General features: G+C 38.5%; 46 protein-coding genes and 5 pseudogenes. 41 read left to right on the forward strand and 10 right to left on the reverse strand.

Annotated features, from left to right (window positions below; genetic code table 11):
- Positions 1-207: 207 nt before the first annotated feature.
- Complete coding sequence (locus JI665_RS27425) at positions 208-693, forward strand: DinB family protein (protein WP_206846008.1); 486 nt, start codon at positions 208-210, stop codon at positions 691-693.
- Between the two features lie 173 nt (positions 694-866).
- On the opposite strand, the gene JI665_RS27430 is transcribed toward JI665_RS27425, so the two are convergent.
- Positions 867-1,487: an NAD(P)-dependent oxidoreductase gene (locus JI665_RS27430; protein WP_206846009.1), complete on the reverse strand. Its 621-nt coding sequence runs from the start codon at positions 1,485-1,487 to the stop codon at positions 867-869.
- A gap of 225 nt (positions 1,488-1,712) precedes the next feature.
- On the reverse strand, positions 1,713-2,627 hold the full coding sequence (locus tag JI665_RS27435; RefSeq protein ID WP_206846011.1) for a class I SAM-dependent methyltransferase: 915 nt from the start codon (positions 2,625-2,627) through the stop codon (positions 1,713-1,715).
- Positions 2,628-2,824: 197 nt separating this feature from the next.
- Here JI665_RS27435 and JI665_RS27440 point away from each other — a divergent pair, with 197 nt between their 5' ends.
- The 18 genes and pseudogenes from JI665_RS27440 to JI665_RS27525 all read left to right on the forward strand — a co-directional run.
- On the forward strand, positions 2,825-3,340 hold the full coding sequence (locus tag JI665_RS27440; RefSeq protein ID WP_206846013.1) for a GNAT family N-acetyltransferase: 516 nt from the start codon (positions 2,825-2,827) through the stop codon (positions 3,338-3,340).
- A gap of 177 nt (positions 3,341-3,517) precedes the next feature.
- Positions 3,518-3,988: a DinB family protein gene (locus JI665_RS27445; RefSeq protein WP_206846014.1), complete on the forward strand. Its 471-nt coding sequence runs from the start codon at positions 3,518-3,520 to the stop codon at positions 3,986-3,988.
- A gap of 214 nt (positions 3,989-4,202) precedes the next feature.
- Positions 4,203-4,882: pseudogene (locus tag JI665_RS27450) on the forward strand (aspartate/glutamate racemase family protein).
- Positions 4,883-5,156: 274 nt separating this feature from the next.
- Entirely contained in the window at positions 5,157-5,822 is a 666-nt protein-coding gene (locus tag JI665_RS27455) for an HAD family hydrolase (RefSeq protein ID WP_206846015.1), read from the forward strand.
- Between the two features lie 159 nt (positions 5,823-5,981).
- Entirely contained in the window at positions 5,982-6,650 is a 669-nt protein-coding gene (locus JI665_RS27460) for an HAD family hydrolase (RefSeq protein ID WP_206846016.1), read from the forward strand.
- Between the two features lie 572 nt (positions 6,651-7,222).
- Entirely contained in the window at positions 7,223-7,417 is a 195-nt protein-coding gene (locus tag JI665_RS27465; RefSeq protein ID WP_206846017.1) for a DUF6980 family protein, read from the forward strand.
- A gap of 402 nt (positions 7,418-7,819) precedes the next feature.
- The gene (locus tag JI665_RS27470) at positions 7,820-8,617 is read left to right on the forward strand and encodes a phosphotransferase (protein ID WP_206846018.1); all 798 of its coding nucleotides are present in this window, start codon (positions 7,820-7,822) and stop codon (positions 8,615-8,617) included.
- Between the two features lie 369 nt (positions 8,618-8,986).
- Positions 8,987-9,673, forward strand: a complete 687-nt coding sequence (locus tag JI665_RS27475; protein ID WP_206846019.1) for a DUF1963 domain-containing protein — start codon at positions 8,987-8,989, stop codon at positions 9,671-9,673.
- Between the two features lie 150 nt (positions 9,674-9,823).
- Complete coding sequence (locus JI665_RS27480; protein ID WP_206846020.1) at positions 9,824-10,150, forward strand: hypothetical protein; 327 nt, start codon at positions 9,824-9,826, stop codon at positions 10,148-10,150.
- 214 nt (positions 10,151-10,364) lie between these two features.
- Entirely contained in the window at positions 10,365-10,826 is a 462-nt protein-coding gene (locus JI665_RS27485) for a GNAT family N-acetyltransferase (protein ID WP_206846023.1), read from the forward strand.
- Between the two features lie 664 nt (positions 10,827-11,490).
- Positions 11,491-13,353: a GAF domain-containing sensor histidine kinase gene (locus tag JI665_RS27490; protein ID WP_206846027.1), complete on the forward strand. Its 1,863-nt coding sequence runs from the start codon at positions 11,491-11,493 to the stop codon at positions 13,351-13,353.
- Positions 13,328-13,975 carry a response regulator gene (locus JI665_RS27495; RefSeq protein WP_192908179.1) on the forward strand — a complete coding sequence of 216 codons (648 nt, stop codon included), beginning with the start codon at positions 13,328-13,330 and terminating at the stop codon, positions 13,973-13,975. The genes JI665_RS27490 and JI665_RS27495 overlap by 26 nt, the downstream gene beginning before the upstream one ends.
- A 371-nt stretch (positions 13,976-14,346) precedes the next feature.
- Positions 14,347-15,786, forward strand: coding sequence for a S8 family serine peptidase (locus JI665_RS27500; protein ID WP_206846030.1), 1,440 nt, complete (start codon positions 14,347-14,349; stop codon positions 15,784-15,786).
- 186 nt (positions 15,787-15,972) lie between these two features.
- Entirely contained in the window at positions 15,973-18,447 is a 2,475-nt protein-coding gene (locus tag JI665_RS27505) for a S8 family serine peptidase (protein ID WP_206846033.1), read from the forward strand.
- 438 nt (positions 18,448-18,885) lie between these two features.
- Positions 18,886-19,197, forward strand: coding sequence for a hypothetical protein (locus JI665_RS27510; RefSeq protein WP_206846035.1), 312 nt, complete (start codon positions 18,886-18,888; stop codon positions 19,195-19,197).
- A gap of 158 nt (positions 19,198-19,355) precedes the next feature.
- Entirely contained in the window at positions 19,356-19,826 is a 471-nt protein-coding gene (locus JI665_RS27515; RefSeq protein WP_206846037.1) for a DinB family protein, read from the forward strand.
- A gap of 139 nt (positions 19,827-19,965) precedes the next feature.
- Positions 19,966-20,547, forward strand: a pseudogene (locus JI665_RS27520) (histidine phosphatase family protein).
- A gap of 165 nt (positions 20,548-20,712) precedes the next feature.
- Positions 20,713-21,270, forward strand: a pseudogene (locus tag JI665_RS27525) (ATP-binding protein); the annotation flags it as partial.
- A 1-nt stretch (position 21,271) separates the two neighbouring features.
- Here JI665_RS27525 and JI665_RS28800 read toward each other — a convergent pair.
- Positions 21,272-21,346, reverse strand: a pseudogene (locus JI665_RS28800) (peptidase E); the annotation flags it as partial.
- A gap of 158 nt (positions 21,347-21,504) precedes the next feature.
- On the opposite strand from JI665_RS28800, the pseudogene JI665_RS27530 reads away from it, so the two are divergent.
- From JI665_RS27530 to JI665_RS27570, 9 genes and pseudogenes are all read left to right on the forward strand, one after another.
- Positions 21,505-22,131 (forward strand): annotated as a pseudogene (locus JI665_RS27530) (Type 1 glutamine amidotransferase-like domain-containing protein); the annotation flags it as partial.
- Between the two features lie 157 nt (positions 22,132-22,288).
- The gene (locus JI665_RS27535; RefSeq protein ID WP_206846041.1) at positions 22,289-22,747 is read left to right on the forward strand and encodes a DinB family protein; all 459 of its coding nucleotides are present in this window, start codon (positions 22,289-22,291) and stop codon (positions 22,745-22,747) included.
- Positions 22,748-23,079: 332 nt separating this feature from the next.
- Complete coding sequence (locus tag JI665_RS27540; protein ID WP_206846042.1) at positions 23,080-23,622, forward strand: hypothetical protein; 543 nt, start codon at positions 23,080-23,082, stop codon at positions 23,620-23,622.
- Positions 23,623-23,879: 257 nt separating this feature from the next.
- Complete coding sequence (locus JI665_RS27545; protein ID WP_206846044.1) at positions 23,880-24,422, forward strand: DUF402 domain-containing protein; 543 nt, start codon at positions 23,880-23,882, stop codon at positions 24,420-24,422.
- Positions 24,423-24,547: 125 nt separating this feature from the next.
- A complete protein-coding gene (locus JI665_RS27550) occupies positions 24,548-25,108 on the forward strand; it encodes a GNAT family N-acetyltransferase (protein ID WP_206846047.1) in 561 nt (186 codons plus the stop codon).
- A gap of 199 nt (positions 25,109-25,307) precedes the next feature.
- The gene (locus tag JI665_RS27555; RefSeq protein WP_206846049.1) at positions 25,308-25,760 is read left to right on the forward strand and encodes a DUF1772 domain-containing protein; all 453 of its coding nucleotides are present in this window, start codon (positions 25,308-25,310) and stop codon (positions 25,758-25,760) included.
- A 292-nt stretch (positions 25,761-26,052) separates the two neighbouring features.
- Positions 26,053-26,943: a mechanosensitive ion channel family protein gene (locus tag JI665_RS27560; protein ID WP_206846052.1), complete on the forward strand. Its 891-nt coding sequence runs from the start codon at positions 26,053-26,055 to the stop codon at positions 26,941-26,943.
- Positions 26,944-27,094: 151 nt separating this feature from the next.
- Entirely contained in the window at positions 27,095-27,472 is a 378-nt protein-coding gene (locus JI665_RS27565; protein WP_206846055.1) for a cupredoxin domain-containing protein, read from the forward strand.
- 184 nt (positions 27,473-27,656) lie between these two features.
- Positions 27,657-28,214: a hypothetical protein gene (locus JI665_RS27570; protein ID WP_206846058.1), complete on the forward strand. Its 558-nt coding sequence runs from the start codon at positions 27,657-27,659 to the stop codon at positions 28,212-28,214.
- A gap of 83 nt (positions 28,215-28,297) precedes the next feature.
- Here the strand turns inward: JI665_RS27570 and JI665_RS27575 are convergent, their stop codons facing one another.
- Positions 28,298-29,707 carry a PQQ-dependent sugar dehydrogenase gene (locus tag JI665_RS27575; RefSeq protein ID WP_206846059.1) on the reverse strand — a complete coding sequence of 470 codons (1,410 nt, stop codon included), beginning with the start codon at positions 29,705-29,707 and terminating at the stop codon, positions 28,298-28,300.
- Positions 29,708-29,902: 195 nt separating this feature from the next.
- Here JI665_RS27575 and JI665_RS27580 point away from each other — a divergent pair, with 195 nt between their 5' ends.
- A complete protein-coding gene (locus JI665_RS27580) occupies positions 29,903-30,835 on the forward strand; it encodes a D-2-hydroxyacid dehydrogenase (protein ID WP_206846061.1) in 933 nt (310 codons plus the stop codon).
- A gap of 236 nt (positions 30,836-31,071) precedes the next feature.
- Here JI665_RS27580 and JI665_RS27585 read toward each other — a convergent pair whose 3' ends face one another.
- Positions 31,072-32,130, reverse strand: coding sequence for a Ger(x)C family spore germination protein (locus JI665_RS27585; protein WP_244671343.1), 1,059 nt, complete (start codon positions 32,128-32,130; stop codon positions 31,072-31,074).
- A 394-nt stretch (positions 32,131-32,524) separates the two neighbouring features.
- On the opposite strand from JI665_RS27585, the gene JI665_RS27590 reads away from it, so the two are divergent.
- On the forward strand, positions 32,525-32,734 hold the full coding sequence (locus JI665_RS27590) for a cyclase (RefSeq protein WP_206846065.1): 210 nt from the start codon (positions 32,525-32,527) through the stop codon (positions 32,732-32,734).
- Between the two features lie 109 nt (positions 32,735-32,843).
- On the forward strand, positions 32,844-33,326 hold the full coding sequence (locus tag JI665_RS27595) for a DinB family protein (protein WP_206846067.1): 483 nt from the start codon (positions 32,844-32,846) through the stop codon (positions 33,324-33,326).
- Between the two features lie 243 nt (positions 33,327-33,569).
- Here the strand turns inward: JI665_RS27595 and JI665_RS27600 are convergent, their stop codons facing one another.
- Positions 33,570-34,058, reverse strand: a complete 489-nt coding sequence (locus JI665_RS27600) for a pyridoxamine 5'-phosphate oxidase family protein (protein ID WP_206846069.1) — start codon at positions 34,056-34,058, stop codon at positions 33,570-33,572.
- Positions 34,059-34,249: 191 nt separating this feature from the next.
- On the opposite strand from JI665_RS27600, the gene JI665_RS27605 reads away from it, so the two are divergent.
- The gene (locus JI665_RS27605; RefSeq protein ID WP_206846071.1) at positions 34,250-34,909 is read left to right on the forward strand and encodes an NAD(P)H-binding protein; all 660 of its coding nucleotides are present in this window, start codon (positions 34,250-34,252) and stop codon (positions 34,907-34,909) included.
- Between the two features lie 164 nt (positions 34,910-35,073).
- Entirely contained in the window at positions 35,074-35,676 is a 603-nt protein-coding gene (locus JI665_RS27610; RefSeq protein WP_206846073.1) for a hypothetical protein, read from the forward strand.
- A gap of 60 nt (positions 35,677-35,736) precedes the next feature.
- On the opposite strand, the gene JI665_RS27615 is transcribed toward JI665_RS27610, so the two are convergent.
- From JI665_RS27615 to JI665_RS27630, 4 genes are all read right to left on the reverse strand, one after another.
- Positions 35,737-36,594, reverse strand: coding sequence for an MBL fold metallo-hydrolase (locus JI665_RS27615; RefSeq protein ID WP_206846076.1), 858 nt, complete (start codon positions 36,592-36,594; stop codon positions 35,737-35,739).
- Entirely contained in the window at positions 36,591-38,153 is a 1,563-nt protein-coding gene (locus JI665_RS27620) for a histidine kinase N-terminal 7TM domain-containing diguanylate cyclase (protein ID WP_206846079.1), read from the reverse strand. Before JI665_RS27620 ends, JI665_RS27615 begins: the two co-directional genes overlap by 4 nt.
- A 161-nt stretch (positions 38,154-38,314) precedes the next feature.
- Entirely contained in the window at positions 38,315-38,956 is a 642-nt protein-coding gene (locus JI665_RS27625; RefSeq protein WP_206846081.1) for a pyridoxamine 5'-phosphate oxidase family protein, read from the reverse strand.
- 39 nt (positions 38,957-38,995) lie between these two features.
- The gene (locus JI665_RS27630; protein WP_312886320.1) at positions 38,996-39,184 is read right to left on the reverse strand and encodes a hypothetical protein; all 189 of its coding nucleotides are present in this window, start codon (positions 39,182-39,184) and stop codon (positions 38,996-38,998) included.
- A 64-nt stretch (positions 39,185-39,248) separates the two neighbouring features.
- Here JI665_RS27630 and JI665_RS27635 point away from each other — a divergent pair, with 64 nt between their 5' ends.
- From JI665_RS27635 to JI665_RS27665, 8 genes are all read left to right on the forward strand, one after another.
- The gene (locus JI665_RS27635) at positions 39,249-39,413 is read left to right on the forward strand and encodes a hypothetical protein (RefSeq protein WP_206846086.1); all 165 of its coding nucleotides are present in this window, start codon (positions 39,249-39,251) and stop codon (positions 39,411-39,413) included.
- Positions 39,414-39,616: 203 nt separating this feature from the next.
- The gene (locus JI665_RS27640) at positions 39,617-41,164 is read left to right on the forward strand and encodes a sigma-54 interaction domain-containing protein (RefSeq protein WP_206846088.1); all 1,548 of its coding nucleotides are present in this window, start codon (positions 39,617-39,619) and stop codon (positions 41,162-41,164) included.
- A gap of 193 nt (positions 41,165-41,357) precedes the next feature.
- Positions 41,358-42,218, forward strand: a complete 861-nt coding sequence (locus JI665_RS27645) for a 3-keto-5-aminohexanoate cleavage protein (protein ID WP_206846092.1) — start codon at positions 41,358-41,360, stop codon at positions 42,216-42,218.
- A gap of 29 nt (positions 42,219-42,247) precedes the next feature.
- Complete coding sequence (locus tag JI665_RS27650; protein WP_206846094.1) at positions 42,248-43,312, forward strand: ketopantoate reductase family protein; 1,065 nt, start codon at positions 42,248-42,250, stop codon at positions 43,310-43,312.
- Positions 43,313-43,315: 3 nt separating this feature from the next.
- Positions 43,316-43,444: a hypothetical protein gene (locus tag JI665_RS29085; protein WP_268891839.1), complete on the forward strand. Its 129-nt coding sequence runs from the start codon at positions 43,316-43,318 to the stop codon at positions 43,442-43,444.
- 14 nt (positions 43,445-43,458) lie between these two features.
- Positions 43,459-45,030, forward strand: a complete 1,572-nt coding sequence (locus tag JI665_RS27655; RefSeq protein WP_206846096.1) for a sodium:solute symporter family protein — start codon at positions 43,459-43,461, stop codon at positions 45,028-45,030.
- A 38-nt stretch (positions 45,031-45,068) separates the two neighbouring features.
- Positions 45,069-45,809 (forward strand): 3-oxoacyl-ACP reductase FabG, encoded by a 741-nt coding sequence (fabG, locus tag JI665_RS27660; RefSeq protein WP_206846099.1) that lies wholly within the window; start codon positions 45,069-45,071, stop codon positions 45,807-45,809.
- A gap of 388 nt (positions 45,810-46,197) precedes the next feature.
- Positions 46,198-50,028, forward strand: a complete 3,831-nt coding sequence (locus JI665_RS27665) for a S8 family serine peptidase (RefSeq protein WP_206846100.1) — start codon at positions 46,198-46,200, stop codon at positions 50,026-50,028.
- The last annotated feature ends 135 nt before the right edge of the window (positions 50,029-50,163 follow it).

A 50,163-nucleotide genomic window follows, 5' to 3' on the forward strand; every position in this document is an offset into this window, starting at 1 on the left:
TCTACTCTTTTCAATTTAGAAATATATATCCATGGGGGATGAAATCCTGCGAATAAGCGAGCATTCGTGAGTAAACCGTATTAAACTGAGGGAGTTGAACAAGGAATTTTTACTATGACTGAAGAAGTAGTAATAGTAAGTAAAGTTTTTTTATATTCCTAATGTATATTTTAGGGTTAATATATTTCTTATTGCGGAGGGGTTTTGTTGCAAACACTTTTTAAATATAACTGGATGATACGAAAAGACTGGTATAACTGGTGTGAAGATTTAAGTGAGGAAGAGCTTTTGCAAAACCGAACAGGTGGAATGGGCAGTATTTTACATACACTTTTCCATATTGTTGATGTTGAGTGGAGCTGGATACGTCTATTACAGGGGAAAGCGGACTTTCAGGAGAGTTTTGATTATTATAACAGCTTGGACAAGGTTCGAAAATTGGACGCAGAATTTCACTTAGAAGTAGAGAACTTTGTGAACAACTGGGATGCCAGTATGGAAAATCAATTATTTTACGATACCCTGCCTGATGGAAGAATTGTAACAGATACTTGGGGTGAAGTTATGCGCCATGCCATTGCCCACGAAATTCACCATATAGGACAATTATCAATTTGGGCAAGAGAATTGGGAAGGAAACCTATTTCTGCAAACCTTATAGGGAGGGGACTTTCCTCTCATTCGACAAAATAATTCATTAAAGGGTTTGCAGAGGCAGCAGCTTTTTTCTAATTGTACTAAAGGGGCAGGTTTGTGGAAGAAGAAATTGTTTAATAGCAACTGTTGTGACATTAATAAAGACGGGTTTCCCCGTCTATTGTTTTGTTTATCAAGCTTATCTGTATGAAGGTAGTATAAGAATATTATTAGTAGGCGATACCTACACGTGAGTTTATATAATCGCTTTTTTTTATCTGTCTAAATATAAAATCTGCTGTATCCGGTACGGATATTTCAACTCCATCCTCCGGCAAAAAACTTCGCTCTATACGATATTTGCCTATCTTTTCTCCATCTGGCAAGTAGGTAGGACAGACAATCGTCCATTCGAGGGTTGATTGTTTGAGTATATCATAAACTTTATGATGTTCTTTGGCCGCCCGGGTTGACTTACGCTTTGATTCACTTGATTGATAACGCAGAGAATTTGGCGTGGTCCTACTTTGCAGGATACCTGCAGTTCCTATAGTTATTATTCGTTTTATACCTTCATTTTCCATTGCTTCTATAATAAGTGGCATACTTTCTGATAGAGTGGTGGTGCCATCAGTATTAAGTGCACTAATAACTATATCAATCCCCTGCATTGCACATACGATATCATCATTATTTAAAACATTCCCTCGAATAATGGTTAAATTTTTATTATTTATTTGAATCTTCTCAGGAGTACGAACTAATACAGTAACATTATGTCTGTCATGAAGGGCATACGTAACTATTTGACTTCCAACTCGTCCAGTTGCACCTAAAATTAAAATATTCATAATAATGAGCTCCTTTTCAAATACTAATATTTTAATATATAAGTTAATTTATTGTCTTTTTAAACTAACGAGGGTTAAAGTTGAAGACCAAGGTTTGCGTCGGCAGCCTTTTCTTATTCGACTAACGGGGCAGGTTTGTTTAATAGGACATATTAACTGAGATTCCTTTTTAGAGAAATTAAAAACCGCTCAATCATCAATCGCGTTGAGCGGCAAATAAGAATATTATTTTTTTACAGCGTGGATATAGTGAATTGTTTCGAATGCAGTCAAAAAATCCGTCCGATTACTAAAGAAACGGTCATTTATCTTAACTGGTGACAAATGTTCATAAATCAGTAACCCTGATTTTTCTAACATATTCTCGATCTCATTATAAGTGAAACAGGATTTCATTGGTTCTCCACTTGCCGAAGCCATTTTCACCATATTTTCGACTCTATTAGATATTCCTTTTTCTTCAAAGAGATTTTCGTCCGCATAATCAAAAACGATAGAACTTCCTATTGGGGCTTTAGCAAATAGACTACTTATCAAACGTGAATTTTCCTCTTTAGTCAAATAATAAGACACACCCAAAAGGCTAAAGAAAGTCTTTTTGTTTTCAAAGCCTTCATCTATAAGTTTTTGAAAGGAGAACTTTTTTGTAAAGTCCATAGAAACAAAATGGAGATTCCCCGGGGGTATAAGGTTGGCATTATCAAACCTTTTCTTTTTAGATTCCTGTGTAGATGGATGGTCAATTTCAAATATCTCTAATATTTTTTCTAATTCAGGATGCCTGAAACAAAAAGTATCTAAGCCGGCTCCAAGTATTACGTACTGTTTTAATCCTAACATTATTTCATTTAATAATACTTTTTCGCAATACGCTGCACGAGCTAGAGGCGTGGGAGAAAGCTGGACTTGTGTAATCCATTTTAAGACTTCTTCCGATTTACCTTGCAACGTTTGAGCAATACCTTCGTTAAAAAATTGTATACCTTTAATCATATTCTCACTGATTTCTGAAATCTCTTTTTTGGAAATTAGTTCTTGTGCAACATAATCATCAAAAATTTTAGGGGTGTCATATTGACTGTGATATGCTCGACCAAACGCTGATATTAATGACGTTAAACTGGATTCATTGGGCTTCATTCAATTGCCTCCTCTTAAACGAATATAAGATTCCCCGGCCAGGAGAATCTTATTATACACAGAGGTTTATAAGTTGTAAATTATAGCATAAATAGAATTTTTTGTCAAATTATTTGGTTGTGCTGGCAGGTTTGATAAAGAAGGAGAGGTGACTTATTTATAGAACTCTTTAAGAAAAGATAGGGGTGGAAATAAGTATGATATTGAAGAATGAACTGCTTATTCGACTTATGAACGGTAATGGTTTTGAAGTTATGGTTAAATGGCTAAATGACCAAAGAGTTTTGGAATTCTATGAAGAGCCACCTTCAAATATAGATATGGTGATTAAAAAATACGGTCCAAGAGTTGAAGGGAAACATTATGTTATTCCTTGTATTGTAGAATACAAAAACGAACCAATAGGTTATATACAATACTATGAGATTCAAGAAAATGATTTAAAGAGATACGGCTATTCAGCAAACCAAAATATTCATGGAATAGACCAATTTATTGGAGAAACCCAATTATGGGGTAAAGGGATAGGCACTACAATGATTCTAATGATGTTAGATGAACTTAGTAAAAATAAAGGTGCCTTAAGTGTGGTATTAGAGGTGAAAAAAAATAATAGTAGAGCAATATCAAGTTATAAGAAGTGTGGTTTTAGAAAAATAAAAGAGCTTTATAATGACCTTTACTTAATGGAATGGATAAAGGGAACCCACTAAATTCTTTAAATAAGCTAAAGTTGTTGTTTATAACCAAGATCAGCCATCTAAGGCGGGTTCGCTTATTGAACTAAGGAGCAGGTTTGTTGAAGAAGAAACCCAGTGCAAAGCAGGTAATAATAATCCTTATCTTGAAATAAGAGAGATTGAAAATATTATGTAAAGGAGGAACAAAAGATGCAGGCCTTAATTGAGGAGTACAGTCGAGGATTTACGATGTTAAGGGAATCCATAAGTGAGTTATCTGAGGAAGAGATTAGGTACAACCCAGGAAAGGATAAATGGAGTATACATCAGATAATTATTCATATTACAGATTCTGAATTGGTGGCTACACATAGAATGAAAAAAGTTTTGTCAGAGCCGGAACCACTATTACCAGCACCTGACCAAGATGCTTGGGCGAGCTCATTGGTTTATGAACAATTAGATCGTGAACAATACCTTCTACTTTTTAAAATGCTTCGCTCCAGTATGCTTCCTATTATCCACAATTTGACAACTGAACAACTTCAAAGAATTGCAGTGTATCCAGATGGTGCGCGATTGACATTCAAAGATTTGTTGGAATTCCGAGTCGCCCATATACGTGGACATCTTGACCAAATTAAAAGAGTTAAAAAGGCTTTTAGGGAAAAGCATAAATAAAATATTTAGCTTCTTCCACTAACGTGTGCTTATATTCAAGATCAGCTGCTGAATCAGGCAGCTTTTCTTATTCAACAAAAGTGGCAGTTTAGTAGAACAATCGTCATTAGCTTTTTTTCAACAATCGGGCCATTTTGTTGAATAAAAAAGGAATTATTTGTAGGTTAATCGAAGAAAATTCTGAAGATAAAAAAAGGATAATGGAGAGGATAAAATGAAGGTTATCGGTCTTATTGGTGGAATGAGTTGGGAATCTTCTGTTGAATATTATCGGATTATCAATGAAGAAGTTAAAAGAAGATTAGGGGGATTACATTCAGCGAAATGTCTTTTATATAGTGTAGATTTTCATGAAATTGAACGTTATCAATCAGAAGGCGCCTGGGAAAAGGCCGGTGAAGTGTTAGGTAATGCTGCTCGTTCTTTGGAAAAGGGGGGAGCTGACTTTATTGTCATTTGTACTAACACGATGCACAAAGTTATAGGTGACATCCAGTCGAAAATTAATGTCCCCCTGCTGCATATCGCAGATGCAACAGCAGCCCAAATTAAAGAGAAAGGAATTAATTACTTGGCACAAGGTACACAATGGAGCAAGATTTTTATAAATCACGCTTGGAGTTTAACGGTATACAAGTTATGGTGCCAAATGACAATGAAAGAGAGATTGTAAACAAGATTATTTACGAAGAGTTATGTTTGGGTAAGATTCATCAAGAATCAAGGGATTATTATAAAAAAGTTATCCATGGTTTAATCGAATCTGGAGCTAAAGGGGTTATACTGGGCTGTACAGAAATTGGATTATTGGTAAAGCCGGAGGATTCTGATGTTCCTCTATTTGACACAACCTACATACATGCTTTTGAAGCTGTAAATATGTCCTTGAAATAGGGTTATGAAGTCTTATTAAGGATTTTTAATTCTTCCGCAATACGGCGTTTTTCTTTAGGAAAAAGGCGTCAATTTTGTATGCCCCCAAACAATTATTGTGAAGGTTTTCACTTAAACGATAGGGTGCAAGAGTTAAAGATGAGGATCGCTGGAGCGATCTCTTTCTTGTTTAACAAACGGGGCAGATTAGTTTAGTATGTTTATTTTTTGAATTATTCTAACTTTTTTATGATAAAATTGGGTTGCTTTTAGATGATTCGGGAGGTATTTTTCTATGGGTGAATACAAAATAATTTTATTTGATTTAGACGGCACACTTTCGGATCCGAAGGTCGGTATTACTAAATCTGTTCAATATGCATTAGAAAAATTGGGCATTATTGAAACTAATCTTGATAAACTTGAATGTTTTATTGGACCACCACTTCAGGTTTCATTTTCTGAATACTACGGTTTTAATGAGGAGAAATCACAAATAGCAATTGATTTTTATAGGGAACGATTTAAGCAAAGGGGGATGTTTGAGAATGAGTTATATTCTAATCTTTCACCATTTTTAAAATCATTAAAAGAACAACAATATACCTTAACCGTTGCAACTTCAAAACCCACGGTATTTTCAGAACAGATTCTTAAATATTTTAATATTGACCACTATTTCGATCTCGTTGTTGGAAGTAATCTTGATGGTACAAGAACATCTAAAACTGAAATTATTCAATACATACTTGATAAGCACAAAAATTATAGGCTTGATAACTTTATTATGGTGGGAGATCGTAAGCACGATATTATTGGTGCAAATAATGTTGGGATTGATTCAATTGGAGTAACGTATGGATACGGATCCTTTGAAGAATTAAGTGAGTTTAATCCTACTTACATTGTTCATAGTATTGATCAGATAAAAGAAATTTTAATGACCAGCATAGTTAAATAAATTTCCTAAAGAAAGATTGTGAAGTAATGTACTTAAAGTAAAGGGTGCATTACCTAAAGATACAGCTGCCATCTCAGGCGGCATTTCTTAATCTACTAACGGGGCAGGTTAGTTACACAAGGAGATACGATAGAAACAATACAGGAGGAGAAAAATACAATGATTAAGGCTGCTATTTTTGACTTAGATGAAACCTTACTTAATAGGGATAAGGCAATAGAGCAAATGTTTTTAATAATTTTAGATAAGTGTTATGAGGATGTTAAACATTCAGTAAAAAATGAAATGTTGAAGAAATTCAAAGAGTATGATAAAGAAAGCTATGGTCATAATGATAAATCAAAAGTTTTTGAATCATTTTTTGATGAATTCCCACCAAAATATAAATTGCTACGTAATGAGATTCAAGATTTTTGGAATAATAATTTTCCTCATTGTTTTACTATAAACCCAAGTACTATAAATATAGTAAATACACTAAAGATGCAAGTTAAAGTTGCAATTATAACAAATGGCTCAACTCAGAGACAAAAAGCTAAAATAATTAATACTATGTTAAATTGTTGTTTTGAAGTAATAATTATCTCTGAAGAAGTGGGATTTAGCAAACCTGACAAACGCATATTTGAATTAGCACTAAATAAGCTTAATGTAAAACCTGAAGAAGCATTATTCGTTGGAGATGACATAGAAAAGGATATTGGTGGTTGTCAAAATGCAAATATAAAGGGCATATGGTTCAATCCTCACAAGAACAAGAATGATACCGATATAAAACCATATGCCGAGGTCAATTCTTTTGATGGATTATTAAGTTATTTTTCATAATGACTAACGTTCTTGAACTACCGGGTGCTTTACTTTACTTTAGATCCAGATGTCATCCCAGGCGGCTTTACTTATTGTACTAAAGGGGCAGGTTTGTGGAATAAGAAATGCTAAATTAATGTTAATTAGTTTTGGGAGGAATTCGAACTGAAAAGACCATTCGGAGTTCACATTGAGGGTTCAATTTATACAAACAACGGTACGATTTAAAACACGATGAATTTTTGGAAGCATTTATTGATTTTGTTGAAAGCAAAGGTTGGAGTTTCGGTGGAGGTAGTTCCCAAATAGATGAACAAGGAAAAAAGATAGCTGATATTGATTAGGTTGTTGAAATAGCAATTGCTTTGCTTCAATAAAGAGCAAAGCAATTTTCTTTTTTGCTATCGGGGTCAGATTAGTCTAACAAGGGAGAAAGATAATTGAGTAATAAAATGTAATATGTAGGCAGTATCATTTCTTGCCAGCCGAAAAGCAAATCATTGTGATATCTTTAGAATCAAATCAGCAGAAGTATAAAGATTTTATTGTATAAAAGGTGTGCTTTATATATTTTAAGGAGAAGTGAAACCATGAAAAAACATTGTTGTGAGGATATGGATTATCATGCAAATTTCAAATGTGATATACATAAAAATCCCTTTGACTGTCCTGACAAAATAATCATTTTTAATGAAAAAGATAATGACTACGGATTAATAGTTCGCGATGGTGGTTCTTCAAGTATAGTAATTGCTTTCTGTCCGTGGTGTGGTTCTAGATTATAATTTGTTGTTAAGATACCGGAATCTTATGTTCAAGACCAGCTGCTTATTGGTGCTTTTTCTTTTTAAATTATCGGGCAGGTTAGTTAAAAGAAAAAAATGGAATTTTATCTTTATTGTTCAACTTGTATTTAGTATTATTAAATAGAGATGTATAAGGAAGGGGAATCTATACTCCATATGTGGAATACCTTGAAATGATTATTTAATTAGATAGAGACAATTGCGATCCTTTAATTCAAAGGAGGCGTTTATTTGTCTATCTTAAAATCATTCAAGGGATACATGGTGTGGACAATTAAATTCCCATTACCAAGCAGCTATCTTTGTGTATCTGCTTTTTTTATGGGTAAAAATACATCTCAATTGACACAAACATAGAATCCCTATATTGGGGGAATTTTAATGAAAAGTCAGTACGAAAACGAGGAAATTCTATCAGGTGGGAATGTTACAAACGTATATCGTTCCGGAGATACTGTTCGACGAGACTTAAAAGAACATAGTCCAAATATTCATGAGGTATTAATACATTTGGAGAGCAAAGGTTTCAACTACGCACCTAAGTTTTTAGGTATTGATGAAAGAAATAGAGAAATATTGTCATTTATTGAAGGTGAAGCTGGTAATTATCCATTAAAAAAATATATGTGGTCGAATGATGTTTTAAAGGAGATAGCTAAAATACTACGTCTCTATCATGATGCTGTAAGTGATTTTCAAATTAATGAAAGTTGGCAGCCACTTGATAATACCCCTCAGCAATTTGAGGTGTTATGTCACAATGACTTTGCCATATATAACATTATTTTTAATCACGAAAAGCCAGTAGGTATTATTGACTTTGACCTTGCAGCTCCTGGTCCAAGACTTTGGGATATAGCTTATACTCTGTATACTTGTGTTCCTTTAAGTAGACTATATCATTCTGAAACAGGTGATGCAGTTTATTATAACCCGTTAAGGGATGCCAGCCGTATAAAGAAAAGGGTTAAATTGTTCTTTGAAGCTTATGGTGTCGAGGGAATGGAAAAAGGATTTTTAGAGACTGTTTTACTACGAGTTGAAGCGTTATGTAAAACGATGCAAAGGAAAGCCAAAGAAGGAGATATGGCGTTTCAAAAGATGATTGATGAAGGACATTATGAACATTATCAAAAAGAACTTGAATTCATACGCGAACATGGAAAAGCATGGATATAAAGTAGTATTAAATTAAATGACTAGTAATAGCGTTAAGCCTAGCAGGTTTAACGCTATTTTATTATCGTACCAAAGAAGTGATACTTTTACGAAAATAAGTATTACAGGGAAAGTTTGTGAAGAAATGTACTTAAATAAACGGGGGCATTACCTAAAGATCCAGCTGCCATCTCAGGCGGCTTTTCTTTCGGGACAGTTTTCTTCAACAAGGGTTGCTGCGGCAATCCTTTTATCTTACCACTAACGGGGCAGTTTAGTTGAAGAAGGAATTTCAAAAAGGTGGATTCATAATGAAATACAGTTAAAAAGTCTTTTTGAATTTATAATAGTATTTAATAAGAAACAAACATATATTAGGGAGAGGCATTTATGAATATTGCTCAAATTAAAAAGGCATTATTTAAGCAAGCCACAATCTTTCAAACAGGGGGATTCCGACCAACTGAGGCATTAGGAGAAAGTTGGATTGGTAAGGTTTTGTGGGGAAAAGAAGGAGAAACTGTACCATCTAATTTTGAACCAATCTGCACCATATTTTTAAACAATTTACCCTACATACCCAAGGAATTAATAAGCTATCAATTAATAACAATTTATATGGATTTTGATGTATTCAATAATCTAAATGATGATAATTTAGTTTCATTTTTTAAGATAAATTGTTATACCAAATTAGATGAATTACAAAAGAAAAATGAACAATCTACAAAGATAAAACCTTTTCCATTAACTCCTTTAATTATTGATAATGATACACCTTCTTGGGAAGATTCTAATAACATTGCCCTTGAAATTGAAAATGAAATATTACGGCTTGAATTGGAGGAAGGTATAGAATATTACGAGGATATTGTAGAAAAATTATATCCCACTCATAAGGTTGGGGGGTATCCTTCCTTTACTCAAGGTGGAGTTTCTTTTGGAGAAGATTACCCATTTGTATTTCAAATAAGTTCTGATGAAAAGGCACGCTTCAACATAGTAGATAGCGGTAGTTTCTATTTTTTCTACAATCTAGAAAAACAGGATTGGATTGTATACTGTGATTTTTATTAGTCTTTTTTTGTAGAGGTTATTCACTAACGGATGCTTATGGTTTAAAATCAGCTGCCATAACCAGGCGGCTTTTTTTATTCCATAAAAGGGGCAGTTTAGTTAATCTAGCTATGGTATACTTTGATTGAGATTTCAATGGAGTTGGCTGTTATGTTAAGAAAAAGAATTATCAAAGCTATATTACCAACAACTATAACGAGTATATTATCAATAATCTCTATGACGATTCCTGGAATCTTCGTAGGAGCTGTTTTCTATTCTATCCTAACAGATACCATTCCAAGAGGTGGTTCAAAACCAGTAATCTTTGAATATATAAAGCATGGTGTACTCTATTGTCTGACAGGTGTCATCGGGTGGTTAATCTTCATCCTCTTAGTCTTTAAGGATTTAGATTTTTCAGGACTTTATGTGCCTGCTTCATTTTCTATTTTGTATTACCATATTTTACTCTATATAAATCAATACAAAGATTAGCATCTATTCTAAAAACTCCAGGTACAAATATAAATATTAATTAATTGAGACCAATCTAAGATAGAGTGAAGAAATGTACTTAAATGTTCAAAATCAGCTGCCAAATCTGGCGGCTTTTTTGTTCAACAAACGGGGCAGTTTAGTTGAAGAAGGAAAGTTTACATAGTATGAGGAATATATTTCTTTGGTGTTCAAAAGAAAGGGTGTGTTTGTGATGTTCAATTTTATTAAAATCACCATTGAACATATAGATACAATAATCAATTTACGCTTGGCACTACTAAAGGAATTAGACGAGCTGAGTTCTCCTCAAGAAGAACAACTTATTGAAACTGCAACAAGGAAGTATTTACAGACAGCATTATCAAATAATGAATTTATATCCTATATGGCAGAAATAAATGGAGAACCTGTAGGTATCAGTGGTATGGTTCTGTTTAAAAGACCACCATATTTAGAAAACCTTAAAGGGATTGAAGCCTACATTCTTAATATGTACACCACCCCTGAGTATCGTGGAAAAGGTTTAGCAAAACAGCTGCTTGAACATTGTATTAATGAATGCAAAAGAAGTGGGGTTAAACGCATCTGGCTGCACGCATCTGAAGATGGCAAACCACTATATAAAAAAATGGGTTTTACTAATAAGGAAAGTGAAATGGAACATTTTCTATAAAGCGTTTTGTTATTAAACTAATGGGTGCTTATATTCAAGGTCAGCTGCTGAATCAGGCAGCTTTTTCTTATTTAACAAACGGGGCAGGTTTGTTGAACAAGAGACAGAAAAAAAAACGCAAACAATTTGCGGCTCACAACTGGCAATTGTTTTTTGATTTATACCCATATAAATTATGAGAAAATTACATTCATTGACTGGGTTTTGGAGCAAGTTTTTAGAGTTGAAATCTGGGTGAACCTTGCCCATATGATAATTATCCCTTAATCAAAATTTCTCACAAACCTTATGTAACCCCCATAATAACATGATATCACTTGCCATACTCTTGTCATTCTTCAATATGGCAGGAATGGCATTTATTTTAGATGGTTGACTCTCCGCTTGGAGATTACATAAATAGATTCCTTTAAAAATACCTAAAATCAGAGAATGAATTTGAAGGGTTAAGACTTTTGTACTATGGTATCTACAGCTTTTGTTGAATTGAATAAATCTATGCTTTTCTGTCATAATGAGACAAATAAATCCAGTATGGGTTTTAACTCAGGTTGGCTAGCGGCTTTGCCATTAGGCCAGTCTGGGTTTTTCTATTGTAAAATGAGTCTTTGGTCTATAAAATAGACTTTACAGAATATTCTTAATGATGGAGGGGCGGTCTGGAATGCAAGGGGTGGATTTCTTAAAGAGAAGAGAAAAGTATTCTAAAATATTTTTGACTGCAGTATCCATACTTGGTCTGGGAATATTCATTTTTACACTAAGGGATCTGACTATTCCTCAAGAGCCTGTTATCCTTGCCCTTCTGGTCGCATTTCTTTTTATTAGTGAGTACTTTCCTATGCCAGTATGGAAAGGTTTTACTTCAATCTCTTTTCCAATTCTTTATGTGATTTATCTTCTATATGGTTTTCCTTATTCATTGCTAATTTTTTCATTAGTGGTCTTCATAGTTAACTTCTTCCAAAGACGTCCAATCCGTATTGTGTTTTTTAATCCTGCCCAGCTGCTGCTCAGCTTTTTCCTGGCAGAAAAGGTATTTGCCGAATTTGCTGACAGGATTGAAAGTGTTGCTGGTTCAGATTTTTACTTTGGTTTAACAGAGTATGTTGTCCTTTTGTTTTTATATATTTTGTTCAATAACCTAATTGTTGATTTTGTACTTGTTGTTAGACCTCAGCCTTATCCGTTTAAGGTATGGAAACAGAAAATGATCACCGAGTGTTTAAGTGGCTGCATTTCATTAATTTATGGGTTTCTCCTTTATTTTATTGGAACAAAAAATCGAGGAGAAATCGATGTTTTTTCTTATTTTTTCTTCTTCTCCCCGTTAGTAGGGCTGGCTTTGCTTAGCTCGGTGATTGTCAGGTTAAGGAAAGAAAAGAAGAGGCTTAAGGCTTTATTTACGATCACAAATGAGTTAAACCAAATGCTGCCGTCCAAGGATTGGCTTTTGAAATTACAGGAAAGCTTTCGTGATTTTATGAATGTTGAGGCTCTTGTCCTGTGCATAAAAGAAGGTAAGGAGTGGAGAACTGCCATTTTGGACGGAATGGCCAATGCCGATAATGTTCTCATCAGTGATATCAGCTCTGAATTAGAGGTGATAAAAAGCCCGATCATTTATAAGAATCGAAAAAATACATTTGGAATGGCAGATGGTTTTTTTGAAAATGACATAAAATCCATTGTCTACTCTCCGCTCGTGATCGACAATGAGACGGTTGGAATGTTCATTATTGGAAAAAGCCGTACCAAAAGTTTTGAGGACGATGACATCCAATCAATTGCCACTCTTTCAAATCAGCTTGCGGTCATTCTTAAAACGAAGATGCTATTTGCAGAAAAAGAAAAACGGAATGTCCTGGAAGAAAGGAATAGAATTGCTAGGGATATACATGATGGGCTAGCCCAAACATTGGCAGGAGCAGTTATGAAACTGGATACAGCAGGAAAAAAAGTTCATAAAGATCCCAAAGAAACAGTTAAGCTTATTGATGACAGTGTGTGGAGGTTAAGGCAGAGTCTGAAGGAAGTGAGGGAATCCATTTATGCTCTTCGTCCCTATCCAACAGAACGGATTGGTTTGATTTCAGCTATTACAAATAAAATTAAATCCATCATCCAGGAGCATGGGCAGTGTGTTCATTTCGAAATCCGGGGAAGTGAAACTATGCTCAGCCCTATGACTGAAAAGGTTCTTTTTGATACTTTCAAGGAGAGTATGCAAAATGCCATTAAGCACTCAGGTGCTGATCGAATTGATGTGCTCCTAAGCTATCAAACGGAACATATCCTCCTTAAGGTAAAGGACAATGGGAAGGGTTTTTCACTATATCAGGCGATGCTTAAAGCAAGGAGCCAGCCTCATTTTGGAATTTTGCAGATGAATGATGCGGCAGATAAGGTAAATGCTTCTCTGCAAATAGAGAGCCAGGAAGGGGAAGGTACAGAAATAACGATAACAGTACCAAAAATGGGCTTTGAAGGGGGAAGTGAGTTTGATCAAGCTAATGCTGGTGGATGACCATGCCGTTTTGAGGGATGGGCTTCGAAACATTTTAGGGTTGCAGAATGATATTGAAGTAGTTGGAGAAGCAGAAACGGGGATGGAGGCCATTCAAAAAGTCGCAGACCTCCAGCCGGATTTAATTATTATGGATATAAATATGCCAAACCACAGTGGAGTTGAGGTGACAGGCATAATCAAAAAGCAGTATCCGAACATAAAAGTATTGATGCTAACGATGCATAATCATGATGAGTTCTTTATGTCTGCTATCCGGGAGGGGGCCGACGGGTATCTTCTAAAGGATTCCCCTTCAGAACAGGTAATAGAGGCGGTACGTACAGTTGCAAAGGGGGAATCCGTTATTCACCCTTCCATGACCAGAAAGCTTTTGACCTTCCACCAGCAGCAAAGGCCTTATCAGGAGGATAATAGCTTAACTGAACGCGAAATGGATGTACTTCTTTGCCTTGTTGAAGGAATGAGCAATAAAGAGATTGCCAATAAACTTTATATAAGTGATAAGACTGTCAAAATCCATGTCAGCAAAATATTTAAAAAGCTGAATGTAAAAAGCCGTTCGCAAGTTGTAATCCTTGCAGTTCAGAAACAGCTCGTGCCAATACCCCCGGGTTCCTAGGGGGATCTTTTTAGGATGGACTCCTAAAGAATCCGTGGACTACTATCCAAACGTTATCGATAATTCCAGGTAAAGAAAGATTATATGCTGTTTCTGAAATAATTGTAAAATACATCATTTCACCAAACTTGTAAGGTCACCTAAAATGCTTTTCTTGGGTATTTTTATTTTCTAAAGTGTTCCATTTCATCGTTAATGACAAAATTTTTAAGGATTCGTTTCTTGACCAGGATTGGAGGGATACTACTTTAGTATTATCTCGCGTAGTCCAACTAGATTTCCCATTTAGACCTTCTGCAGAATAGTTATTTTGACTTCAAAGTGAGATGATTTTAGCAAGCTTAAACTAAAATCATTGAGGTGGTAAATGGATGAAGAATAGACTTATGTTGATAACTATTGTCTTGTTTGCAGCAATTGCATTAGGGGGAATGATACAGGGCTCAGGCGCAACGTCCGGGAAAGCGGCGACTGTCACCCTGGATCCGCTACTGGAGCAGGTGATGGAAACAGCAGCTGAGCCTGTAGAAGTCATCGTTTCTTTCAGAGGAGTTAAAAATATAGGGGCTAATCAGCAAAGCCTTTTGACAGGCTTGGGAATTGAGAAGGGAATCCTTTTTCAAAGCCTACCAATTGCCGGGGTTGTAGCAACAAAAGACCAAATTGAGAAGCTGGCACAAAGTGAACAGGTTCTTTCCATCTATTTGAACAAAGAGCTGAGATATGAAAATGACTCTTCAACCGATCTGACCGGGGTTGATGCCGTTCGGACAAGTGAAGAGATGCGAAAACTCAATGGAGGACTGCCTGTTTCCGGTAAGGGAATTGGTGTTGTCATTAATGACAGTGGAGTTGATGGAACACACAAGGATATTGCGTATGGAGACCATCTTGTCCAGAATGTTTTAGGTTCAACGAATTTGCATGCTATAGACTCTTTGCTGCCGATGACCTATATTGAAAATGTTCCAAATTCAGATTCCAATTCGGGGCACGGCACGCATGTCGCAGGCATTGTGGGCGGAAACGGGGCAATGTCGGGAGGGAAATATGAAGGTGTGGCTCCGGGAGCTAGTTTAATAGGGTATGGATCAGGGGCTGCACTGGCAATGCTGGATACAATCGGGGGCTTCGATTATGCCCTTACCCATCAGCATGATTACAATATTCGAGTCATTACCAATTCATGGGGGGATACTTCAGAGGCTGGTCTCCCTTTTGACCCATTGCACCCAATTAATATAGCGACTAAGAAGCTTTATGACCGTGGTATTATTACCGTCTTTTCAGCAGGAAACTCAGGGCCTGGCGAGAAAACGATATCAGGAAATTATAAGAAGGCTCCATGGGTTATAACGGTTGCAGCCGGAGATAAGGAAGGCAAGCTCGCCGACTTTTCCTCACGGGGTGAAAGAGATAAAAGAGGTACATTTATAATAGATGGAGAACAATGGGCCTGGGAGGACCGGCCGACGGTTACATCCCCAGGTGTGGACATTATTTCTACAAGAGTCATTTCACCGGTTGCCTCACTCGGTGCCACAAAGGATGTCCAATATATCGATCCGGCTTATCTGCCATACTACACAACAATGAGCGGGACTTCGATGGCCGCTCCGCATGTAGCTGGAGTTGTTGCATTAGTGCTTGATGCAAATCCGCTTTTATCACCAAAGGAAGTAAAAGAAATCGTACAGAGTACGGCAACAGCAATGCCCGGATATGAACCTTGGGAGGCCGGGGCTGGATATGTCAACGCTTATAGTGCGGTAGAGAAAGCTTTTAAAGTAGCAAAAGGCGGGCAAAAATAAAATTGAAAGGGTCTGCCGATTGGCTGGCCCTTTATGTTTATGCAGGCTATATTACTTTAGTACGAGTCAGAAATACGTCTTCTGGAACCGCATTTTACAACCTTTGAGTAATAGTCTACGAGAATACTATCAAAGATAATGAAAGAGCTAGATTATAATTCTTATACAGATGGAAGGAGAATGTAAATGAAACGCTTGCTTTATGTTCTATTTACCTTATTATTATTTTTCCCTGCTTTTCTTGGAGGAATTGGGGAGAACAGAGCGAAAGCAGAAGGCGGTGCCATTATCGATCCGCTTTTAACAAACGCTCTTGAAAGGGTAGGAAAAGCAGAAGTTATTGTTACGTTCAAAGGAGATCAATCACCTAACAACGACCAGCTTAAGCTGCTGCAGAACCTTGGCATTGATACAGGAGCAGTCATGAACTCTCTTCCAATCGCAGGCGTACTGGCGACTAAGTCGCAAGTGGAAAAGCTGGCTGCCAATGACCAGGTTCATTCTCTGTACTTAAACAAAAAGCTCAGTTATTTCAATGCGGAAGGTACTGACATAACAGGAGTCGATATGCTTCGTACAGACGATTCTTTCCGCAAGGCAAACGGCGGCTTTCCTGTTTCAGGGAAAGGTGTCGGAGTGGTGGTCAATGACAGCGGGGTGGATGGAACGCACAAGGACCATGAGCTTGGAAAAAATCTTGTTCAGAATGTAATGGCATCCACAAATCTGAACGCCCTTGCCCCTGGGCTGCTGCCTGTTACATATCAAGAAAACGTGGCCAATACTGATACAAATTCAGGCCATGGCACCCATGTTACCGGAACTGTTGGCGGTACTGGTGCAATGTCAAGCGGAAAATATGAAGGAGTTGCCCCGGGAGCTGATTTAATCGGCTATGGGTCAGGCGCGGCGCTTTTTGTCCTGGATGGCATTGGGGGATTCGACTATGCCATAACCAATCAGCAGCGCTACGGAATTCGAGTCATTACAAATTCATGGGGATCTTCCGGTGGTTTTGACCCGAACCATCCAATCAATATTGCCAGTAAAAAAGCATACGACAGGGGTATCACGGTCCTTTTTGCTGCAGGAAATGAAGGTCCGGGAGAGAATACTCATAATCCTTACGCTAAAGCTCCATGGGTGATTTCAGTTGCTGCAGGTGTCAAAGATGGAACACTTGCTGATTTTTCATCAAGAGGGACAAAAGATGTCGGCGGCCATTTTACCATTGATGGAGAAGAATGGTCCTGGAAGGACGAACCGACTGTAACCGCTCCTGGAGTGGACATTGTATCTACTCGTGTTCTGGCGCCTGTATCAAGCCTCGCAGCTGACCAGGATGCTGAAAATCTGGAACCGGCACATTTGCCTTATTATACACATATGAGCGGTACATCCATGGCGACCCCTCATGTAGCGGGAATCGTTGCATTGCTGCTTGAAGCAAACCCTAATCTGTCCCCTGCGGAAATAAAGGATATTCTGCAAAAAACAGCAACCAATATGCCGGGACACGAATCATGGGAAGTAGGAGCTGGCTATGTCAATGCCTATGCGGCCATAGATATGGCATTCAACGGAAAATCTTATGGAGGCACAGTGAATGCCGGGAAAACCTTTAACAGCAATGTAGATACATCAACAAATAGAATAGAATTTTCAGTGGGCTATGATCCCCTTGCGTTTGTATCACCTGCTCCTTATGAGTTTACAGTGGAGCAAGGCATTTCGGGATTAGTAGCAAAAGCAGACGGTAAAGGCCTGCTTGAAGAGACCGGCAATCCAATTAATCTTGTACTGATAGCGCCGGATGGCAAAGAATACAGTTCAGGTGTCAGCTTATTATTCCCTCTATACACAGACAGGACTGTTTCTGTGCAATCCCCAATGGCGGGTAAATGGAAGCTTGAAATTAGAGGATTGCGCGGAAATGAAGTAAACCCAATTGGAGCAGCGCTGCCTGAGACTGTAGAAGGAACCCTTGCTTTTTCAAAAGTGAGCGGGTTTACAGGACTCAATGACATTGGCGGTCACCCGGCAGCCGAAGCCATTCAATTGGGTGTGAATGAAAGATTGTTTGACGGGCTTGCCAATGGTGCATTTAAGCCGGATGCGGAATTAACGAGAAGCGATCTGGCAAAGTACTTGGTAATGGGCGCGGAAATCCGCCAATCTTTGCCTGCTTCTGGGAGCCTGACCTTTAAAGATGTTACCCAAAGTGAGGCCGCATTTGCAGAGGCAGCCTCAGCAAAGGGTGCTGCTTTCCGAGATCAAAAACAAATATTCAAGGGAGTTATGCTTCCAAAAGGTGATGGGAAATTTGCTCCGAAGGATTCGGTGAATCGTGCTGAACTTGCTTATTCACTTATTCAAAGTTTGGGATTGCAAAAGGAAGCCGTAGCATTCAGCGGAAGACTTACTGTGCAATACAAGGATGAAAGAATTACTATTGAGGATGCGGACCATGTCCCTGATGAACTTAAAGGGTATGTTCAACTTGCGCTGGACATGAATATTATTAATGCGAAATTTAGTGTTAGCCAGGGGCCTTATGACTTGAAGCCAACTGTCAAAGCTGTTTTCAGCCCTCAGGAAGCTGTCAAACGAGGGGATTTCGCCGTTGCCATGGTGAGATACTATAACGCTTTTCTAAATTAACATGTACTAAGACCTGTTCAAAAGATACCCATTAAAAATGGAACAATATTTGCCTGCTCATTTTAGGAGGATGATATCTGTATTGCACAGGTATCATCTTTTTTCCATAGTTGTATAGCTATTAAGCTAACATCTGCTATCCTTTCGGTCGGTGTTTAGGATAGTTGATGTAGTATAACAACTGAACTAAAGGGGAAGGTTTATTGAATAAAAGTTCCATATGTTGGAGGGGATTACTTACCCTTAATAGAATATATTAGTTCAGTATTAGCTGCCAAACCAGGTGGCTTTTTCCTTTTGAACTAAAGGGATAATAGCTGGCAAGAGCTAAATTCAGTGAGGATCGGCAGCCCGTTTTTATTCAACTAACGGTCAGAATAGTTAAAATATATTTTTAGTAGGGTGGTATTTATTTAAGTAATGAGGTCCATCAAAAAGTTGATTGTAAAGAAAGAGATAGTCTTTTTCGTAGTTATTGCAATAATTTTTTTATTATTACATACAACACCAGGTACGACAATAAGGACAAAAGTGTTTTTTATGGGTTATCCAAAAGCTGCTTTAACATCAGTGATTATTGATGATGAATTTCATAATGAAGTAGATAAGGATAGATTTGCTGAATTAAATGCAAAAGCATATACCCTAACAAAACCACCAATTGAAAAAGCTACTCAAGGAGAGTTAAGAAACTATCTTGTAAGGAAATTTGGCTTTTTACATTTTGCTGAATATTACGGTGAAGGGTAAAAAATTCTAGTAGCGGGTGGAAGAGTTGAAGATTCAGTGTGCATCGGCAGCTCTTTTTTCTTATTCGACTAACGGGGCAGGATTGTTGAAGAAGGAGTTTCTTACTTTTTGGTGAAATACTCCTTATTTGAAGCCTAATTTTAAAGGAGAAGATGTTAATGAATCGAACTGACCTGCTACTAAGAATGCTCGATACTACGTACGATAATGAGAGTTGGTATGCACCTTTCAAGCCTGCAATAGAAGGACTTACCGCAGAACAAGCTAGGTGGAGGCCAACAGGAGACACAACAAAATCAATTTGGGAAAATGTTAATCATCTTATTTACTATAAAGAAAGACTTGCAGCAATTTTAGATGGCGATGAATTGCCACAAAATCTTGATGGTGACGAAACTTTCTACCTAACTAAACAATCAAATGATGACAAAGAATGGATTGGAGTCGTTGAACGAGCGGAAATAGTTCAACGAAAATTAAGAGACGCTTTAAATAAAACAACCACTGAAGTGCTTGAGCAAAATTCTCTTGAGGAGAAGCTAATTGACATAATGCTTCATGATGCATACCATACGGGACAAATAATTCAAATTAGGAAGATGCAAGGTTCTTGGCCATCGCATCGTTGATGGAGGAATTGATAATTGTACAGAAATAAAATGGGTGTTTTGCTTTAAAGTTCTGCTGCAAAGATGCGGCAGCTTTTTTTAATCTAACTGAGCAGTATAGTTTAATAAAAAAAAAGAACTTGTTAGGGGAGTATATATTATGAGTACATTTGTTTATATGGTGAGACACGGTGAATCGCCAAAAGAAGGAAATGAAAGAACAAGAGGTTTAACTGAAAAAGGTTATTTAGATGCTCAGCGAGTGACTGACATATTGAAAAATGAAGAAATTAATGTAGTTTTTTCAAGTCCATACATACGCTCAATTTTAACTGTTGAAAGTTTAGCTCAACAAATAGGGGAAGAAGTTTTAGTGTTTGAAGATTTAAAAGAGAGGATATTTACTTCAGAAGACAATCGAATATCTGATAAAGAATTAGGTCCACTTTTGGAGGAGTCATTTTTCGAATCAAATTTCTCTTTAGAGGGAGGAGAATCAAATGCTGATTGTTAAAAAAGAGCGATAAAAGTCTTAAAAGAACTTTTAGAAACTTATAGAGATAAGAAAATACTGATAGGTACTCACGGGGCTGTTATGACCTTGATGATGGGATATTTTGATTCCTATTATGACTTAAACTTTTTACTTAGCACATCAAAGCCTGATATTTATAGAATGGAATTTAATGAAAAGGGATTATTATTGAATGTTCAAAGACTATGGGATGGTGTTAACCAATAAAAATTAGTTTTCTTTCTAAAATAACGGGTGCGTTGGTCCAGTTAGGATTAACGACTTTTTTGTTGAACTTGTTATTGAACAAACGGGGCAGTTTAGTTTAACAAGAACACATATAAAGGGATCTTTATGCTGTTTCTAGAATTTTTGCTAGAAGGAGTTGAAGTTATGAAGAGGTTAGTAATTATTACAGTGGGTAAAACCCATTCTGGAAAAACTACATTTGCAAGGGCTTTAGAAAAACAGTTAAATAACTCTTTTGTTATGGACCAAGATAACCACGCTGAATTTGTTAATACTTACTATAAGAATTTACAACCAAAACAAGGACCTAATACACTTAAGCATTCTCTTTCAAAGCTAATTGTCGATTATGCCAAAGAAAACACTGATTTTCACTTTATTATTTGCAACTCAAATCGAAGTCGAAAAGGACGCTTGTATTTGCTTGAAGAGTTGTTTACTACTGATGAGTTTATTCGAATCTTGGTTCATTTTGATATTCCTGATGAAGTTCTTCAAGAACGAGTTATTCAAAGTCAAAGAAGTACGAATATATTTAGGGGTGCGTATTCAAATTTTGAGGAAGTGCTTGTTAGACAACAGGCTGAATCTTTAAAAGAAGATGTAGTTGACCCAATCGAAGGTGAAGCGGACCATTTATTTGTAATTAAAGATAACGAGGAAGTTAATGAAGTTATTCAAAAAATAGAACAAATTACTGAAAGATATATTTATCAAGTAGAAGGTTATCTGGCTCCATAGAAAAGCCTCCGCCACCCATTGCAATAATCTGTCTCATTACTTCATCCTTTCAGTTTAGTTACTTCGTAAATACTACAAAGGGCGGTTATTTCCCTTCTTATTTTTATGAATTCTTATTCTACCAAACTGCCCCTTTTGTTGCATAATAAAAAGCTGCCTGATTCGCAGCTGATCTTATAGGGTGCTTTCGTCCAACTAGCCCAATCCAAGAAAGATTCACCAAAAGTATGTTTTGTTCCAACTGCTAGTGGAGACCAAACAAATTATATTGAAAGATTTTATAAGGCATTTAATACTCTTCCTTGCCAACCATCTCATTTATCATTATTTGAGCCGGAATTTACTGACTTAGAAAGTTATATTCTTGAGCAAGATGTAATCTATGTCGGTGGGGGCAATACCAGAAATATGCTCGTTTTATGGAAAGAATGGGGTTTAGATCACTATTTGGAAAAGGCTTATAAAAAAGGGGTTATACTTGCAGGCTTAAGTGCTGGTTCGATTTGTTGGTTCGAAGAAGGATTAACTGACCCATTGAATGCTCCTTTGTTTAAATTGGATTGTTTAGGTTTTCTAAAGGGAAGCAACTGTCCCCACTATGATGGTGAGAACAAAAGAAAGCCTTCGTATCACAAATTAATCAAAGAAGGAAAAATAAAAGAAGGTTATGCAGTTGATGACGGTGTGGCTCTCCACTTTATAAATGATACATTATCTTCTCCTGTTAGTTCCAGACCAATAGCAAAGGCATACTTTGTTAAATGTATTGATAGTGAAATTATTGAAAACGAGGTTAATACAATTTACTTAGGCAATTTATAAGGTCGTCCACCTTGTTGAAATACTGGGTGCAAGAGTTTAAGAGCTGTAATCAGCCGGCAATTTCATTGTTTAACAATAGGGCAGTTTAGTTTAAAAAGGGATACTAATGTCTTTAGACAAATAATGTTTTTTAGACATATTGAAGGGGTGAAGGCGTGTGGAGAATATAATTAATGGAGTAAATCACTGGATACAAACATTACCGAAGGTATATAACTCAATGTCAAAAACAGAAATATCAAAACGCCCATTACCAAATAAATGGTCAAAAAAAGAGGTTTTAGGACATCTATGCGACTCTGCAATAAATAATATTAATAGGTTTATAAAGATTCAGTACGAAGAACAACCATTTGCTATCCAATCATATAATCAAAACCAATGGGTCATACTTCAGAATTATCAAGAAAGACCACTTGATGAGATATTGAACCTTTTTTTAGTATTAAATAAGCAAATCATAAATATTATATCGAATATACCAAAAGAGAGATTATCAAACCTTTGTGATATAGGAAATAATCAACAAGAAACATTAGAGTGGCTCATAAAAGATTATCTTAAACATATGGAACATCATATAAACAACCAAATCCTTATTAATAATAATGCCTAATATTGATACTGTTTCTTTAACTAACAGGTGCAAGAGTTGAAGGTCCAATGGGGGTCGGCAGCTCTTTTTTCTTCTTCGACTAACGGGGCAGGTTTGTTTAATAAGCAATACTCGAGAAAGAAGCGTTAACCCCAAAAGAACTAACGCTTTTTTGTAGTATTCTTTAACATATAAAAGGGACAGATGTTTTAGAAAAATCTATGTAAATAATTCTAACCTTTCTTGCAGCTCAAACAATTAAATACATGAAGACTTTCAATTATTTTATGTTTAAAAGGATGTAATCAGCGATCCTGGACATGATATCCTTAAATTGATTAAGGGGGTTGCAAATGAGATCTCATTTACTTTGTATTATAAGTGCCCTAACCCTTGGATTGAACACCCCTCCTGCATATGCTGCCCAGGAAGACAAACCTCAACCTTTAGAAGAAATATACCCTCAGATCGGTTATAAGGCGGCTGAGGAGGCAGTAAGGGAGTTTGAAGAGCACTTCAAGGAAGACTTAAAGTTGCCAACAAGATTGCCGCCTATACCTTTCACCCACATTTTCGGAAGGTTTTATAAGGACAAACTATACGGCATTAATGATGGCTTAGAAATAGAGTTTGTAAATGAAGACCTGGGTGAAAATCATTTTAATATTGATATTAGACCATTAAAGAATAAGATTGACTTCAGGACTAAAGGTGATCAAAAAATATACAGACTCCAAAATGGACAAGAAGCTATTTACTTTGTTGACAGGAACCATACATTGCTTGTCTTTGAAAAGGATGATTGGCAATACATGCTCGGTGTTTCAAAGAGAATTGCCAATAAAGTACCACCAGAAATGTTGGTTTCAATTGCTAATTCAATTTTTTCAGACTGATTAGCCTTCTTTGTTATAAATAGCGATCACCGAAAGGGAACGCTTCTTTTCTTGGTGAATTTGCCATGTCAAAGTGATATTTAGTTTGTGAAACTAACGAGTGCCTGTGATTAATAGAAGCTGCCATTAACATTAGGCGGCTTTTTTTATTCTAGAAAAGGGCAGTTTAGTTGAAAAAGAAATCAACCATTTTTTAGCAATTCACTTAAATTCGAATGTTATAATTAGGTAAATAATTTTCGGTTTGGGGGATGAAGATGCTAAAGAGAAAATATGGAAACCGTTCAGAATGGAAACGAGTCTTGGATAGAAAATATGCACAAGCGTTTCTTGATACTAAAGAATTTAAGGGTTATATAACTTTATTACATACAATTAAAGTTGCCAAACCATTATCCGTTTGGTATGAGGATAAGAATATATGTATTGTTGATGATGGTTACATGTGGCTTCAACAATTTCCCTTCGAAAAAAAGCATTCAGTAACAACAATGTTTGATAATAATGGGAATATAGTGCAATGGTATATTGATGTTTGCCTAAGCAGTGGAGTAGAAAATGATATTCCCTATTTGGATGATTTGTATTTAGATATTATTTTGTTACCTTCTGGAGAAGTAATTCAAAAAGATGCTGATGGGCTTGAAGAGGCTTTTCTTAATGGAATTATTGATAAATCTCTTTATGATTCAGCTTGGGGTGAAGTAAACATCCTTACTAAGTTAATAAATAATCGAAGCTTTGAATTGCTTGATTTATCCCATTATCATAAGGATTTCTTAGTCAATGAATTAAAATAACTTTATTAAGCAACAGATGCGTTAGCTGAAGATCGGAGCTGTCGTTGCGGCAGCTTTTTCTTATTATGCTACCGGCAGGAATGCTTAGTAAGGAAATCAAATTAAGATAACAAGGGGAAATTGAAGTGAATCCTTTATTATTAGATATACCATTACAATTTGAAACGGAAAGACTAAAACTCCGAGTACCAAGACAATCAGTAGACAGTAGCATTGTCAATGTAGCAATAAGAGATTCTTTCAATGAATTAAAGCCTTGGCTGCCATTTGCACAAACAATTCCAACTCTTGAAGAAACAGAAGTGAACCTTAGAAAAGCAAATATAAATTTTTTAAAAAGAGAAAGTTTTCGTTACCTCATTTTCCACAAAGGCTCTAAAGATTTTATAGGAGTTACTAGTTTTGAAGGGGTAAATTGGGATATTCCAAAATGTCATATTGGTTATTGGATTAATACTAAATATAGCGGTAACGGATATATGTTAGAGGCTGTACAAGGTTTAACTGAATTAGGTTTAAGTCTAATTAAATTTAAAAGAATAGAAATAAGATGTGAATCCACTAACCTAAAAAGCCGTTCTATTCCTGAAAAATTAGGAGTTGAATTAGAAGGTATTTTAAAGAATGAGGATTTATCGGCAGATGGTAGTAAATTAACCGATACTTGTATTTATGCAAAAGTTTAGAAAGGTACTTTGTGAAGGAATGTACTTAAACAAACGGGTGCGTTTGTTAAATAGAGGCTGCTAACATCAGCCTTCTAGTTTCACGAACGGGGGCAGGTTAGTTAAGAATAACTTATTCATGAAATAAAAATAAAAAAATTGATCAATGCTTGTATGATAAGAATAAAATTAATCAATCAAATTTAGGGGATGTTACATTTTGGATATATTAGGTTTTATTACGTTGATAATAGCGGGCTTTACAACATGTGCTGAGTTTACTTCCTACGCATTAGTACATCCCGTTATCCGCCATTTACCTCAAAAGCAACATATATACTTTGAACAAGGTTCGCTGAAAACATTTGGACTTATTATGCCTATATTAATGCCTGTAAGTGTAATTCTAACCTTGTCCGTCGCAGTATTTACTAAAGAACCTGGAATTATCGAGCTTACAAGCAGTTTTTCTTCTGCTGGAATGTTCATTTTAGCAACAATAATAACTATTAGATATAACGTGCCTATTAACAAGGCAATCAAACAGTGGGATGCAGACAATCCGCCAATTGATTGGAAGGAGATAAGAAAGCGATGGATGTTCTATCAATCTATTCGTTCCTGGTTACTTCTTTTTGGCTTCGTGTTCCTTTGTTTATCAGTTACGATTTAATTATATCTGCTTTGATCAAAAGGTCAGGGTAATTAAGCGGTAAGAAGGTGTGTCTCATTTGAAAAATAAGAAGAGGATAAATTTAGCAGGGATTTCTGCGCTAACAGTGAGTAACCTTAAACTGTTTTTATTAACAAACGGACATGTTTCCATAGGACGTGTCTTTTTATTTTGACCCAACTGTTGAAGATGAACTGGGAATGATAATGAAAATTCATGGTTCAGGAAACAATATGTAAAGAGACAAGGGAACAGATGATCCTGGAAATTTTCCTTATTAGGGAGTGGATGGATGGACCTATTAACTTTTACTGAGGAATTTTTTGAGTATATAAGGAAGTTTTTACTTTTAAGATTTACTCTATTTGCTTTGGTTCTCATTACCTTTTCAATTGTCATAAACCGTATTATTAATTGGTTCTTTAGAAAGTCAAACTTTTTTGCTGAAGAGGTAGAACAGACGATACAAGGTGTAACTCGGTCTATTTTTAGATATGGAATTGCGATTAGCCTTGTTATTTACCTAATTAGTCAGTTTGTAGATATAAAAGGTATTCTTGCAGGTGCAGGGATTGCCGGTGTTGTCATCGGTTTTGCTGCACAGCAGATGTTAAAAGACGTTATTTTAGGGTTCGCAAGATTAACGGACAAAGAGTTTCGTGTCGGAGATTTTGTTACTTTCAACGGGACAAGTTCAGGTACCATTGAGGAGATAAGTATTCGCTTTATGCAAATTCGTGAATGGTCGGGAAAACTCCTTACCATCCCGCATGGAGAGATTAGAGCGATACAAAACTTTAATAAAGGCTGGATGCGGGTTATTGAACGGATTACGGTTAGTTATCAGGAAGATCCAGCAAGAATTAAGGAATTGTTAGAGAAAGCAAGTATGATCTGCAATGAAAAATTAGTTCATAGCCTGTATAGGGTAGGGGGCGAGGCTGTTGAACCTTTTCAATATATTGGGATTACAGACTTAAATCCAAACCTTAAACATGTTGGGTACGAATTTTGTATGGTAGGCCTGGTTAAGCCTGAAGAATATTTTGAATCTTCCAGGCAGGTAAGATTTGAACTAATGTCTTTATTCCATAAGAATCAAGTACAAATGCCTACCGCAAACATGTTCGTTCAAACTGAAAATTCACAGGAGATTCTTGAGCACCCTTCACCCAGCACATAAAGAAAACTAGCTGATTGGAGACCTAGCGGTTTATGAGGTGCGGCAGAAATCTCGTATATTCACTTTTTCAGATAGCACATTGAATAAAATTTATGGTGATAATATTATGTGAATCAGAAAAAAATAGTGTTTAGGAAAGGAGGGATTAAGAATGTCTGTGAAAAAAACTGTAACAGGATTAGTCGTTGTGCTTGCAATGGTTGTGGTATTATCAACTCTAGGCTCATACGGTGTATTTGCCGAATCTGGTGTTGGGACTAAGGTGAAATCGATTGAGGTCGAGTTGAACGATGATTACTTTAATCCGAAAGTCATCACAATTCCGAAAGGGACATCCACAACGTTAATATTGAAAAATAAAGGTAAGAAAGAGCACACCTTCACAGTGGAAAAGCTCGGAATTGACGCCGAGATCCAGCCAGGAAAAGAAACAAACATTTCCGTGAAACCGGACCAGCCCGGTACATATGAGCTGATATGCCGGTACCATTTCCAGGAAGGAATGGTTGGAAACGTAATAGTCAAATAATAATAACCGGGGCCAATAAGGCCCTTGTTTTTTATGGTTGAAGGAAACTTACTTATTATTACCCAGATAGCAACACGCAGCTGACTTTCTTCTGCAAATGGATAATAAAAAATCGTTCCGCCTCTAATGAATGGTAAATATAGTGTATAGTAACGCTTAAACCATTATAGAAGGAGGTGAACAGGTGTATTTTTTTAAACCTATTTCTGATGAGGTTCGTCTGTTTAAAGAAATATTCAATAAATATAAAAATACAATGAAGCTCATTTTAGTGTCTATTTTCACTTGTATTGCTGCTATTCTTCAGGCTGCTGGAGGGTTCTTACCAGGTATAGGATATATTTTAAGTCCACTTGCAACTGCACCTATTATGTTAAGTTCCATGTTTTCCATTCCATTTGGAGTAATGTCCTATTTTCTTACAATTATGTTGTTAGTGATCCTGCAGCCATCTGAACTAATGATATTTCCTTTTACAACAGGATTGTTAGGGCTTGGCATTGGGGCATCTTTTTCCTTTTTCAGGAAGAGGATAAGTATTATTGCTGCTGGTACAATCCTTTTAATGCTAGGAATCATGGGGTTATTATTTATTTTTCACTTTCCGGTTTTAGGTCCAGCCGTCTCTTCCTTTTCATTTCTTACAGCGGGAAGTATTTTTTTATTTGTTTTCCTTTATAGCTGGTTATGGGTTGAAATTGCTTTAATCATGATTAAAAGATTAAAAATGATTATCATTTAGTGATTCTCAATCTAGTGGTTTTAATTTCGGTCCAATCCATGTAAGAGATTTATCTGGATTAAGCAGAGATCTAAAGTTATGATTCATGGAACTATTTCAAAGACAGTCCCTTGATTTAAATCAGTCACTTTCATAGAGCCATAAACCCCTAAATATAATCTGGTCTGTTTCAGATTCGTACCCAAATTAACATAATAGGCTGATTGAGATCCAAAATCGTAATCGGTTTGAATCACACTAAAATCATTTTGTTCACCATTTGATCTTATGGTGGTATAGGCTAAAGCCCCTCTAGCCTGGGGCTGGGATTCTTTCCGGGCAAGATCTGTAAACACAACGCTTCCTGTTAAAGCAGGGATTCTTTTCCCCATATAGGCTTGCACTCCTGTAAGTGCAGTACCTCCAAACTTATCGGGTCTGGAGTCTTTATGAAAATAACTGGTTAATGGCCGAAGACGACTCGCTGAAAGTGCTGCTGCTTCATTGTAATAAGCCATTGTCTTCTCTTCCAAAGTCCCATTATTAGTGCAGCCTCGAATAATTGAAGCAGGAATATCACCTTCCCAGCCTCGCCAGCCAAAGTTAATAACTCCTACCTTGTCAGATTCAGAATTCATCAAAGAAGCTTGAACAAGCTGAGTAACCGGTAGGGGTTTATAATGAACAAATGAAAAAATCGACTCGACCAAATCCTGACCGACATTCCCTGCATATTTCATATACTGATTATAAAACCTTTGAAATGAAATGCCAGGTATATTTCGAACCCCTTTGGCCATTACCGTTAAGGTTTCCTGAATGGCTGCGGGAAGTTCATTGAAGCGTGTGACAATGGGGGGGTTCATGATGTAAGTATTCTTATTTACATCCATTTCAATTATTTTACCGGCAATCTCCAGGTCATCCTGGCTTAAGTTAAATGGATCATAGCTTGATCCGCCATCACCGGTTGTTAAAACAAGTTTGCCTGTTTCCGGTGAAAAGTTTAAACTATTGAACCCATTGTGATTTGAAAATGGCCTTCTTAAGTTAAGTAAGGTCCTTCGTTTTTGGGGCCCGCCATTCGATTGTAAAATCCATTCTTCAATGGTATCAATATGGTCATATTGTGTTTCTCTATCCATCCACCTGAGGTTTAAAGTTCCAGGATCACACGGGTCAGGATTAAACGATTCAGAAAGAGCACCTGTTCCTTGTGTGCCGGCTGCTGAATAATGAAGATAAAACAGACCGTTATAATAAAATTTGGGATGAAACGCTAGTCCCAGCAATCCCCGTTCATCATATCCGCCAGAAGCACCCAGCTTTAGGATTCGGGGGCGAATATCTAAAAAAGTCCTTAAGCTTGAGTTTCTTGTGTAAAAGATCTCTCCTACCTGGGTTGCAATAAATAATCTTTCCTTTGAGTCGCCTGGAAGTATAGCTGTTTTCAAAACAGTAGGTAAATTTAGCTTACTGGCAATAGGCCGTAAACCCACCTTAACTTTTATCAACTGACTTTGCACCCCTTCATTTTTATTCTTTTATAAGAATATGATTAGAACCGGCTATTAGCACCAAGTTAGCCAGGGGAATTCTGGAAACGGCTCCTTCAATTGTAGATAGTCTAATATTATTAGATGAAGGATGTGTGTTACCGTGCTAGAATGAAAACAAAAACATAGGAGCAACAGGATGGGGGAATTCGAATGAACATACATAATATACTGGTTGCAGGAAGCTATGAAAAGGAATTCCAGGAACAGCTGCCAGCTGAAACATCTCAGAGCTTTCGTTTTAAGCAGGATAATGATATTACAGAAGAGGATTTGTCATGGGCGGATGCCTATGTCGGTTTCAAGCCATGTCGCGGCTTCCGCCTTGCCGATCTTAAATGGGTACATTCCTTTAATGCGGGTGTAAACAATTATTTGGAAATTGATGGATGGAAGGAGTATGAGATTCTTCTAACCAGAACTGTTTGCTCGTTTGGACAAAGAATAAGCGAGTATTGTTTAAGCTATGTATTAAGGGATCTTCAATATCATCACTACTTTGAAGGAAAACAAAGGGAGAAGAAATGGGCTCCAAAAACCCCGCAGATGGTGAAGGATCAAACGATTGTTATCTTTGGAACAGGGGAGATTGGGCAGGAGGCTGCGAAGGTATTTTCAAGTCTTGGAGCCACTGTTTACGGCGTCTCGCAAAGCGGCAGGCAAAAGGAGTATTTTCATAAGGTCGCGAAAACCAGCTCTGCAGGCACACTGGCTGCACAGGCAGATTGGATTATCAGCACATTGCCTTTGACAAAAGAAACGAACAAGCTATTTGACCGTACGTTTTTCAGCCATTTAAACGGAGCTGCCTTTATTAATGTCGGCAGAGGCCATACAGTGGACGAGCAAGCGCTTATTGAAGCGCTCAATTCCAGAAAGGTCCGTTTCGCTGTGTTAGATGTTCTTGAAACAGAACCGCTGCCAGAGACTTCCGGGCTATGGGAAAGAGACGATATCGTCATCACTCCTCATATATCAGCGGTGACAGAGCTGAATGAAGCGATCGCATGCTTTTTGGATACATTGAAGAGAATCAAAAATAATGATGCTATACCTAATAGGGTGGATGTTATGAAGGGGTATTAATAGACCGGACAGGTAGCACTAATTCGGCAATGAATGGGAGCATGGCCTCCCCTTCCTGTTGATGCATGGGGCCAGCTGCTTCCCTTTTTAAGTCTTGAAAGTTCAGCAATTGGGTGCTTTAATGAAGTGATGAAAAGCCCAACTTCTCTTTGAATTAACGGGGAGGTTGGGCTTTTTAGTATTCCCTAATTATTGTCAACCTAATAAGCCGGGAATACGGCCTATTGTAGCAGGTCTTATTCAAGAACGCCTGTTTCTTCTATCACTACATTGCATTTAACATCAAAGCCTAACATTTTGTATTCGTCTTCCCACTTTTTAAAGTCAAAGTTCCGAATCCGGTTTTTTTTCTTTTGGCCCAGACCAACAGGGTCTATTCCGAGATCCTGAAATTGTATTAATAATCTTAAGCATTCCTTTTCAATTTTTTTCTCCAGCTTCTTTTCTATCTCTCCAACAATCTGTGGGGTTAAAATATCTCCCGTAAACTCACGAATAATTCCTTCGAGATTAATGGTTATGGCAGCGTGATTATCAGTCATTTTGATTTTATTCTTTGATTTTATGCTCTTTATAGCAGCTCGTTCTCCCTTTTTTACCTTAACATCAAAGTTTCCTTCGCTATATTTATCTACCAGCAATTTAAAATAGAACATATCTTTTACAGGGAGGATGGCCACTTCTTTATCCTTTTGGAAAAGACTAATTCCAACTATCTTCACCTTATCATTTCCGGCTTTCTTTAGCCGGGGCAGGAAGGGATCCTTACCATCCTGATAGTAATCACGGGAAAAAATATGTAAATTGGTTATTGGAACATCGCGATGTTCAATATTATGCTGAATCAGATTAGAGATATGCGTAGCGTTCCCCATGGTTCCATACTCGCCATTTAACAAGTCTTCTGTTTTTCCCTCTGCGGTTGCAACAAATACGCGTGCCCCCATACTTGCATCTCTCTGAAAAGAATCTATTATGTCAAAAATCCCTATTTTAGAAATTTCAGGTCCGAATACAGCCAGCTTTAATCCTCCTGTGACTACTGGTTCTGATGTTTGCTTGGAAATATCCAGACGTACGTCCTGCCTAAGCTTTCCATTTCCGGAAAATGTCCTGTTAATTACACTTTGATCAGGCTGGAATTCCTGGAATAATGCAGTTCCTCTATACTTATCTTTCTCATCCTCTGCTAAATCGTAGCCGACTCCTACTTCAATATTTATATCATCAAGGATTTCTTTTTCCACACATCCTGAAAGCAGCAAGGACAGGCATATTAGTATTAGCTTTTTCATTTCTATTTCACCTTTACTATTGGCAATTATTACAGCAGGGAAAATAACAAATCCCATCTTTCCTAGCAGTATCACTTAGTGGAATAGCTTTTCTTTGGAGTACTGATTTAGATGGAAATTCAGACTTTGCGAAGAATTATCCATATATAATTACAAAATTAGTATTAATCTTTGGGTGGGAGAATATTCGTAATAAGGAAATTCCTGAACTAAGGAAGTTTTAGTTATTTAGATGAAAACAGATGTTTTAGGGGGCTGGATTCTCTAAAAGGTTTAGCAGATCAAGGGTTACAGTTTTTTGTGCTAAAGGATCAGACAATCTGAAAGAAGGTTATAGTTCATTCAACTAGAATATATATAAACGACCCGAAACTAATATAAGGGGGGATCTGAAATGGATAAAAGAGTTATTTTCGATTTTGAAATCGATTTTACTAATGGCGGTGGATTGCAGGGACAGGATTTTCGTCTTGATCTTGAGGGTAATGACATTACTGATGAAGAGCTGGCGAAATATATAGTAGAAGATATGAGGCTGCTTATGGTCGGAGAAGTTAGAATACTTAACAAGAAAATAATTAATGAGAAACATAAACGAAATTGAGATTTTATTTAAGCTGCGGGCAGAAGGAATTTGGTAAACCAGGGAAAGGAAAGGCGAAGAAGGTTTCTGAATATTAACCTGAATATTAGTCAAAGGGAGCGTGGCAAGTATGTCTCATGCTATAGATGTTTTAGCCGATCAATTGTCAGCAAATGCAAATGATCCTAGCTGGTACATTCCGTTTTCAGAATCAGTTGCAAACTTATCAGAGGAAGATGCGTTTTGGAAGCCCAATGAAGAAAGCAATAGCATCGCTGAAATTGTACAGCATCTTCTTTATTGGAATGAAACCTGGCAAAAGAGGTATCTTAAATCTCACGCAGATGCTGTCCCACCCTTAGGCAATAATAAAGAAAGCTTTATCATACCGGAAAATACTAAGTTTACTGAATTAAAAGAGCAGCTGTTAGAGGTGCTTCTGCAGTGGCAAGATTTACTCTCCCAAGAAAAACTGGAATGTGAAATTGAGGGTTTCCCTGTACCTGCACAGTGGTGGGCAATACTTGGGAATCTTTCCACGCATAATGCCTACCATATAGGTCAAATCATTTACGTCCGGAAACTGCAAAAGAGCTGGAATAATGACCAATAAGCAGATTTTGGTGAACAATTGCAAAAGATTCAAGTGAAAATAGGTTCTTATTAAATAAATGGGGCAAGGCGTAGTCTGATAAGGAATGACAAAGGCAGTCTATGCTCTCGATATTTAAAAGGGAATATACTAAAATAAAAATCAGCTGGAAAAAAACCAAAGATTCATATAGAAACAAACGGATCAGCATAACTCAACAAAGCAAAATGGATTGTCCTATAAGCAGACAACCCATTTTTGCTGTTATTTATTCAATTCAACCGTTTCATTCACATCTGTCGATTTAGAACTTTGTCCTGTCATGCGTTTAAAGAGAAAAGCTATTTTCTTCGTAAAATTACCGGTTTCCCAATATTCGACTGCTTCCGCTTTTATTTTTATCAAGACAACGTTAGGATCATCATAAGAAGTTTGCATAATTTGCTCATATGCTTTGCCCCACAATTCCTTTTTCTTATCTAAATCCTCAACTATTTCCGCTTTTCCACGGACGGAAACAAAGGATTTGCCTGCATATGCCACGTTAACATCTTGATCATGCAGGATTTCATCATATTTATTAGTCTCTTTTTTAGTGAAAAACCATAAGTCACCATCAAACTCTACTTCTTGTGTTTTCATTGGCCGGGAAACAAGCCCTTCTTCAGTTACCGTGGTCAGCATGGCCGTGTCTATGTCTTTGATTAACTCTCTTAATGTTTCAATTTCTTCTTGATTCATCATGTTAGACATTTCCATCACCTCGTTAAAGATTTATAGAGATATATTACCCTTAACACCAGCTTTTATTCAGGTGTGGCTTAACTTATACAAAGTGAAAAGGAAATGGACTCATTACTTGATCGTAATTTAAATAAAGACAAAAAAAGAATGAACGTGGTATATAATTTCAAATAGACTATATAAAATACGAGGAGAAAAAAATGCACGCATTATTAATAGGAGCAACGGGAGCAACTGGTAAGGATTTGCTGGATTTATTGCTGAAAGACGATTCTTTTCATCAGGTTGATATTTTTGTCAGGCGTGATCTTCATATCCGGCATGAAAAATTAAATGTGCATGTGATTGACTTTGATCACACAGAACAATGGAAGCATTTAGTGAAGGGCGATGTTTTGTTTTCTTGTCTGGGAACGACCCTGAAAGCTGCGGGAAGCAAGGAAGCTCAGTGGAAAATTGATTACGAGTATCAATACCAGTTTGCGGAAGCTGCCAGAGAAAACAATGTGAGTCATTATGTATTGGTATCTTCGGGTTCTTCCTCGTCTGATTCTCTCTTTTTTTATACAAGGATGAAGGGTCAGTTAGAAGAAGCTGTAAAGGCTTTAGGGTTTCAAAAGCTATCAATCTTTAAGCCTCCTGTATTGATAAGAAAAAATAGTGACAGAACAATGGAAGTTGCCGGATTAAAAGCGATACAGTTGTTTAATAAATTTGGAATACTTCGTTCTCAAGAGCCTTTGCCGACGGAAATATTGGCGGAAGCCATGGTCAATGCCGCCAAAACAAAGGATAACGGCATCTTTTCGCTGGAAGGCAAAGCGATTTGGGAATGTGCAGGGCTGAATAAAATCGATTAATGAATATGTGCATCATAGAGTAAGTTACTGATAACTTTGGCGAAAAAGGTCAAAGTTATTTTTTATAGAATGATCAGGGTTTTAGTTAAGATGAAGGAAATGTTTGGAAAAATTACTGGATGGCACTGCAAGCAGAATTTCTGGCTGGGAAGGGAGGGATTTGATTGAAAAAAAACTACAAAACTTATGCTTTTGCCGTTCTATTGATTATTGCCATTTTGGCTATCATGGACGGTGTAAATAATTCAAATGCAGCAGAGGAGCTGCGGAAGGAAAAGGATAGATTAGCCGAGAAAGCTGCAAGTTTCGAAAAAGAATATGAAAATAATGCTAAGATGCTGGATGAGGCAAGGAAGGAGACTGCTGAATTGGAGAAGGAAATCGAATCTTTAAGTTCTGCTATTGAATATAAGGAATTTTCGGCAGCGATAAAGACGATTGAATCCTACAAGGCATTGCAATCATTTGAGGAGGCGAATGCGTTTATGGCCAGAATTGATGGATCGGGATACTATACAGGAGAAAGATCCGGCAAGTGCCATTGCGGGTTTATATTCAATGGCGAGGGGTTTGAATGGATACCCAATTCCGTTCTTGATCTTAAAGAGTTCCGAATCGAAAAAGATAAAATCAGCCTCACCTATCAAACAGTAGAAGAAGTCAAACAGGATTACCAATTTGTTATGGTCAAGGCACCGGGACAATATGACAGGGAGGAAAAGTGGAGGGTTGAAGAAATTACACTGGTGGAAAAGGTTCCTCATTAAGAAAAAGTGTGACTGGAGTGGATCAAACAAATTAAAAAACTCGCCACCTGGCGAGTTCACTTACAGTGTGCGCGTGCTGCTTTCCTCCAATATCGACGTGACAATATGCCGCGAATCCCATTCCCCGCCTGAAAATTTGACGATCGGATATTTTTTCGGAAAAAGCTTTTGCCGGATCGCATCTGCTGAATTCCCTTCTTTGTGCAGAGCGAATACGTCATCCTGGATGGATAACAGATAATCCCGCTTTCGCTGGAGTGCTGCGCGTCCATCTTCTACATAGCCTGCATGGCTGCAGAATACATCTTCAAAGTCGTAGGTGAGAACCCGATCCAATGAGCGGATAATTTCCGGAATGCTTTCTTCTGCTAAAACGACCTTGGTCTTTTCGCTGACAAATAAATCGCCAGTAAACAGCTGGCCTGTTTCCCGGTTTAAGAAGGCTTTATGATCGAAAGCGTGGCCAGTGGTGTCGATGACATCCCACTGGGCTTTACGGGATGAAAACGAGTCAGGCATGACCTGGGCATTGAATGGCTTTCTTCTTCCCCAAAAGAGCTGCCTGTATAAAGGGTAATCGGCCCTTTTGGCACAGGAACGGATAGATTTTTCGTTTAAAAAGATTGGCAGTTTCTTCGTTTTTTCAGCATATGCTGCGCAGCCTGTATGGTCTTCATGAAAATGGGTGATCATGACCTGGTCAAAATCGCCTTCATCCATAAATGGTTCGAAGAATGCATGTAAGGACTGGGCGCCCGTGTCAATTAAGATACCATCCGTTAAATAGCTATAGACATTTAAAGAAACACCCTGAAACTTAATTTGGCCATTCAGGTAGGAAACACCGTTTTTTTCTCCAGTGGATGCCTTCTTCTTAACAAACAAAACATTCAGCTCCTTTCCCGATATCAGGGTCATGCATGAAGCATTTCGCCGTAACGCTGTACATTGTTTCTGCCATTCCTTTTTGCATCATAAAGTGCGAGGTCGGCGTGCTTCAATAGGATTTGGGCTGCACCATCCAGATTATCCGCTGAGATTATGGAATGTGACAGGCCGAAGCTTGAGGTGATTGAAATTGTTTTGTCATCCACCACAATTGGGCTCCCGGCAATGTCCAGGCGGACCGCTTCGATCAGCAGGTGTGCTTCGTGTGCAGGCGTGTCAGGCAAATAAATCATGAATTCTTCCCCGCCAAATCTGCCGATGATATCCCGTTTTCGAAGGCTGTTTTTCACGAGGCTTGCAACCTGGACCAGCACGAGATCGCCAGCTTCGTGGCCATATGTATCATTGACATGTTTGAAGTGGTCAATATCAAACATAATAAGTGAAACATCAGCACCTGGATGTAGGGTGCTAAGTGAGATTTCCATCTCACTTAGAAAATAGGCCCGATTATAAATCTGGGTTAAACTGTCTATGCTGGCCAAACGTTTAAGGGTTTTCTGCATATTTACTTTTTCAGTTACATCAGCCAGGGAGATAATTCGTCCAATTGGGTCTTTGTTAAGGGAATGGACGGGTGAAAATTGAACTTGGAAATGGACCTGTTCCCCCTCTTTTTCCCACATATAATCCCCATTCTTTCCAGAGCATATCACTTTTCTAAGCGTACTGTTTCCATGCAGAATATCATGGATATGCTTGCCGATGGAAGATTGCTTCAGTTCAGGGATAACAGGCAGCATCGCCTGGTTATAATCCACGATTGCCCCGTTCTGATTGAGAACGATGACCCCTTCCTTCATGCTTTCAAAAACCGTGTCCCTTGCTATTGGGGCGAGATTGAACATCTGGAATGAGAAGAGCGCTATGCCATGCAGAATGAAGGAAATACTCATGGATACAGGGCCTAAATCAATGCCGTAGGGGCTCAGGTCATTCAGATAATAATGATTGGCCATAATCGGAACAAAGAGTCCGGCGGTCATCAAAAGGATTTGCACCCGGAATCGCCAGAAGGATTTTCTTAATCGCAGAAGCAGGATGATGATACTGAACATCAGGCACATGAACAGAAAAATGGCGTGCACATAAAACCAGAATCCATATTCCAGATGCAGCACGGGAAATGGCGTATCCTCTCTCAGCCTGACTGCTGAGTAGTAAAAATGATGGAGTTTATTGGTATGATGCATAAAGATGGTCAAAATCGGGATGATGAACAGGGAAAAATACAGGCTCCTGCTCAGCTTGTGTCCGGCATATTCCAGACACATCAATAAAGTGAAAACAGGAATGAATGGCATGAACAAATATTCAATGCCCAGCCAGAATTGAATTTCTGGTAAAGTGGAGCTCGACAATTCGAATGCATAGGAAAAGGTAAAGATCGCGGACAGCAGTGTTAAGATCTTATAAGGTCCGGCACCCGGTGCATTCCTTAGTTTAAAGTGTGCAAAGAGACAAAGCGATAAGCTCAGTGCCCCTGAAAAAGTGAGAATGAGGATATACATCCATAATTCGTGCCCCATTTGAGTTTTCTCCAAAATGAAAATATTTTTCTCCTATTATATAATTCCTTTTTCTATAGTACTAGCTTTATATTTTTAATAACTATAGGGCTCATTGCGTTTCAGGAAAGGTCATTTCAGTGCTGCAGCTGCCGGACAGCCGCTCTTTTATAGAGGCTGCCTTAATACAATCTATTTTTATAACTATCCTGGAGATCCTTCTTCACTTGTTCGGATGTGTCATTCGGCAATTTTGAATGAGCTGCCAGTATAGCAGGGGCAGAAGGAAGGGCTTCTTTCGCAAGCCATGACTCTCCGTTCCATAATCCCGATCGGATCAATGCTTTCGCACAATGGATAAAGCATTCCTCTGCTTCTACTAAAATTCCAAATAAGGGAGCGCGGCCTTTTACCTTGCTCTTCTCTAAGAGCTCAGGGTAACGGCAAATATAAGCTTTGCCATTAATTCTTAGCGTTTCTCCAAGCCCTGGTATGAGAAAAAGGAGTCCAATATTGGGATTTTCTATGATATTATGAGCGGAATCCATTCTTTTATTGCCCGGCCGTTCCGGAATAAAAAGATGCTGCTCGTCAAGAACCGTCACAAACCCGGGGGAATCCCCCCTTGGAGAAACATCACATTTTCCATCAGAATCTGAAGTGGACAAAGTTAAAAAAGGTGATTTGGAAATAAAGTCAATGCAATGCTCATCGATGAAAGTAATAACTTTGCCGGCAGCACGCGCACTGGGCTGGCCAATTTCCTCCCGAAAAGACGCAAATTCTTCTCTGGTAGTTATAATATCCGGATATTTTGAACTCATAGGTTTCACCTTTTTCTAATGGTATAGGGATCTTTAGTGTTATGTCCTGGATGATTTTTTAACAATACGAAAAACAAAATAATAAACCCCGCTAAGCCCCAATATCCCCAGCACAGTCAGGAAAGGCATTTTTTCAGCAAATATTATTCCAATCACAAATAGGGCAAAACTCAAAATGACGGCTAATAGACTTAATAAAAGCCGCTGCGATTTTTTCAAAACTCTCACCGCCTTCTTTTCTATAAAATTCTGTGTGTTAAAATGGCCATATCTTTTCACTGGGTGGCTGTAAATGGACTTCTTTGGGGATTTATTTTGGCTGTTATTCGTGATCATGTGCGTATGTTTTTTCGTATTCCTTGCCTGCAGACAGCACGAATTGAAGAAAGAGCAGGAATATATCATCAAGCTGAATCATGAAATCCTGGATCGATTAAAGAAAATGGAAGAGATATGAATATGTTAACATAAATATCCATTTATAGGAGGTTAATCGGCAAAGTTTTAGATTGGAGACAAACAGTAACCGTATATCGCCATATCAACCGGAAGGGGAATAGCCTCCATTCTCTTGAATATAAGTCTTCCTTAATTCTATAATTATGTTTAACTTGATTAGAATATTGAGAAAGATCAGAAAACGGGGGATGTGAGGATGTCATGACAAAAGATAAACTATTTACTTCGAAGGAATTTTTAAAAGATCTGATAGAGACAGTTAAAAATTCGCCACTGCATTCTCTGGATAAAAGGGAGACCGAAACAGGACTCATCAAAATTTTTGAAGAGATCAAAGAGTTAAATGAAGGCGACTATAAACAGGTTTGTGATGAACTTTATGATGGGATTTATATCTCTGACGGAGATGGAAAGACGTTATATGTGAATAAAGCTTACAGCAGAATAACCGGCCTGGCTCCTGATCTTGTCCTGAATAAATACGTGGGAGATCTGATGAAGGAAGGTTTATATAAAAACGCCATCACACCCGAGATTATCAGAACAAGAAAACCTATTAATGCGGTAGCTGAAATCCGAACGGGGGTTAAAGTGCTGACGTCAGGAAATCCCATTTTTGATCAAAAAGGCAATATTAAAAAGGTCGTTGTGATCAATCGGGATATGTCGGATTTGGTGGAAATGCAAGAAAAATTAGCAGCTTCAGAGAAACGTATGCAAGAGGTTGAAAAAGATAAGCTGAAAAATCAATATGAAATTGAACATCTCAGAAAATTACAGACATCCAAAAGTTTAATTGGAGAAAGCCAGGAGATGAAACCTGTTATTCAAATGATTCACCAGGTGGCCAATTTGGATGTAACGGTCCTAATAACTGGAGAAACAGGAGTTGGAAAAGAAGTTGTCGCGAATGAAATTTATATGAATAGTGAGAGGCATGGCAAGCCTTTTATCAAGATCAATTGTGCAGCCATTCCTGCAAGTCTCCTGGAGTCGGAGCTGTTTGGATATGAAAGCGGCTCTTTTACCGGCGCATCCAGTAAAGGAAAAATCGGCATGTTTGAATTGGCTGATAAAGGCACTTTGCTGTTGGACGAAATTGGGGAGATGCCGATTGAGCTGCAATCGAAGCTATTAAGGATTATTCAGGAAAAAGAAGTAACACGTATAGGCGGGACAAAGCCGATTAAATTCAATGTCCGAATCCTGGCGTCAACCAATTGCGATTTATACGAGCTTGTAAAAGAAGGGAAATTTAGAGAAGACCTGTATTTTAGGTTAAATGTATTTCCCATTCATATTCCGCCGCTTCGGATACGGGCAGAAGACATTGAGATATTAGTCAGACATTATTTGGACATTTATAATGCAAAATATAGTAAAGAAGTGCAATTAGAGAAGGAAGTATTCGAAGTATTTAAAGGGTATAACTGGCCTGGAAACATAAGAGAGCTGCAAAATGTGGTAGAACGAATGGTGATCGTTTCAGAAAAATTCAAGAGATTTAGTGCTGACCATGCAAAGAAGTTATTAAATATTGAGCTGGATGGTGCAAAAACATTAAATGAAGGACTCAGTTTGAAAAAGATTGTAGAAAGTGTTGAAAAAGAGACAATTGAAAAGGCATTGAAACTTTATGGAAGTACCAGAAAAGCAGCTGCCATATTAGATGTTGATCAATCTACTATCGTAAAAAAGGCCAAAAGGCTGGGAATTAACTTAAGTGATGAAAAACGGAATCGTTCATGATGAATTTTATCATCAAAACAAAAGCTTAATATACAAATGAAATAGTCAGATTATTTAAAAACTGATGAATTATTTCATCAGTTTTTTTATCTTGATGAGAGAAATAGCTGATGTTATCGTACTTTTGCTTTTGGCACAGAAATTGCATCTGTAGAAAACGAAAAAATTATTCTGCAGAAAGAGGGATCACACAATGGAAAAATTAATTATTACCGTAGCCCCAACAGGAGCACAAACCACTCGGGAACATACGCCTTATGTGCCATTATCGCCAAAAGAGATTGCGGATTCTGTATATGAGTCATGGAAAGAGGGGGCGGCTATTGCCCATATTCATGTAAGGGATCATCGGGGAGAAAATACACTTAACCTGGATACGTATAAAGAAGTCATCGACCGGGTCCAGGATAAATGCGATATTATTTTAAATTTAACAACTGCAGGGGGAATCGGAAATCGTGATGAAGATCGATTAAGAGTGTGTGAATTAAACCCTGAAATGGCTACCTTTGATGCAGGGACCATGAACTTTGGCCCGGGTGTCTTTCACAATACGCCTGAGTTCCTTGAAAGATTGGCGGCTGTTACGAAAGAACGGCAAATCAAGCCGGAAATTGAGATTTTCGATGTTGGCATGATTCACAATACGTTAAGGATTGCTAAAAAGGGATTGATTGACGATCCATTCCATTTTCAATTCGTACTGGGTGTGCATGGAGGTATGCCGGCAACTCCTAAAAACCTGATGTTTTTAATAGATAGCATTCCAGTAGGTTCTACATGGTCGGCAATTGGCGCAAGTAAGGATCAGTTAACCATCAATACGATGAGTATTCTATTAGGCGGGCACGTGCGGGTTGGAATGGAGGATAGCGTCTATTTTCGAAGAGGTGAATTAGCAGAAACGAATGCTCAATTCGTGAAACGAATAGCTAACCTGGCCCAAACATTGGGAAGAGAGGTTGCCACTCCAGCTGAGGCCAGAAAAATCTTGGGGATAGATAAGCTGAATAGAGGCAGTCTGGTTACATCCCTGAAGGGTGTCCAAAACTAGATCAAGTGACAAGAATAGGGGGAATAAAGATGAATATTGCGATTATGGGTGCAGGCTCTTTAGGGACAATCATTGGAGCACTAATGGCGGAAGGGGGAGAAAAAATAGATTTAATCGATATTAATGAAAGTCATGTAAATAGGCTGAATCAATCCGGTGCAAAGCTTTCAGGATTTATAAATAAGACGGTTCCTGTCAATGCCTTGACACCAAATCAAATAAGCAGCACATATGATTTAGTATTTCTATTAACCAAGCAGGTATTTACCTATGAATCTCTCCATCAATTGCTTCCTTATCTGCATAAAAACAGCATCGTCTGTACGCTCCAGAACGGAATCCCTGAAGAACATGTTGCATCCATTGTTGGGGCCAGCAGGACGATTGGCGGGGCTGTTGGCTTTGGAGCGACATGGAAAGGCACGGGCGAGTCTGAACTCACCACCGAATGGGAGACTGTAAAGAAATATGCATTTGAGATAGGGGAAACGGACGGAAGAATCACGTCCCGCTTATCAGAAGTAAAAGCAGTATTGGAACATGTCGGCTATTGCAAGATCACGTCCAATATTAGCGGTATTAAATGGACAAAGTTATTAATGAACACAACCTTCAGCGGAATGTCTGCGGCACTGGGCTGTACGTTCGGCGAAGTTCTGTCAAATAAGGAAGCAATGACCAGTTTAGCTTATATTGCAGATGAAACCATTAAAGTGGCACATGCGCAAGGGATTCAATTAACCAATATGCAGGGAAAGGACATGGAATTCCTGGAACTGAAGGTAGGTCAAAAGGTTAGTGAAAAAATGGGCTTTTACCATGAGGTTTGGTCTCCTCACAGGAATCTTAAAGCGAGTATGCTGCAGGATTTAGTCCGTAAAGTAAAGACTGAGATTGACTTTATTAATGGCCATGTTTCAGAAAAAGGAAAAGCTTTTGGCATTCCAACTCCTTTTAACGATTTAGTCGTCGAGCTGGTATCGGAAGCGGAGAATAGGAAATCAGTTCCTCTTTTTTCTGAAAATTTACCCTTTTTCGAATCCTTGAATGTAGTAATGAAAAATAAACCAAGTGAACTTGTAAAGGAGAGATAATCCATGGCTATAGCATTGTTGATTTGGGGTGCCACAATCGCTTTTTCACTGATCTGCGGTACGATTCTTTGTTATAAAGTCGAAAAATCAAAAGTGAAACGCTGGGGATATTCCGGCAAATTATTTAAATAGGGGGTGGTGACAGTATGTGGTATATCGCTGTATTTGCATTTTATTTACTATTTATCGTGTGGACATGTCTGAAAAGCTTGAAGAATGTTGAATCCATGTCAGACTTTACAACCGGCGGACACCGAATGGGCTTATTTATTGGTGTTGGTACGTCTGTTGCAACATGGGTCAGTGTTGCCTCTGTCATGGGGGTTCCGGGTTATTTATATAGTTCGGGAGTGGCGGCCATCATAGGATGGGTTGCGGGATGGTTTTTTGGTACCGCTTTAATTCCGATTGTTGCATATAAAGTCAGAAGACCTGAATCGCCGGCAAAAACTTTCCCTGAATTTATTCATCTCCGGTATGAACCATTAAAAAAGAATAGCCAATTGCGGACGCTGGTTGCGGCACTTATGCTTGTTGGATATTTTGTTTTTACGCATCTGCAGGTAGTCGGGTTTGGAATTGTTTTTTCAACTATTACAGGCATGAAATACGAAATAGCCATTTTTGCTTTTCTTGTTTTCCTTCTTTTTACAAGTATAGGAGGCTTCTGGTCCGTTGCTGTCACAGATACCGTGAACACCATTTTAATCATTTTGGGTGTGGTTTTAGGGGCTGTCGCTGTATTGTTTGCAGCAGGGGGATTCTCCAATATTTATGATACTCTGGCGGCTGCAACTGCCCCAACTGTTGTGGGAGGCGAAAGTCTATCAAAGGGTGTTTTATTGTCTCCAGTCGGAACCTTTGGCTTGGGTGCCCTTTTTTCTATTTTCATTTCCAATTCACTAGGGGCAGCCGTCTCCCCTCACTGGGTAGCAAGAATGCTGGCGCCTAAAAGCATTAAAGTAGCCATCATGCAGATGATGATCTCAGTCGTTTTGCTAATCGCCATTTTCGTTCCGTTAATCATTATTGGACTTGGTGCGAAAACATTGATTCCCAGCCTGCCGGCAGGCCAAACCACGGATTATATTATGCCGCTGGTGATCACGGAATATGCGCATCCTTTAGTGGGAGCACTAACTTTAGTCGCTTTATGTGCGGCAGCCGTATCGACTGCCAATTCCATGCTGCTGCATTGCGGGACATCGCTTTACTATGATATTTACAAAAATATATTCACATCGAAAACAACGGAGGAGAATTCAAAAAAGCATTTAAGATATACCGTTCTGGCACTTGGTGTTTTAGCGGTACTGAGCGCGATTAAACCGCCCGTGCTGCTGGCAATGGGATTCACGTATGTGTACGGAGGATTTGGCGCAGCTTTCTTCTTTGTCGTCTATTTAGGATTATATTGGAAGCGCATGAACAGTGCAGGTGCATATGCCAACATCATTGTTGGTACCCTGGTATATATCATTGCGAAGGTATTGGGAGCAACTAATCCATTTATCATTGCTCTGGCGGCCGCATTTGTAAGCGTTTTAATTGCGGTTAAAATTGGCAAGAAAGCACCGCTTGAAGCGTATGAACCCTATTTTGAAAGCGAAATAAGCAGCTCGACCAAAAAGGCTATCTCGGCCATTCAGGATGATTATGCTCCGGAAGAAAATGACCAAAAGGCGGTTTCCGGGTCGAAAGAGGCAGTTGAGGGATAAATAGGAGATTGAGAGATTTTAATGAAAGGAACATAAAAATGAAATTATTAGGGAAGGTTGCTGTCATTACCGGTGCAGGGCAAGGCATCGGTGAAGCCACAGCTAAGAAATTTGCAGAAGAAGGAGCAAAATTAGTCTTAGCTGATTTAAATGAGCAGAATCTGATGAACAGGGCAGAGGAAGTTAGAAAAGCCGATGGAGAAGCCATCTATGTTGTATGCAATGTGGCGAATCGGAATGAAGTCAGTCGGTTATTTGAAGAAACGTTAGTTCAGTACGGACGTGTAGATATTGTCATAAACAATGCCGGTATTGTTCAAGATGCACAGCTGACAAATATGACAGAGGCCCAGTGGGATCATGTCATCGATGTAAACCTAAAGGGTGTTTTCAATGTCGGCCAGTATGCGGCAAAAATAATGAAAGATCAGGGGGAAGGAGTCATTCTTAATGCCTCTTCGGTTGTGGGAATATACGGCAACTTTGGCCAGTCCAATTATGCTGCAGCTAAATGGGGAGTAAACGGAATGACTAAAACGTGGGCGAAGGAATTGGGGAAATCCGGAATTCGAGTCAATGCCATTGCCCCCGGATTTATTGAGACGGACATGACCAATGTTCTGCCTGATAAGGTAAAAGACATCATGAAAGCAAAATCACCCTTGAATCAAATGGGCAGACCGGAAGACATAGCAAACGGCTATGCCTTCCTGGCCTCAGAAGAAGCGCGTTTTATTACTGGAGCGATTTTGAGTATAGATGGGGGACTTGTTATCTGATTTAGTGACTGACACTACCCGAAAAATCTTGTTTCACAAAAGTTTTATGAGGATAGTTCTGAAATGGGTAAGCCATTGTTTTATTTAGAAAGAAGCAAGAATCAATAGAGGTATAGTCAGGCAGAGGTGATGTCTGGTTATGCCTCTTTTTTCTTTGTTTAGGGACAGGATCCTTTATTAGGACAAAGAACCTGTCTATCTGTCCCGATAAATCTCATATTCTGTTAAAATATGAAATTTTTCAGCAGCATTTTTCGCGAAAAATAGTTCTTTTTTACCGTGAGAATAGGTGTTAATCAGGTCTTTTGATTCTTATATGAAAAATTTGGATTTGATACCTTTATAGTGTATTAAAAAAATTCTGAATAATATAACTAGGAGGTAGGGGATGAGGATTAAAAGATCAGCATTGGCCTTATTAATGTTCATGCTAATGTTCTCCAGTTCGGTGTCAGGGGCCGCTTTACCCGAAAAATCACCGAGCACCAAGGGAGAAGAAAACCGCAGGACCATCCAGGAAATAAAGAAAAGTGAATTGGACAAGCAGTACAATAAAACAGATATAGTCAGGGTCATAGTCGAGATGAAGACAGAGCCATCTGTCCTTTATGCCCAAAAGCAAAACAAGAAGTACAAAGAACTTCCAGATGCAACGAAGCAGAAGCTGAAAAATGAAAAGCTGTCTGAACAGCAGAAGGTAAAGGATCGTGCTAAAAAGAATAAAGTAAAGATGATAGAACGCGAAAGTTTTACTACGATAGTAAATGGCTTCAGTGCTGAGATGATGTATGGAGACATTGAGCTTGTAAAAGAAATGCCGGAAGTGGCAGAAGTACAAGTGGTCAATGAGTACGAAAAGCCGCAGGAAAAGCCGGATATGCTTTACAGCAAAGAACTCGTACAAGCTCAGGAAGCTTGGCGTGATTATGGCTTTAAAGGTGAAGGAATGGTAGTCGGTGTCATCGATACCGGCATGGATCCTTCTCACCGCGACATGGTTCTGGCAGGAGAAACGGAAAAGGAATTAACGAAGGCTGAAATCTCGAAATTTAAGAAAGATAATGGTGTTCTTGGAAAATATTATTCTGAAAAAGTGCCATATGGATACAACTATATGGATGAAAATGACACGATCCGCGATATCGGCCCGGATGCATCCATGCATGGAATGCACGTTGCCGGAACTGTCGGAGCGAATGGCGATGAGGAAAACGGCGGCATTAAAGGGGTAGCACCTGAAGCCCAGATCCTTGCGCTTAAAGTATTCGGAAATGATCCGAATATGCCTTCTACATACAGTGATATTTATGTTAAGGCGATTGATGATGCGATTGTACTTGGTGCAGACGTTCTGAACATGAGTCTTGGTTCTACAGCAGGGTTCGTCAGCCCTGAATCAGCTGAGCAAAAAGCGATTGCAAGAGCTGTGGAAAATGGTATTTTAATGTCTATTTCTGCAGGGAACTCTGCTCACTTTGGAAATGGATTTGCAAATCCAAGCAGTGAAAACCCGGATATCGGCGTTTCCGGATCCCCTGGGGTATCCTATGATTCTCTGCAGGTAGCATCTATTGAAAATACCTTCATGGATCTGGATGCAGTGAACTACCAATTCGGTGAAGAGTCCGGAAAAGCTGCGTTTTTATCAGCTGGAAATGTTCACCCGAACGATGTTGAGACGAAAACATTTGAAGTGGCATACGGTGGACTGGGCAAGCCTGAAGAGCTGTCCAGTGTTGCAGGAAAATACGCTTTAATTCAGCGTGGGGAATTGGCATTCGTTGATAAAGCGATTAATGCCCAGAAAGCTGGAGCCCTTGGGGTCATTATTTACAATAATGCAGACGGATATGTCAACATGGCGAGCGATCCGTCCATTACCATCCCGCAGCTGTTCATGCTGAAGACAGACGGAGACAAGCTGGCAGCAGCGATTCAGGATGGGCAGACAGTCACTCTTTCATTTAACGGGGAAAAAACAAAATCAGCAAACCCTGAAGCAGGCAAAATGAGCGCCTTCACTTCTTGGGGATTAACGCCTAACCTGGACTTCAAGCCTGAAATTACAGCTCCGGGCGGACAAATTTACTCTACTCTTGAGAATAACCAGTACGGTATGATGAGCGGTACCTCCATGGCAGCTCCTCATGTTTCCGGTGGTGCGGCACTTGTTCTTGAGCGTGTTGATACAGAGTTTGGCGTAACCGGCTTTGACCGAGTCAACGTTGCAAAGAACCTGATGATGAACACAGCGGCGCCGGTCATTGATAAAGGAACCGTAAACAGTGCATTTAATTGGAATATCCCTTATTCTCCACGCCGCCAGGGTTCCGGCATCATGCAGCTTCATTCGGCATTATCTTCTCCTGTTATCGTAACGGAGGCTTCAACGAATGAAGGGAAAGTGGCTTTAAAAGAAGTGGGCAATACCTTTGAATTCACGTTAAAAGCTCAAAACTTCAGTGATGAAGATGTGGCATATGATGTGGCAGCGAATCTGCAGACTGATTTTGCAGCCTATGGAGAGATGGGCTGGGCAGCGGATGAGCTTGAAGCCCAGAAGATTTTAGATGCTTCTGTAAAAGTGGATGGCCAGGATTCAGCAGAGGTAACCGTTCCTGCGAATGGCTCTGTTAGCTTTAAAGTAAGTGTGGATGTCAGCAATGCAAAAGTGGTAGAACCTTCGATAACAGGAGATTGGGAAACTCCTCTGGACATCAACGAGGTATTTCCGAATGGTTACTTTGTTGAAGGGTATGTTACTTTGAAAGATTCAACTGACGTGAACCCGCAATTAACGGTTCCTTACGTTGGCTTTAAGGGTGATTGGGATAAAGCTCCGATCCTTGACGGCATGAAGTATGATGACAATTCATTCTACGGAATGGCAGGAGCTGTTTCTGAAACAGCCGAGGGCTATTCTTACTTGGGATATGATCCGGTAAATGACGCATTCAGCGGAGACGCAATCGCCATTTCTCCGAACGGAGACAAAGTTCAGGATCAATTGATCCCGGTTCTTTCATTCCTGCGAAATGCTAAACAAGCAGAATTCGCGATTACGGATGAGGATGGAAAAACACTAAGAAAGCTGCGAACGGAAAACAGCCTTCGCAAACATTATTACGATGGAGGACTTGGTCCGAATTATACACTTAACCCGAATTGGGGCTGGGATGGTAAAATCAGCAATCAGCTTGCACAGGATGGACAGTACTATTTTGAGATTAAATCTGTTATCGACTATGCAGGCGCTGAATGGCAGTCCGTGAAAATCCCTGTAAAAGTGGACACGGCTGCGCCAAGCGTTCAGGCTGAGCTTATCGAAGGAAACACAGCATTAAAGCTGGAAGCTGCTGATAACCCTGACGGCTCCGGCATTTCGTATATCGATATTTTCGTAGATGAAGAGTCTATTCTGGAAGAAGCGCTAAGCGGAGATACTGATGAATTTACACTTCCGGAAGAATTGGAAGCTGGCACAAATGTTAAGGTTGTAGCCTATGACTTTGCCGGAAACTCTTCCGAAGCAACTGTGGAAGTGGGCGAAGTGAGCAATGACAAGACCGTTCCATACGTGTACCTCGTAGAGCCTGAGGCGCTTGAAGTATACAACACAAATGAACTGAATGTCAGCGGCACGATTAAAGAAGAGTCTGGCATGAAGGAATTCACCATTGCCGGAACTCCTATTGAGACAACTTACAACGAAGCAAAAGGCGAATATGAATTTGAAACAACGATGACGTTTGAAGATGGCGTTCACAGCCTGGAAGTGAAGGCAGTGGACACTGCGAATAATGCGATTTCCTTCAAACGCACGATCCTAGTCGATGCGACAGGACCAACTGTCGAAATCGATGGTCTGCCTTCAAGCAAATACATTAAACATAACAAGAAAGACCCTGTCATCAACATCACAGTGACAGATAACTTTGACCAGCTTCGCTTCTCTCAGGACGGCAGCGAGCTATTCTACCAGGAATTCCAGGAGCCTTATGCAATGAGAGGCATCGAAAAAGAGTTCAAAAAGATTAAACTCTCATTGAAAGAAGGCTTAAACGTCTTCACATTCGAAGCAGAGGATCTGGCCGGCAATAAAACGACCAAAACAGTCGAGCTTTATAAGCTGAAGAAAGGCGAGCAGCCACCGCAGAATCACGAAACCCCTGATGGCCCGGCAAAGCCTGGAAAAGGGAATGGGAAGCAAGATAAATAAATAGGTTTGGAGAGACTCGGATTCCTTTTGAGAGGAACCGGGTTTCTTTTTGGGGAGTGGTTTGCTGATTTATATCCAAACAAAGATTTTCTTGAGAATGTTGCAATAACTTCTGAGAAAATCCCGAAAGCAGGA

The organism is Bacillus sp. NTK034, assembly GCF_017303275.1.
In the GTDB taxonomy this organism is placed as follows: Bacteria; Bacillota; Bacilli; order Bacillales; family Cytobacillaceae; genus Cytobacillus.

Excerpts from the sequence above, each read along its gene's own strand:
- JI665_RS27430 (WP_206846009.1), bottom strand. The coding sequence starts at position 1,487 with ATGAATATTTTAATTTTAGGTGCAACTGGACGAGTTGGAAGTCAAATA.
- JI665_RS27435 (WP_206846011.1), bottom strand. The coding sequence starts at position 2,627 with ATGAAGCCCAATGAATCCAGTTTAACGTCATTAATATCAGCGTTTGGT.
- JI665_RS27440 (WP_206846013.1), top strand. The coding sequence starts at position 2,825 with ATGATATTGAAGAATGAACTGCTTATTCGACTTATGAACGGTAATGGT.
- JI665_RS27445 (WP_206846014.1), top strand. The coding sequence starts at position 3,518 with ATGCAGGCCTTAATTGAGGAGTACAGTCGAGGATTTACGATGTTAAGG.
- JI665_RS27455 (WP_206846015.1), top strand. The coding sequence starts at position 5,157 with ATGGGTGAATACAAAATAATTTTATTTGATTTAGACGGCACACTTTCG.
- JI665_RS27460 (WP_206846016.1), top strand. The coding sequence starts at position 5,982 with ATGATTAAGGCTGCTATTTTTGACTTAGATGAAACCTTACTTAATAGG.
- JI665_RS27465 (WP_206846017.1), top strand. The coding sequence starts at position 7,223 with ATGAAAAAACATTGTTGTGAGGATATGGATTATCATGCAAATTTCAAA.
- JI665_RS27470 (WP_206846018.1), top strand. The coding sequence starts at position 7,820 with ATGAAAAGTCAGTACGAAAACGAGGAAATTCTATCAGGTGGGAATGTT.
- JI665_RS27475 (WP_206846019.1), top strand. The coding sequence starts at position 8,987 with ATGAATATTGCTCAAATTAAAAAGGCATTATTTAAGCAAGCCACAATC.
- JI665_RS27480 (WP_206846020.1), top strand. The coding sequence starts at position 9,824 with ATGTTAAGAAAAAGAATTATCAAAGCTATATTACCAACAACTATAACG.
- JI665_RS27485 (WP_206846023.1), top strand. The coding sequence starts at position 10,365 with ATGTTCAATTTTATTAAAATCACCATTGAACATATAGATACAATAATC.
- JI665_RS27490 (WP_206846027.1), top strand. The coding sequence starts at position 11,491 with ATGCAAGGGGTGGATTTCTTAAAGAGAAGAGAAAAGTATTCTAAAATA.
- JI665_RS27500 (WP_206846030.1), top strand. The coding sequence starts at position 14,347 with ATGAAGAATAGACTTATGTTGATAACTATTGTCTTGTTTGCAGCAATT.
- JI665_RS27505 (WP_206846033.1), top strand. The coding sequence starts at position 15,973 with ATGAAACGCTTGCTTTATGTTCTATTTACCTTATTATTATTTTTCCCT.
- JI665_RS27515 (WP_206846037.1), top strand. The coding sequence starts at position 19,356 with ATGAATCGAACTGACCTGCTACTAAGAATGCTCGATACTACGTACGAT.
- JI665_RS27540 (WP_206846042.1), top strand. The coding sequence starts at position 23,080 with ATGAGATCTCATTTACTTTGTATTATAAGTGCCCTAACCCTTGGATTG.
- JI665_RS27545 (WP_206846044.1), top strand. The coding sequence starts at position 23,880 with ATGCTAAAGAGAAAATATGGAAACCGTTCAGAATGGAAACGAGTCTTG.
- JI665_RS27560 (WP_206846052.1), top strand. The coding sequence starts at position 26,053 with ATGGACCTATTAACTTTTACTGAGGAATTTTTTGAGTATATAAGGAAG.
- JI665_RS27565 (WP_206846055.1), top strand. The coding sequence starts at position 27,095 with ATGTCTGTGAAAAAAACTGTAACAGGATTAGTCGTTGTGCTTGCAATG.
- JI665_RS27580 (WP_206846061.1), top strand. The coding sequence starts at position 29,903 with ATGAACATACATAATATACTGGTTGCAGGAAGCTATGAAAAGGAATTC.
- JI665_RS27585 (WP_244671343.1), bottom strand. The coding sequence starts at position 32,130 with ATGAAAAAGCTAATACTAATATGCCTGTCCTTGCTGCTTTCAGGATGT.
- JI665_RS27590 (WP_206846065.1), top strand. The coding sequence starts at position 32,525 with ATGGATAAAAGAGTTATTTTCGATTTTGAAATCGATTTTACTAATGGC.
- JI665_RS27595 (WP_206846067.1), top strand. The coding sequence starts at position 32,844 with ATGTCTCATGCTATAGATGTTTTAGCCGATCAATTGTCAGCAAATGCA.
- JI665_RS27600 (WP_206846069.1), bottom strand. The coding sequence starts at position 34,058 with ATGTCTAACATGATGAATCAAGAAGAAATTGAAACATTAAGAGAGTTA.
- JI665_RS27605 (WP_206846071.1), top strand. The coding sequence starts at position 34,250 with ATGCACGCATTATTAATAGGAGCAACGGGAGCAACTGGTAAGGATTTG.
- JI665_RS27615 (WP_206846076.1), bottom strand. The coding sequence starts at position 36,594 with ATGACCCTGATATCGGGAAAGGAGCTGAATGTTTTGTTTGTTAAGAAG.
- JI665_RS27620 (WP_206846079.1), bottom strand. The coding sequence starts at position 38,153 with ATGGGGCACGAATTATGGATGTATATCCTCATTCTCACTTTTTCAGGG.
- JI665_RS27625 (WP_206846081.1), bottom strand. The coding sequence starts at position 38,956 with ATGAGTTCAAAATATCCGGATATTATAACTACCAGAGAAGAATTTGCG.
- JI665_RS27635 (WP_206846086.1), top strand. The coding sequence starts at position 39,249 with ATGGACTTCTTTGGGGATTTATTTTGGCTGTTATTCGTGATCATGTGC.
- JI665_RS27640 (WP_206846088.1), top strand. The coding sequence starts at position 39,617 with ATGACAAAAGATAAACTATTTACTTCGAAGGAATTTTTAAAAGATCTG.
- JI665_RS27645 (WP_206846092.1), top strand. The coding sequence starts at position 41,358 with ATGGAAAAATTAATTATTACCGTAGCCCCAACAGGAGCACAAACCACT.
- JI665_RS27650 (WP_206846094.1), top strand. The coding sequence starts at position 42,248 with ATGAATATTGCGATTATGGGTGCAGGCTCTTTAGGGACAATCATTGGA.
- JI665_RS29085 (WP_268891839.1), top strand. The coding sequence starts at position 43,316 with ATGGCTATAGCATTGTTGATTTGGGGTGCCACAATCGCTTTTTCACTG.
- JI665_RS27655 (WP_206846096.1), top strand. The coding sequence starts at position 43,459 with ATGTGGTATATCGCTGTATTTGCATTTTATTTACTATTTATCGTGTGG.
- fabG (WP_206846099.1), top strand. The coding sequence starts at position 45,069 with ATGAAATTATTAGGGAAGGTTGCTGTCATTACCGGTGCAGGGCAAGGC.
- JI665_RS27665 (WP_206846100.1), top strand. The coding sequence starts at position 46,198 with ATGAGGATTAAAAGATCAGCATTGGCCTTATTAATGTTCATGCTAATG.